At 62.4% G+C, this 56,085-nt stretch carries 56 protein-coding genes and 1 pseudogene (1 of these 57 only partly in view); 32 read left to right on the top strand and 25 right to left on the bottom strand.

Going from position 1 to position 56,085, the window contains the following annotated elements; genetic code table 11:
- Positions 1 to 1,109: the 3' end of a vitamin B12-dependent ribonucleotide reductase gene (locus tag JJ959_RS15165; RefSeq protein ID WP_292885176.1), read on the top strand. It extends 2,572 nt beyond the left edge of the window; 1,109 of the gene's 3,681 nt are visible here — the last part of the coding sequence; the start codon falls outside the window, past its left edge; the stop codon is at positions 1,107 to 1,109.
- Positions 1,110 to 1,195: 86 nt separating this feature from the next.
- On the opposite strand, the gene JJ959_RS15160 is transcribed toward JJ959_RS15165, so the two are convergent.
- Entirely contained in the window at positions 1,196 to 1,636 is a 441-nt protein-coding gene (locus JJ959_RS15160; protein WP_292885174.1) for a host attachment family protein, read from the bottom strand.
- Positions 1,637 to 1,917: 281 nt separating this feature from the next.
- On the opposite strand from JJ959_RS15160, the gene JJ959_RS15155 reads away from it, so the two are divergent.
- The 5 genes from JJ959_RS15155 to JJ959_RS15135 all read left to right on the top strand — a co-directional run bounded on the left by JJ959_RS15155 (position 1,918) and on the right by JJ959_RS15135 (position 7,300).
- Positions 1,918 to 3,609 (top strand): cache domain-containing protein, encoded by a 1,692-nt coding sequence (locus JJ959_RS15155; protein WP_292885172.1) that lies wholly within the window; start codon positions 1,918 to 1,920, stop codon positions 3,607 to 3,609.
- A gap of 264 nt (positions 3,610 to 3,873) precedes the next feature.
- Positions 3,874 to 4,578: a hypothetical protein gene (locus tag JJ959_RS15150; RefSeq protein WP_292885169.1), complete on the top strand. Its 705-nt coding sequence runs from the start codon at positions 3,874 to 3,876 to the stop codon at positions 4,576 to 4,578.
- Between the two features lie 681 nt (positions 4,579 to 5,259).
- Positions 5,260 to 5,727 (top strand): RidA family protein, encoded by a 468-nt coding sequence (locus JJ959_RS15145; RefSeq protein WP_292885167.1) that lies wholly within the window; start codon positions 5,260 to 5,262, stop codon positions 5,725 to 5,727.
- 75 nt (positions 5,728 to 5,802) lie between these two features.
- Complete coding sequence (locus JJ959_RS15140) at positions 5,803 to 6,975, top strand: GNAT family N-acetyltransferase (protein ID WP_292885164.1); 1,173 nt, start codon at positions 5,803 to 5,805, stop codon at positions 6,973 to 6,975.
- A gap of 136 nt (positions 6,976 to 7,111) precedes the next feature.
- On the top strand, positions 7,112 to 7,300 hold the full coding sequence (locus tag JJ959_RS15135; protein WP_292885161.1) for a hypothetical protein: 189 nt from the start codon (positions 7,112 to 7,114) through the stop codon (positions 7,298 to 7,300).
- Between the two features lie 84 nt (positions 7,301 to 7,384).
- Here the strand turns inward: JJ959_RS15135 and clpA are convergent, their stop codons facing one another.
- The 3 genes from clpA to JJ959_RS15120 all read right to left on the bottom strand — a co-directional run bounded on the left by clpA (position 7,385) and on the right by JJ959_RS15120 (position 10,838).
- Positions 7,385 to 9,703 carry an ATP-dependent Clp protease ATP-binding subunit ClpA gene (gene clpA / locus JJ959_RS15130; protein WP_292885158.1) on the bottom strand — a complete coding sequence of 773 codons (2,319 nt, stop codon included), beginning with the start codon at positions 9,701 to 9,703 and terminating at the stop codon, positions 7,385 to 7,387.
- 6 nt (positions 9,704 to 9,709) lie between these two features.
- Entirely contained in the window at positions 9,710 to 10,036 is a 327-nt protein-coding gene (gene clpS, locus JJ959_RS15125; RefSeq protein ID WP_193182732.1) for an ATP-dependent Clp protease adapter ClpS, read from the bottom strand.
- Between the two features lie 271 nt (positions 10,037 to 10,307).
- Entirely contained in the window at positions 10,308 to 10,838 is a 531-nt protein-coding gene (locus tag JJ959_RS15120; protein WP_292885153.1) for a phasin family protein, read from the bottom strand.
- 363 nt (positions 10,839 to 11,201) lie between these two features.
- Between JJ959_RS15120 and JJ959_RS15115 the strand changes: the two genes are divergently transcribed.
- On the top strand, positions 11,202 to 12,497 hold the full coding sequence (locus JJ959_RS15115; RefSeq protein WP_292885150.1) for a D-alanyl-D-alanine carboxypeptidase: 1,296 nt from the start codon (positions 11,202 to 11,204) through the stop codon (positions 12,495 to 12,497).
- A gap of 63 nt (positions 12,498 to 12,560) precedes the next feature.
- On the opposite strand, the gene pgmG is transcribed toward JJ959_RS15115, so the two are convergent.
- The 5 genes from pgmG to JJ959_RS15090 form a co-directional block, all read right to left on the bottom strand.
- Positions 12,561 to 13,943, bottom strand: a complete 1,383-nt coding sequence (gene pgmG / locus JJ959_RS15110; protein WP_292885147.1) for a phosphoglucomutase/phosphomannomutase PgmG — start codon at positions 13,941 to 13,943, stop codon at positions 12,561 to 12,563.
- Positions 13,940 to 15,268, bottom strand: a complete 1,329-nt coding sequence (locus JJ959_RS15105; protein WP_292885144.1) for a UDP-glucose/GDP-mannose dehydrogenase family protein — start codon at positions 15,266 to 15,268, stop codon at positions 13,940 to 13,942. The genes pgmG and JJ959_RS15105 overlap by 4 nt, the downstream gene beginning before the upstream one ends.
- Positions 15,269 to 15,283: 15 nt before the next feature.
- Complete coding sequence (gene galU / locus JJ959_RS15100) at positions 15,284 to 16,153, bottom strand: UTP--glucose-1-phosphate uridylyltransferase GalU (protein ID WP_292885142.1); 870 nt, start codon at positions 16,151 to 16,153, stop codon at positions 15,284 to 15,286.
- 105 nt (positions 16,154 to 16,258) lie between these two features.
- Positions 16,259 to 16,981: a hypothetical protein gene (locus tag JJ959_RS15095; protein ID WP_292885140.1), complete on the bottom strand. Its 723-nt coding sequence runs from the start codon at positions 16,979 to 16,981 to the stop codon at positions 16,259 to 16,261.
- Between the two features lie 13 nt (positions 16,982 to 16,994).
- Positions 16,995 to 17,735, bottom strand: coding sequence for a VWA domain-containing protein (locus tag JJ959_RS15090; RefSeq protein WP_292885138.1), 741 nt, complete (start codon positions 17,733 to 17,735; stop codon positions 16,995 to 16,997).
- Positions 17,736 to 17,850: 115 nt separating this feature from the next.
- Here JJ959_RS15090 and JJ959_RS15085 point away from each other — a divergent pair, with 115 nt between their 5' ends.
- Positions 17,851 to 18,336, top strand: coding sequence for a GNAT family N-acetyltransferase (locus JJ959_RS15085; RefSeq protein WP_292885135.1), 486 nt, complete (start codon positions 17,851 to 17,853; stop codon positions 18,334 to 18,336).
- Here JJ959_RS15085 and JJ959_RS15080 read toward each other — a convergent pair.
- A complete protein-coding gene (locus JJ959_RS15080; RefSeq protein WP_292885132.1) occupies positions 18,333 to 19,271 on the bottom strand; it encodes a division plane positioning ATPase MipZ in 939 nt (312 codons plus the stop codon). The genes JJ959_RS15085 and JJ959_RS15080 overlap by 4 nt on opposite strands.
- Positions 19,272 to 19,725: 454 nt before the next feature.
- Between JJ959_RS15080 and JJ959_RS15075 the strand changes: the two genes are divergently transcribed.
- Positions 19,726 to 19,932 (top strand): hypothetical protein, encoded by a 207-nt coding sequence (locus JJ959_RS15075; protein WP_292885129.1) that lies wholly within the window; start codon positions 19,726 to 19,728, stop codon positions 19,930 to 19,932.
- 68 nt (positions 19,933 to 20,000) lie between these two features.
- Here the strand turns inward: JJ959_RS15075 and JJ959_RS15070 are convergent, their stop codons facing one another.
- The 3 genes from JJ959_RS15070 to JJ959_RS15060 are packed head-to-tail and all read right to left on the bottom strand — an operon-like array spanning position 20,001 to position 24,395.
- Positions 20,001 to 21,218 carry a hypothetical protein gene (locus JJ959_RS15070; protein ID WP_292885126.1) on the bottom strand — a complete coding sequence of 406 codons (1,218 nt, stop codon included), beginning with the start codon at positions 21,216 to 21,218 and terminating at the stop codon, positions 20,001 to 20,003.
- Positions 21,215 to 22,027 (bottom strand): outer membrane lipoprotein-sorting protein, encoded by an 813-nt coding sequence (locus tag JJ959_RS15065; RefSeq protein WP_292885124.1) that lies wholly within the window; start codon positions 22,025 to 22,027, stop codon positions 21,215 to 21,217. Before JJ959_RS15065 ends, JJ959_RS15070 begins: the two co-directional genes overlap by 4 nt.
- A gap of 4 nt (positions 22,028 to 22,031) precedes the next feature.
- Complete coding sequence (locus tag JJ959_RS15060; protein ID WP_292885122.1) at positions 22,032 to 24,395, bottom strand: MMPL family transporter; 2,364 nt, start codon at positions 24,393 to 24,395, stop codon at positions 22,032 to 22,034.
- A gap of 155 nt (positions 24,396 to 24,550) precedes the next feature.
- On the opposite strand from JJ959_RS15060, the gene JJ959_RS15055 reads away from it, so the two are divergent.
- The gene (locus tag JJ959_RS15055; RefSeq protein WP_292885120.1) at positions 24,551 to 25,144 is read left to right on the top strand and encodes a TetR/AcrR family transcriptional regulator; all 594 of its coding nucleotides are present in this window, start codon (positions 24,551 to 24,553) and stop codon (positions 25,142 to 25,144) included.
- Between the two features lie 7 nt (positions 25,145 to 25,151).
- Here the strand turns inward: JJ959_RS15055 and JJ959_RS15050 are convergent, their stop codons facing one another.
- Positions 25,152 to 26,057, bottom strand: coding sequence for an allantoinase PuuE (locus tag JJ959_RS15050; protein ID WP_292885117.1), 906 nt, complete (start codon positions 26,055 to 26,057; stop codon positions 25,152 to 25,154).
- Between the two features lie 134 nt (positions 26,058 to 26,191).
- Here JJ959_RS15050 and JJ959_RS15045 point away from each other — a divergent pair, with 134 nt between their 5' ends.
- Positions 26,192 to 27,184, top strand: coding sequence for an NAD(P)-dependent oxidoreductase (locus JJ959_RS15045; RefSeq protein ID WP_292885115.1), 993 nt, complete (start codon positions 26,192 to 26,194; stop codon positions 27,182 to 27,184).
- 133 nt (positions 27,185 to 27,317) lie between these two features.
- On the opposite strand, the gene JJ959_RS15040 is transcribed toward JJ959_RS15045, so the two are convergent.
- Both JJ959_RS15040 and JJ959_RS15035 read right to left on the bottom strand, forming a co-directional pair.
- The gene (locus JJ959_RS15040) at positions 27,318 to 28,547 is read right to left on the bottom strand and encodes an aminotransferase class I/II-fold pyridoxal phosphate-dependent enzyme (RefSeq protein WP_292885112.1); all 1,230 of its coding nucleotides are present in this window, start codon (positions 28,545 to 28,547) and stop codon (positions 27,318 to 27,320) included.
- 76 nt (positions 28,548 to 28,623) lie between these two features.
- Positions 28,624 to 29,346 carry a transporter substrate-binding domain-containing protein gene (locus JJ959_RS15035; RefSeq protein ID WP_292885109.1) on the bottom strand — a complete coding sequence of 241 codons (723 nt, stop codon included), beginning with the start codon at positions 29,344 to 29,346 and terminating at the stop codon, positions 28,624 to 28,626.
- A gap of 269 nt (positions 29,347 to 29,615) precedes the next feature.
- On the opposite strand from JJ959_RS15035, the gene JJ959_RS15030 reads away from it, so the two are divergent.
- The 5 genes from JJ959_RS15030 to JJ959_RS15010 all read left to right on the top strand — a co-directional run bounded on the left by JJ959_RS15030 (position 29,616) and on the right by JJ959_RS15010 (position 33,809).
- A complete protein-coding gene (locus JJ959_RS15030) occupies positions 29,616 to 30,164 on the top strand; it encodes a hypothetical protein (RefSeq protein WP_292885107.1) in 549 nt (182 codons plus the stop codon).
- A 239-nt stretch (positions 30,165 to 30,403) separates the two neighbouring features.
- A complete protein-coding gene (locus tag JJ959_RS15025) occupies positions 30,404 to 30,610 on the top strand; it encodes a hypothetical protein (RefSeq protein ID WP_292885104.1) in 207 nt (68 codons plus the stop codon).
- A 76-nt stretch (positions 30,611 to 30,686) separates the two neighbouring features.
- On the top strand, positions 30,687 to 31,247 hold the full coding sequence (locus JJ959_RS15020; protein WP_292885101.1) for a cupredoxin family protein: 561 nt from the start codon (positions 30,687 to 30,689) through the stop codon (positions 31,245 to 31,247).
- A 33-nt stretch (positions 31,248 to 31,280) separates the two neighbouring features.
- Positions 31,281 to 33,104: a copper resistance system multicopper oxidase gene (locus JJ959_RS15015; protein WP_292885098.1), complete on the top strand. Its 1,824-nt coding sequence runs from the start codon at positions 31,281 to 31,283 to the stop codon at positions 33,102 to 33,104.
- A 3-nt stretch (positions 33,105 to 33,107) separates the two neighbouring features.
- A complete protein-coding gene (locus JJ959_RS15010) occupies positions 33,108 to 33,809 on the top strand; it encodes a copper resistance protein B (protein ID WP_292885096.1) in 702 nt (233 codons plus the stop codon).
- A gap of 27 nt (positions 33,810 to 33,836) precedes the next feature.
- Here the strand turns inward: JJ959_RS15010 and JJ959_RS15005 are convergent, their stop codons facing one another.
- Positions 33,837 to 34,358, bottom strand: coding sequence for a CIA30 family protein (locus JJ959_RS15005; RefSeq protein ID WP_292885094.1), 522 nt, complete (start codon positions 34,356 to 34,358; stop codon positions 33,837 to 33,839).
- A gap of 195 nt (positions 34,359 to 34,553) precedes the next feature.
- On the opposite strand from JJ959_RS15005, the gene JJ959_RS15000 reads away from it, so the two are divergent.
- Positions 34,554 to 35,474, top strand: a complete 921-nt coding sequence (locus tag JJ959_RS15000; RefSeq protein ID WP_292885091.1) for a dihydrodipicolinate synthase family protein — start codon at positions 34,554 to 34,556, stop codon at positions 35,472 to 35,474.
- 1 nt (position 35,475) lies between these two features.
- Entirely contained in the window at positions 35,476 to 36,270 is a 795-nt protein-coding gene (locus tag JJ959_RS14995; protein WP_292885088.1) for a glucose 1-dehydrogenase, read from the top strand.
- Positions 36,271 to 36,282: 12 nt separating this feature from the next.
- Here JJ959_RS14995 and JJ959_RS14990 read toward each other — a convergent pair whose 3' ends face one another.
- Complete coding sequence (locus JJ959_RS14990; RefSeq protein ID WP_292885085.1) at positions 36,283 to 37,527, bottom strand: MFS transporter; 1,245 nt, start codon at positions 37,525 to 37,527, stop codon at positions 36,283 to 36,285.
- 398 nt (positions 37,528 to 37,925) lie between these two features.
- Between JJ959_RS14990 and JJ959_RS14985 the strand changes: the two genes are divergently transcribed.
- Complete coding sequence (locus JJ959_RS14985) at positions 37,926 to 38,429, top strand: hypothetical protein (protein ID WP_292885082.1); 504 nt, start codon at positions 37,926 to 37,928, stop codon at positions 38,427 to 38,429.
- A gap of 266 nt (positions 38,430 to 38,695) precedes the next feature.
- Entirely contained in the window at positions 38,696 to 39,256 is a 561-nt protein-coding gene (locus JJ959_RS14980) for an ATP-binding protein (protein WP_292885079.1), read from the top strand.
- Here the strand turns inward: JJ959_RS14980 and JJ959_RS14975 are convergent.
- From JJ959_RS14975 to JJ959_RS14965, 3 genes are read right to left on the bottom strand one after another with little or no spacing between them, the layout of a single operon-like run.
- Complete coding sequence (locus tag JJ959_RS14975; protein ID WP_292885076.1) at positions 39,203 to 39,673, bottom strand: nucleoside 2-deoxyribosyltransferase; 471 nt, start codon at positions 39,671 to 39,673, stop codon at positions 39,203 to 39,205. The two genes, JJ959_RS14980 and JJ959_RS14975, sit on opposite strands and share 54 nt — an antisense overlap.
- A gap of 13 nt (positions 39,674 to 39,686) precedes the next feature.
- The gene (locus tag JJ959_RS14970) at positions 39,687 to 40,649 is read right to left on the bottom strand and encodes an ImmA/IrrE family metallo-endopeptidase (RefSeq protein WP_292885074.1); all 963 of its coding nucleotides are present in this window, start codon (positions 40,647 to 40,649) and stop codon (positions 39,687 to 39,689) included.
- Positions 40,642 to 41,937, bottom strand: coding sequence for a thymidylate synthase (locus JJ959_RS14965; RefSeq protein WP_292885071.1), 1,296 nt, complete (start codon positions 41,935 to 41,937; stop codon positions 40,642 to 40,644). Before JJ959_RS14965 ends, JJ959_RS14970 begins: the two co-directional genes overlap by 8 nt.
- Positions 41,938 to 42,135: 198 nt before the next feature.
- Between JJ959_RS14965 and uvrB the strand changes: the two genes are divergently transcribed.
- Entirely contained in the window at positions 42,136 to 44,316 is a 2,181-nt protein-coding gene (gene uvrB / locus JJ959_RS14960; RefSeq protein WP_292885068.1) for an excinuclease ABC subunit UvrB, read from the top strand.
- A gap of 239 nt (positions 44,317 to 44,555) precedes the next feature.
- Entirely contained in the window at positions 44,556 to 45,542 is a 987-nt protein-coding gene (locus JJ959_RS14955) for a calcium/sodium antiporter (protein ID WP_292885065.1), read from the top strand.
- A gap of 6 nt (positions 45,543 to 45,548) precedes the next feature.
- Here the strand turns inward: JJ959_RS14955 and JJ959_RS14950 are convergent, their stop codons facing one another.
- Entirely contained in the window at positions 45,549 to 45,911 is a 363-nt protein-coding gene (locus JJ959_RS14950) for a dihydroneopterin aldolase (RefSeq protein ID WP_193182799.1), read from the bottom strand.
- An 8-nt stretch (positions 45,912 to 45,919) separates the two neighbouring features.
- Positions 45,920 to 46,726, bottom strand: coding sequence for an SDR family oxidoreductase (locus tag JJ959_RS14945; RefSeq protein ID WP_292885062.1), 807 nt, complete (start codon positions 46,724 to 46,726; stop codon positions 45,920 to 45,922).
- 411 nt (positions 46,727 to 47,137) lie between these two features.
- Between JJ959_RS14945 and uvrC the strand changes: the two genes are divergently transcribed.
- From uvrC to JJ959_RS14895, 10 genes are all read left to right on the top strand, one after another.
- A complete protein-coding gene (gene uvrC / locus JJ959_RS14940) occupies positions 47,138 to 49,123 on the top strand; it encodes an excinuclease ABC subunit UvrC (RefSeq protein WP_292885060.1) in 1,986 nt (661 codons plus the stop codon).
- 75 nt (positions 49,124 to 49,198) lie between these two features.
- Positions 49,199 to 49,813 (top strand): CDP-diacylglycerol--glycerol-3-phosphate 3-phosphatidyltransferase, encoded by a 615-nt coding sequence (pgsA, locus tag JJ959_RS14935; RefSeq protein ID WP_292885058.1) that lies wholly within the window; start codon positions 49,199 to 49,201, stop codon positions 49,811 to 49,813.
- A gap of 38 nt (positions 49,814 to 49,851) precedes the next feature.
- Entirely contained in the window at positions 49,852 to 50,358 is a 507-nt protein-coding gene (mobB, locus tag JJ959_RS14930) for a molybdopterin-guanine dinucleotide biosynthesis protein B (protein ID WP_292885055.1), read from the top strand.
- A 3-nt stretch (positions 50,359 to 50,361) separates the two neighbouring features.
- Positions 50,362 to 51,633, top strand: coding sequence for a gephyrin-like molybdotransferase Glp (gene glp / locus JJ959_RS14925; protein WP_292885052.1), 1,272 nt, complete (start codon positions 50,362 to 50,364; stop codon positions 51,631 to 51,633).
- Positions 51,630 to 51,881, top strand: coding sequence for a molybdopterin converting factor subunit 1 (moaD, locus tag JJ959_RS14920; protein WP_292885049.1), 252 nt, complete (start codon positions 51,630 to 51,632; stop codon positions 51,879 to 51,881). The genes glp and moaD overlap by 4 nt, the downstream gene beginning before the upstream one ends.
- A gap of 4 nt (positions 51,882 to 51,885) precedes the next feature.
- Positions 51,886 to 52,332, top strand: coding sequence for a molybdenum cofactor biosynthesis protein MoaE (locus tag JJ959_RS14915; RefSeq protein WP_292885046.1), 447 nt, complete (start codon positions 51,886 to 51,888; stop codon positions 52,330 to 52,332).
- 315 nt (positions 52,333 to 52,647) lie between these two features.
- Positions 52,648 to 53,013, top strand: a complete 366-nt coding sequence (locus JJ959_RS14910) for a hypothetical protein (RefSeq protein ID WP_292885043.1) — start codon at positions 52,648 to 52,650, stop codon at positions 53,011 to 53,013.
- Between the two features lie 81 nt (positions 53,014 to 53,094).
- A complete protein-coding gene (locus JJ959_RS14905) occupies positions 53,095 to 53,451 on the top strand; it encodes a CidA/LrgA family protein (RefSeq protein ID WP_292885041.1) in 357 nt (118 codons plus the stop codon).
- Positions 53,451 to 54,170 (top strand): LrgB family protein, encoded by a 720-nt coding sequence (locus JJ959_RS14900; RefSeq protein ID WP_292885038.1) that lies wholly within the window; start codon positions 53,451 to 53,453, stop codon positions 54,168 to 54,170. Before JJ959_RS14905 ends, JJ959_RS14900 begins: the two co-directional genes overlap by 1 nt.
- 87 nt (positions 54,171 to 54,257) lie before the next feature.
- The gene (locus tag JJ959_RS14895) at positions 54,258 to 55,259 is read left to right on the top strand and encodes a DMT family transporter (protein WP_292885035.1); all 1,002 of its coding nucleotides are present in this window, start codon (positions 54,258 to 54,260) and stop codon (positions 55,257 to 55,259) included.
- Positions 55,260 to 55,265: 6 nt separating this feature from the next.
- On the opposite strand, the gene JJ959_RS14890 is transcribed toward JJ959_RS14895, so the two are convergent.
- Together JJ959_RS14890 and JJ959_RS14885 are read right to left on the bottom strand one after the other, a co-directional pair.
- Positions 55,266 to 55,862, bottom strand: coding sequence for a GNAT family N-acetyltransferase (locus tag JJ959_RS14890; RefSeq protein ID WP_292885032.1), 597 nt, complete (start codon positions 55,860 to 55,862; stop codon positions 55,266 to 55,268).
- A pseudogene (locus JJ959_RS14885) lies at positions 55,859 to 56,085 on the bottom strand (isopropylmalate/homocitrate/citramalate synthase); the annotation flags it as partial. The pseudogene JJ959_RS14885 and the gene JJ959_RS14890, both read right to left, overlap by 4 nt.

Here is a 56,085-nt window from a genome sequence, read left to right as displayed (position 1 = left end):
GCTTCCTCTCGACCGAGAGCCACATCCGGATGATGGCGGCCTCCCAGCCCTTCATCACCGGGGCGATCTCCAAGACCATCAACATGCCGAATTCGGCGACGGTCCAGGATTGCTCGGATGCCTATATCCTCTCCTGGAAGCTCGGCCTGAAAGCCAATGCGCTCTATCGCGACGGCTCGAAGCTGAGCCAGCCGCTCTCTTCCGCCCTGGTGGAGGACGAGGAGGAGGACGATCTCGAGGAACTCCTTGAGGCTCCCGCCGCCGTGAAGGCGCCGATCGTCGCGGAGCGGATCGTCGAACGGATCATCGAGCGTGCCGCCGAACGCCGCCGCCTGCCGCATCGCCGCAAGGGGTATACCCAGAAGGCCAATGTCGGCGGTCATAAGGTCTATCTCAGGACCGGCGAGTACGAGGAAGGCAAGCTCGGCGAGATCTTCATCGACATGCACAAGGAAGGCGCCGCCTTCCGCTCGCTGATGAACAATTTCGCCATCGCGGTGTCCATCGGCCTGCAGTACGGCGTGCCGCTGGAGGAATATGTCGACGCCTTCACCTTCACCCGCTTCGAGCCGCAGGGCATGGTCTCCGGCAACGACGCGATCAAGATGGCGACCTCGATCCTCGACTACATCTTCCGCGAGCTGGCGATCTCCTATCTCGACCGCCACGATCTCAGCCATGTCGAGACCGACGACCTGCTGCCCGACAGCATCGGCGACGGCGATGACGAGAACGCGGTGGACGCGGCCAAGGCTCAGCTGATGGAAAAGGTCGGCACGATCACCAGCCGCGGTTATGTCCGCAAGAACCTGGTGGTGCTTCAGGGCGGCCAGTCGCAGACCATCAAGGCGACCGGCACCGACAATGCCCAGCCGGTGATGGCGGCCACGGCGGCTCAGGCTGCAACCGTGACCACGACGATCGAGAAATCAGCCTCGGTCACCGTCTCCGAAACGGTCATGGATGCCGTCGACGAGAAGCTGAACCGGATCCGCGAGGCCCGCATCAAGGGCTACGAGGGCGAGAGCTGCGGCGAATGCGGCAACTTCACCTTGGTGCGCAACGGAACCTGCCTGAAATGCGATACCTGCGGCGGAACATCGGGCTGAGCGTATTCCGATACCCGGGGTCCCCTACCCCACAAAGAGGCGGCCGCGACCCTTTCGCGGCGGCCTCTTCGCTTTTCGGAAAGAGATCAGAGGCGGGAGAGCGCCTGCTCGATCTCGTTGACCGGCAAATGGGTCAGATCCTTGTCGAGTTCCTTGCGCAGTCTCGCTTTCACTGACTGGCTGTAATGCGGCCTCAGGTTTCCAAGCGTCCTCGGGTCCGCGATCACGACGAGATCCTCGAACTTCTTGCTAAGCGCCCAGTCATTGAGTTTCGCGGCAGTGGTTTCGGCGAAATGCTGCTTTTCGAGCACATGCCAGTTCGTGGCTTCCACTGCGCTCTTCTGGCCCGCCGAGGGATCGTTCAACCGCCCCGGACGGTCTGTGCCCTGCAGATGGTCTGCGGGATTGCTGGTGTGTTCGTTGCCGACCACGCGCAGATCGATCAGATCGGCGTCGCCGTGGTTCTCGTAGACGACGAAACGTTCGCCGTCGGCCACCAGAACCCATGCTTTATGCGCTACCTGCATTCGAAGTCCCCTTCCCTGTTTTGACGCCCGCCATGCTGGCGAAATGCGTTCTCCTGCGCCTTCTATGTGGTGTCGCCTGGAAGATCCAAGATAGGTCATCTCGCCGCAGACCGTCACTTGCCGTGAAATCCGGCCCACGAAATAACCATAGCAAAAATATATATTTCTTGCCGATTACTTGACCTTCAAAACACTGATCAAGACATCGGCCTGTTAGCCGATCCTTAACCGAATAACTGCATAATAAGGTTGATTACGTTCCTTTTTCCGGAGCTTTCCCGATGGGACTCGACCGCCTCTCCTTTGCGCAGAAGATCGGGATGATCATTCTGCTCGCAGCATTTGCCATGGCCCTTCAGATCGGCGTCACGCTCTGGATCAAGCGCGGCGACCTCTATGACGAGCGGTCCCGCGAGATCAAGTCGGTGATCGAAGTCGCCGTTTCCGAAGCCCTTGCGCTCGAAGCCCGCGCGGCGGCCGGAGAGATGACGCGGGAAGAAGCGCTCGCGCTGTGGGAGAAAAACGCGCTCGCTGTCCGCTTCCGCGAGGTCGAGTATCTCTTCGCCTACACCATGAAGGGCGTCAACGTGGTCCATGGCGCCAAACCCTCCCTCAAGGGAACCGACATGTTCGGCGTCAAGGATCCGAACGGCGTCAGAATCATCGCCGAGATGGTTTCCGTGCTGCAGAAGGAGCCAGGCGGCGGGCGCTTTGAATACCTGTGGCCGAAAGCAGGTTCCGACGTGCCTGAACCAAAGCTTGCCTATGTAGCGCTCATCGAGCCCTGGCAGATCTTCGTCGGGACCGGAATCTACATCGACGATATCGATGCAGCCTTGATGGACTATGCTCTGAAAGCGGGTGGACTGACCGCCGGCATCCTTGTCGTCATGATCCTCGTCGGACTTGCCATCTCCCGCGGCATCACGGGTCCGATGGAAGCGCTGCGCCGGACGATGTCCGAACTCGCGGCGAACAATATCGAGGTTAGCGTCCCCGGAATCGACCGCCGGGACGAAGTCGGCGCAATGGCAAAGGCGGTTCAGGTCTTCAAGGAGAATGCCGCACGCGTCGCCGCGCTTGAGGAGAGCCGCGCGAAGGATGCCGAGAAGGCCGATGCCGAACGCCGACGCCTGCTGCAGGAGATCGTCAAGGAACTCGAAAGCTCGATCGGCCGTGTGACCGGCGAGGTCCAGAACTCGGCGGAAGCCGCGCGTCGCTCTGTGGCCGACATGCAACAGACAGCAGCCGAAACCGCGGACAGTGCACGAGAAGCCGATAGCGCCGCGCAAAATGCGTCGCAAAGCCTGCAGAGCGTGGCCGCCGCAACGGAAGAACTGACCAACTCGATCGCGGAAATCGGCCGTCAGGCCGACCAGTCCGCCTCTATCTCGCGTTCAGCGGCGACCGAAGCCGAAGACGCCAATGCCAAGGTCATCAGCCTTCAGAGTTCGGCGGAACGCATCGGCGAGGTCGTCAATCTGATCAATGACATTGCCGAGCAGACCAACCTCCTCGCGCTCAACGCCACCATCGAGGCGGCACGGGCCGGGGAAGCGGGCAAGGGCTTTGCCGTCGTCGCCAGCGAGGTGAAATCGCTTGCGAACCAGACCGGCAGTGCGACCCAGGAAATCGCAGGGCAGATCTCCGCAATCCAGCAGGCGACCAAGGAAGCCGCCGAGGTGATCGGCAAGATCGTCGGCACCATCCAGAATATCGACGAGACCACATCGGCGATCGCTGCCGCGGTGGAAGAGCAGTCTTCCGCCACCCGCGAAATCTCCGGGAACGTGGAGCAGGTTTCCCACGCGACGGGAACCGTTACGTCAAATATCGGCCGGGTGAACATGGCGGGCGAGCGCTCGGACAAGGCCGCGCACGAACTCTCCGACGTGACCGACAAGCTGGGCAAGCAAATCGGCTCGCTCAAGGAGGAAGTCGACAAGTTCGTCCGCCGGCTCAGTAACGCCTGAACTTGAACGGAGCACCGGGCGGCGGAACGCGCGCCGTCCGGCATCCCGTCTTGCCTGTCCTGCCGCCGTCTCCTAAAACGCGAACAAGACGGAAATCTTGAGGCCCGCCTCCCCATGGCACCAGGCACGCTACTGCCCCTGCAACCGATCCCTCCGGATTCCCGACAGCGAGAGCTCGGTCGGGCGTTTCTCTGCGACCACGAAAAGCTCCATGGCTATTTCGGGCGGCTGCGGCGGGCCGTCGACGCGGAACTCGGGCCGGCGATGCCAGAATTCGCCGGCAAGCCTTATCCGCTCGGCCGCTGCCGAGAGATCAGGGACACCCTCTACGACAGGCTCGTTGCCGATCTGCACGCGCCGTCCTGCGAGACCAGTGCCGCCCTGCGTGCCTTCGTTCAGGCTGGCGGGATCGGCCGGAAGATCTGGGGCGTGCTCCGTGAAAGCTACTTCCAGAACGCGATGCAGTTCGGCCCCTGGTATGTCGACGTCTCGAACGACACGGTCAATCCGGACAAGCCGCAAATCGAGATTCTGCCAATCGAAGAGTCGGGCATGGTCGCGGTCGAGGATTTCTTTCATTTCGCACGGATTGCCCGCAGCTATTGGCAGTGCGAGGTCTATGCGAACAGTGTTGCCCCTGGTATCGCCGCGCTCTTTCCGATGATCTGCGTCAACAAGAGTGGAGCGTTCTGGCTTGCCGCCGGGTCCGATCAGATGATCGCGATGACCCGTTCCCGGAACTTCCGACCCGCGCTCGAGTTCGTCGAACGAACGCCCGAACCGCCGGAGCCGCTCGCCCACCAGATGAAGGCGCGCCTCGCCCGTTGCGCTCATGATATCTTGAGCGAGAAAGACGATCCTCGCGAGGCGATCAAGGCGAGAATCGCCGCCTCATCTTTCGAGGACGAGGCCTATTACAGGACGTGCGTCGACGCTTTTCAGGCGTTCCAGGAGCTTTCCGGCGCTTGAATTGCGGGCCAGAGCAAGCGACGGCCCTGACGGTTCCCGCTTCTCCGTCTGGCTTCAGGAAAAAGTCGAAATCCCGGCACAGGACACGGAGAAAAACAGCTTGATCCAGCCGTTTTTCAGGATTCCTTCTTGAGGCGAGACCGTGATCCGGTGGAGCAAAATCGACCATTCCGGCGGCCAAAACATGCCGATTTCTTGGCACCGACTTTAGCCCGACAGCACAGATGCTGTGGAACCTGAAGCCCGATTGAGACTTCGTAAATATCCGTTAACTATTTTATCTGTATTTCAAATACTCTGTGAAATTCACCGCAAAAATACTTATTGCGGTCTCACATACCCTGAACTACTATATATAGAGTTTCGGAACCAGAATTGCACGGTTCCACCCTAGTTAGCGGACCCGTAGGGGCAGAGCTTCAATCCTTCGGGTTCAGAGTTCCATCGTCCGCCAAACGATGGAAGACTGGGGGAGCGGTTCTCTCCCATCCCCGCTCCCCGATTACCCTGTGAAGCTCCTAAGGACGAAGCCTCTATCGTCCGATCCTGGGTGCGTCATTTACTGACGCACCCTTCTTTTTCGAAAACGTTAGCGACCTTCGGCGCGACTGTCTATGCTTCGCGCCGTTCCTCGCGGACCTTTTCTAACAGATCGTTCCAGAATTTTGAAGGAGTCACCTCATGGCCGGTTCTATCGACGCGCGCCTTTCCGAACTTGGCATCGAACTTCCCAATGCCGCCGCGCCCGCAGCCAACTACGTGCCATATGTGATTTCCGGCAAGACCCTCTATATCTCGGGCCAGGTGCCTTTCTGGAACGGTGAACTGAAGGGTGTCGGCAAGGTCGGAAAGGACATGACCGCCGAAGAAGCCCAGAAGATCGCACGGATCTGCGCCCTCAACATCATCGCCCAGGCGAAAGCGGCCTGCGGCGGCGATCTCGACAAGGTCGCCCGCGTGGTGAAAGTCGGCGGCTTCGTAAATGCGACAGACGACTTCACCCAGCACCCGATGGTGGTGAACGGCGCCTCCGATCTGATGGTCGAAGTGTTCGGCGACAAGGGCAAGCATGCCCGCTTCGCGGTCGGCGCCGGCTCCCTGCCGCTCGGTGTCGCCGTCGAGGTCGAGGCGGTGATCGAACTCGCCTGATCCGGCTCCATTTGCTTGACGGATCGCTGCGGCGCACAATCTTTCATGAGACACGCCGCATCGAGGTAATCCATCGTGCCCGACGGGGAAGACCGGACAGAAACACAGGCCGCCGTTTCCGTTCTGCGCTCGATCCACGAGATCGCGGCGGCGGACTGGGATGCCAGTGCCGGGCCCGAGAACCCGTTTCTCAGCCACGCCTTTCTCTCGGCGCTGGAGGACAGCGGCTCCGTCAAGGCGGAGACCGGCTGGCTGCCGCAGCACCTGGTCTATGCGGACGAAAGCGGACGGATCGCGGGCGTCGTCCCGCTCTATCTGAAAGGCCATTCCCAGGGCGAATACGTCTTCGACTGGGGCTGGGCCGATGCCTACGAGCGGGCGGGCGGCGAATATTATCCGAAATTGCTGTCAGCTGTTCCCTTCACACCAGTGACAGGCCCCCGGCTCCTCACGCATCCGGACACGGATGCAGAAGCCGTCAGGGACATTCTGATCGGCGGCCTGATAGAGATCACCCGGCGCTTCAACGTCTCCTCCCTGCATGTGAATTTTCTTCCCGAGTCCCAGTGGCAGGCGCTCGGCGAGGCCGGGTTCCTGCAGCGGGTCGGTCTGCAATATCACTGGCACAACGACGGCTACGCGACGTTCGAAGATTTTCTCGGCGCCTTGTCGTCGCGCAAGCGCAAGGCCATCCGCAAGGAACGCAAGGCGGCCGCGGAGGCCGGGCTGACGATCCGCCGGCTGACCGGCGGCATGATCGAGCCCCGGCACTGGGACGCGTTCTACCGGTTCTACATGGATACCAGCGACCGCAAATGGGGATCGGCCTATCTCACCCGTGACTTCTTCGATCTGCTGGGCGAGCGGCTTGCCGACCGCGTCCTGCTGGTGATCGCAGAGATGGGCGGCACCCCCGTCGCCGGCGCGCTCAACCTGATCGGCGATACCACGCTGTTCGGCCGCAACTGGGGCTGCATCGCCGACTTCAAGTTCCTGCATTTCGAGCTTTGCTATTATCAGGCGATCGATTTCGCCATCGAGCGGGGCCTCGAGTGGGTCGAGGCCGGGGCTCAGGGTCAGCACAAGATCCAGCGTGGCTACCTGCCCCGCTACACCTACAGCGCCCATCTGATCCCGTCGCAATCCTTCCGGGACGCGGTCGGAGATTTCCTGCGCCGCGAACGGATGCAGATGGAATACGAGAAGGACGCACTCGAAAAACAGTCACCCTTCCGTCACGAGACCTGAACGTGGCGCATGGCTGGTCTTCGGTATTTTTGCACCGCAACATCGTAAGATAGGCCAATATGAATTCTAGCAAACACGCAGACCGGCTGCCTTACGGCGCCGTCCGCGACATTCAAATTGATTAGGGAGTTAGACCATGGGCGACCGCTTCTGCATCACCCTTCTCGAGGCCGCTGAAATGAACGGCTTCACCAATTCGGAAATGCGCGTTCTCGTTGACCGTCACGCGAGCATCGCGGCCAATGTGAACGGTGCCTGGCGCATTGACCCGGACGCGCTGAAGTCGGTCCTCGGTGCTAACGACTCCTACCTGCAGGCTGCCTGAGCACCTCGGCGAGGAAACATCGATAAGAAAAAGGCCCGCGCAGTGCGCGGGCCTTTTCTTTTGCCTGAAATCCCCGGTCCGGGATCAGACCAGTTCCGGCTTTTTCTTCTCGCGCTTCGTAGAACCGCCACCGGAGCCCTTGTCGCTGTCCTCGTCCGGATAGGAGAAGACCAGCTTGTCTTCCTCCAGATCGACGCGGACAAGGCCCCCCTTGACCAGCTTCCCGAAGAGCAATTCCTCGGCCAGCGGTTTCTTCACGTGCTCCTGGATCACGCGGGCAAGCGGGCGGGCACCGTAGAGACGGTCGTAGCCCTTCTCGCCGAGCCAGGTGCGGGCGGCATCGCTGAGCTCGATGGTCACACCGCGGTCGGAGAGCTGCACCTCGAGCTGCATGATGAATTTCTCCACCACGCGGGAGATGATTTCCGGCGTCAGATTGCTGAACGGGATGATCGCATCCAGACGGTTGCGGAATTCCGGGGTGAACATCTTGTTGATCGCCTCGGTATCGTCGCCCTCGCGCTGGGTGCGCGCGAAGCCGATCGCTTCCTTGGCCAGATCCGACGCACCGGCATTGGTGGTCATGATCAGGATGACATTGCGGAAATCCACGGTCTTGCCGTTGTGATCCGTCAGCTTGCCATGATCCATCACCTGCAGCAGGACGTTGAAAAGGTCCGGATGGGCCTTCTCGATCTCGTCCAGCAGCAGCACGCAATGCGGATGCTGGTCGATCGCGTCGGTCAGTAGACCGCCCTGATCGAAGCCGACATAGCCCGGAGGCGCGCCGATCAGGCGGGAGACGCTGTGGCGCTCCATGTATTCCGACATGTCGAAACGGGTCAGCTCGATGCCGAGAGCGTTGGCGAGCTGACGCGCTACCTCGGTCTTGCCGACACCGGTCGGGCCGGAGAAAAGATAGTTGCCGATCGGTTTTTCCGGCTCGCGCAGCCCCGCACGGGACAGCTTGATCGCCGTCGCCAGCGACGCGATCGCGGTATCCTGCCCGAACACGACGGTCTTCAGATCCCGCTCCAGGTTCTTCAGCACCGTCTTGTCGTCGGTCGAGACGCTCTTCGGCGGGATGCGGGCGATCTTGGCGACGATCTCCTCGACTTCCTTGACGCCGATGGTCTTGCGCCGCTTCGACGGAGCAACGAGCATCTGCGCCGCGCCGACCTCGTCGATCACGTCGATCGCCTTGTCCGGAAGTTTCCGGTCGCCGATGTATTTTGCCGACAGTTCCACCGCCGTCTTAAGCGCATCGTTGGTGAAGCGCACCTTGTGGTGCTCCTCGTAATAGGGCTTCAGACCCTTGAGGATCTTGATGCTGTCCTCGATCGACGGTTCCTTCACGTCGATCTTCTGGAAGCGGCGCACCAGGGCCCGGTCCTTCTCGAAATGGGTCCGGAATTCCTTGTAGGTGGTCGAGCCGATGCAGCGCAGTGCGCCGGACTGCAAGGCCGGCTTCAGCAGGTTCGAGGCGTCCATCGCACCGCCCGAGGTAGCGCCCGCGCCGATCACGGTATGAATCTCGTCGATGAACAGCACCGCGTCCGGATTGCGTTCGAGCTCGTTGACGACGGCCTTCAGCCGCTCCTCGAAATCGCCGCGATAGCGAGTGCCGGCGAGCAGCGCGCCCATGTCGAGCGCGAAGATCTGCGCGTTCTCGAGAACCTCCGGCACGTTGCCGTCGACGATGCGGCGGGCCAAGCCCTCGGCGATCGCGGTCTTGCCGACGCCCGGGTCGCCCACGTAGAGCGGATTGTTCTTGGTCCGGCGGCAAAGGATCTGGATCGTGCGCTCGACCTCGAATTCGCGGCCGATCAGCGGATCGATCTTGCCCGCCATCGCCTTCTTGTTCAGATCCACGCAATAGGCGTCGAGCGCCTCGTTGCCGCTCTTGTTGACGGTTTCCTGTTTGGCTTCCTCTTCGGCGCCGTCGACCCGGCGGGTTTCCGACTGTCCGTGCACCTTGGCGATGCCATGGGAGATGTAGTTCACCGCATCGAAGCGGGACATCTCCTGCTCCTGCAGGAAATAGACGGCGTGGCTCTCGCGCTCGGAGAACAGCGCGACAAGGACGTTGGCGCCGGTCACTTCGGCGCGCCCGGAGGACTGGACATGGATGACGGCGCGCTGAACCACGCGCTGGAAGCCGGCGGTCGGCTTCGCTTCCTCTTCCTCGGTCCGGATCAGGTTCATCAGATCGTTGTCGATATAGCCGGCGAGATCGTTGCGCAGCCGCTCCACGTCGACATCACAGGCCCGCATCACCGCCACGGCGTCCTGATCGGACGTCAGCGCGAAGAGCAGATGCTCCAGCGTCGCATATTCGTGCTGGCGCTCGTTCGCGAGATCGAGGGCGCGGTGCAGGCTTTCTTCAAGATTTTTCGACAGCATGTCTGATCAAGCCTTTTCCAGAGTGCATTGCAACGGGTGCTGGTGCTGACGGGCGAAATCCATCACCTGCGTTACCTTCGTTTCGGCGACCTCGTAGGTATAGACGCCGCAGACCCCAACACCGCGCTGGTGGACATGCAGCATGATCGTCGTCGCCTCTTCCCTATTCTTCGAGAAGAATCTTTCCAGAACGTGAACGACAAACTCCATCGGCGTGTAATCGTCATTCAGCATGATGACCTTGTACATGGCCGGCTTCTTGGTTTTCGGCCGTGCCTTGACCACCACACCCGTATTCGTGCCGTCACCGTTTTTCTTGTCGTCGTCACTCATTCCCAGAACCATGAATGTTCCGCGCCTGACGGACAGGCGCTCGAATGCTGCACGAGCTAAATAGGTCTTTCGGGGCCTCGGAGAAGTCCGTGCAGCATCATACATGAGGCCATAGACACATGCAGGTAGGGTGACAGACATTTCGTGTCGAGCACAAGATCTTGCAAGGCCTAATCGGCGGCGGAACCACATTCGTTCCGGTATGCAAAAACGCGAAGAGCCCGGCCGAAACGGCCGGGCTCTCGCATTCGGAACCGATTGAGGCTGCCGGTCAGGCGGCGATCGGCTTGGTCAGCTTCTCGAAGGTGCCGGTCAGGCTGTCCTGGATCGGCTTCATCGCTTCGTTCGCCGTCTTGACGGACAGCTCGGAGATCTTGGTGAGCTCCTCGAGCGTCTTGTCATAGCTCTTCTTGGTCACGTCGTTCTGCAGTTCCAGCAGGTCGCTGACGGTCTTGCAGGACATCGCGGACTTGCTGATCTCGACGGAGGTCTCGACGCTTTCCTGACCGAAGGCATAGAGTTCCTTGCCGATGGTCTCGAAGCCCTTGGACCAGACATTCATCGCCGTGACATAGGCGTCGTAGTTCGCCTTGCCGAGCGTGGCATACTCGTCATAGCCGCCATAGAGGGCCTTCTGGGCCTTCTCGGCGTTTTCCTTCATCAGAACAACCGCCTGGTCGTAGCCCTTCTGCGCGACTTCCTGGGTCGCCTTCAGAGCGGCTTCGACGGTTTCCTTGCCGGCCGCGACCGATTCTTCAATCTTGTCGGCGGCACCGGCGGAGGTGGTTTTCTTCGCAACCATGTTCACTCTCCTTGCAATTTGTTGGCTCTCGTTCGGGCCGGCTCTTCTCGGGGGACCGTCCCTGGGGGGTCGCAGGCATGTCACCTGGACACGCAAATCTCTTGATCCTGTCCGCGCTCTCATGCTGCACTGCAACACGCCTCTAAAATATGGATCGGCGCCCTAAGATCAAGAGATTTTTTTGTGCAGTGCACAATTTTCTCTGACCGCCTCTAAAAAGTCTTTCAATCCAACGAATTCGCCAGCAAGAATAGTTTATTACGATCTCGGTATTCGCCCTGATCGGGAGCGCGGGTTTAATTCTAATTCAATTACTTATGGACAACAGCTAAGCCCTTACATAAGATTCTGGCGATTTTGTGTATGGCTAACGGCACCGTCATCGGACGGCGCAAGGGCTCTGGGGGAGATATGGCGCGAAGCGTGACAGCACGGGTCTGGAGAGCCGTTTGCGTCGTCGCTTTCGGTCTGGCGATCTGGCTTTCCGCCAGCGCGGCCGAGGCGCGCTACGCCTCTTTCGTGATGGATGCCGACACGCTGGACGTGCTCTATGCGAAGAACGCTGACACGCGGAACTATCCGGCCTCGCTCACCAAGATCATGACCCTGTACATGCTGTTCGACGCGCTCGACCGGGGCAAAGTCACGCTGAAGACCCGGATGAAGGTCTCCAAGCGGGCCGCCGGACAGCCGCAGACGAATATCGATCTGCGCGAAGGCCAGACCCTTTCTGTCGAGGACGCGATCCTGGCTCTCGTTACCCGCTCCGCCAACGACGCCGCGACCGTGGTCGCCGAGCATCTGGCGAAGAGCGAGGTCCACTTTGCCATCGCGATGACCGAGAAAGCGCGGAACATCGGGATGACGCATACGACTTTCCGCAACGCCTCGGGCCTTCCCAATCGGCGGCAGAAAAGCACCGCGCGCGACATGGCCAAGCTCGGCCTGCGCATCCAGCGCGACTTCCCGCAATACTACCACTATTTCAAGACCGAGAAATTCACCTACAAAGGTCGGACCTACAAGAACCACAACAACCTGCTCGGGCGCTATTCCGGCACCGACGGGATCAAGACCGGCTACACCCGGGCCTCGGGCTTCAATCTCGTCACCTCCGTGCACAGCAACGGCCACCACATCATCGCCGTCGTGTTCGGCGGGCGGACCGCGAAATCGCGCGACAAGCACATGGTCTCGCTGCTGAACCGCGGCTTCAAGAAAGCGATCCAGATCGCCCGCAACCGGGTGCCGGCGCCGATCCCGGTCGCGCGGCCGATACCGAGCAGCGACGCTCCCGCGACAGTACAACTCGCCGCCGCCCAATCCGCCGTCTCCGACGACGCGCTGCAAGGATCCGGCAGCGAGGATCTCTCGGACCGCGACTGGGGCATCCAGGTCGGCGCCTATTCGAGCCGCGCGCCGGCCGAACAGATGATCCGCACCGCGCGCACCCATCTGAAAAAGGTCGTGGCGGACTCCAAGGACTCCGTTGAGCAGATCACCCGCGACCACGGCACCGTCTTCCGGTCCCGGATCTTCGGCTTCACTGAGGCCGACGCCCGCAATGCCTGCGCCATGCTGGTCCGCAAGCACGTCCCTTGCGTGCCGGTTCCGGGCGAGACCGGCGAAGAAGTCGCCACCATGCCGACCGGCGGGTAAGAGCGACAAAAAACGCCGCCCGGGAAAACGGGCGGCGCTGAAAATGTTCACTTAGAAATCCAATCAGATATCCGGCGGCGTCTCACCAACCGCTATCAGAGCGTCGCGGAGTTGCGCCTTCAGCCGCTCCAGGCCCTCTTTCGTCTGGGACTCACAGCGGGCGACCAGCACGTCCTGGGTGTTGGAGGCGCGCAGCAGCCACCAGCCGTCCGGCGTATTGACCCGGACGCCGTCGGCGTCGGAGACCTCGATGCCGGACTGTCCCGAAAGCCAGTCTTTCACTTCCCGGACGACATCGAACTTGCGGGTGTCGTCGCACTGGAAGCGCATTTCCGGCGTGTTGATCACCTGCGGCAGGGCATCCCGGATCTCCGAGAGGCTCTCCGTCCGGTGACTCAGCCCCTCGACCAGACGGATCGCGGCGTAGAGCGCGTCGTCGAAGCCGTAATAGCGGTCCTTGAAGAAGATGTGCCCGCTCATCTCGCCGGCCAGCGGCGCGCCGGTCTCGGCCATCTTGGTCTTGATCAGGGAATGTCCGGTGCGCCACATCAGCGGCTTGCCACCGAACTCCGCGACCTTGTCGAACAACACCTGGCTCGCCTTCACGTCGGCGATGATCGTTGCGCCCGGATTTTCCTTCAGCACGTCCTCGGCCAGCACGGTCAGAAGCTGATCGCCCCAGAGCACCCGGCCCTTGTCGTCGATCACGCCGATCCGGTCGCCGTCGCCGTCGAAGGCGATGCCGAGATCCGCGTCGCGCGCGGCGACCTCGGCGACAAGATCCTCGAGGTTCTCGGGAACGGTCGGATCCGGATGATGGTTCGGGAAGGTTCCGTCGACTTCCGGGAACAGCACCTTGTGGTTCGAGGGCAACCGCATGCAGACCTGGTTGACCGACGGGCCTGCGGCACCGTTGCCGCAATCCCAGACGATGCGGAGCTGACGCCCCATCTTCACGTCGCGCAGCAGGCGGTCGACATAGCTGTCGAGGATATCGACCTCCTCGGACGATCCCGCACCGTTCTCGTAATCGCCCGCCGCCGCGATCCGGCCAAGATCCTGAATGTCGGCACCAAAGAACGGCCCCGTGCCCAGCATCATCTTGAAGCCGTTGTAGTTCGGCGGATTGTGCGAGCCGGTGATCATGATCCCGCCATCGGTCTCTAGCGCGTAGACCGAGTAATAGAGCATCGGGGTCGCGCATCCGCCGAGGCGGAAGACGTGCAGGCCGCAGGCCATCAGGCCCTCGACCACCGCCGCTTCCATCTCCGGCGAGCTCAGACGGCCATCGCGGCCGACGGAGACTTTCGTCCCGCCGTTGCGGACCACGCGGGTGCCGAAGGCGCGGCCGAGCGCGTGGGCATCGGCGGCGCTCAGGGTCTCGCCGATCACGCCGCGGACGTCGTACTCACGCAGGATGGTCGGCGGGAACTGATGCGCGCTCATTTCGGGGCCCCGGCTTCGGTGGTGCCGCGCCCGACGCAGACATAGTCGAAGCCGGCCTTCCGCATGTCATCCGGATTGTAGACGTTGCGGAGATCGACCATCAGCGGCTGTTTCAGAAGTTTCTTCACCCGCTCGATGTCGAGCGCGCGGAACTCGTTCCACTCGGTAACGATCGAGACCGCATCCGCGCCTTCCATCGTCGCGTAAGCGTTATCGCACATCTCGACGCCGGGCAGCATTTCACGCGCTTCCTTCATGCCTTCCGGATCGTAGGCCTTGACCTTCGCGCCCGCCGCCTGCAGCGCCGGAACGATATCGAGGCTCGGGCTGTCGCGCATGTCGTCTGTGTTCGGCTTGAAGGTCAGGCCGAGCACGGCGATGGTCTTGCCGGAGACGGATCCTCCGCAGGCGGCGATGATCTTCTCCGCCATCTGCTTCTTGCGCTTGTCGTTGATGTCGACGACCGTCTCGACGATACGCAGTGGCGCGTCGTAATCCTGCGCCGTCTTGACCAAAGCCAGGGTATCCTTCGGGAAGCACGACCCGCCGTAGCCCGGTCCCGGATGCAGGAACTTCCGCCCGATGCGGCCGTCGAGGCCGATCCCGCGGGCGACGTCATGCACGTCCGCGCCGACCTTCTCGCAGAGATCCGCGACCTCGTTGATGAAGGTGATCTTGGTCGCAAGGAAGGTGTTCGCGGCGTACTTGATCAGCTCGCTGGTCTGCAGCGTGGTGAAGACGATCGGCGTCTCGATCAGGTAGAGCGGCCGGTAGATCGCGCGCATCACTTCCTGGGCGCGCTCGCTTTCCGTTCCGATCACCACGCGATCGGGCCGCATGAAATCGCTGATCGCAGCGCCCTCGCGCAGGAACTCCGGATTGGAGCAGACATCGAAATCGGCGTCCGGCCGGGTCTCCCGGATGATCCGCGCGACCTCGCGTCCGGTGCCGACGGGGACCGTCGATTTGGTGACGACGACGGTATAACCGTCCATCGCCTCGGCGATTTCCTTGGCCGCGCCATAGACGTAGGAGAGATCGGCGTGGCCATCGCCCCGGCGGGTCGGGGTACCGACGGCGATGAAGACCGCATCCGCCTCCCTGACCGCCGATTTAAGGTCGGTCGTGAAGGTCAGCCGTCCGGCCCGCACATTGTTCGCGACCAGATCGTCGAGCCCCGGCTCGAAGATCGGGATCTCGCCCCGGTCGAGCCGGGAGATCTTCACCTCGTCCTTGTCGACGCAGACGACGTCGACCCCGAACTCAGAGAAGCAGGCTCCGGACACCAGGCCGACATAGCCGGTACCGATCATGGCAATACGCATGAATTCGCTCCGTTATCAGGCGTAATTCTTCAGGAAGGCCCGGACGGCGTCGGCCATGTCCGGACGGTCGAGAGCATAGGCGATGTTGGCCTCGAGGAAGCCGACCTTGTTGCCGCAGTCGAAGCGGGTGCCGTCGAACAGGTAGCCATTGAAGGGCTGCAGGCCGAGCTGGCGCGCCATGGCGTCGGTCAACTGGATTTCCCCGCCCGCGCCTTTCTCGAAGCGTGCGAGGTCCTCGAAGACCTTGGGCTGCAGGATGTAGCGCCCGATGATCGCGTAATTGGACGGCGCGTCTTCCGGCTTCGGCTTCTCGACGAGACCGCGGACCTCGATCAGGCGGCCGTTGACCTCGCCCGGCGTGATCACGCCGTAGGACTGGGTCTCCTCACGGGTGACCTCCATCGCCGCAACCATGTTGCCGCCGACCTTGTTGTAGGCGTCGACCATCTGCTTCAGACACCCTGCAGCGCTGAGGATCAGGTCGTCCGCGAGAAGCACCGCGACGGGCTCCATGCCGACGAAGTTCCGCGCGCACCAGACGGCGTGACCGAGACCGAGCGGCTCTTGCTGGCGCGTATAGGAGAACTGCCCCGGCTCCGGAATGGTCGCCTCGACGACCTTCAGCGCATCCTTCTTCGAACGGTCCCTGAGCATGGACTGCAGCTCGAACGCGTGATCGAAATGATCCTCTATCGCGGACTTTCCCCGGCCGGTGACGAAGATGAACTCCTCGATCCCCGCGGCGCGGGCCTCCTCGACGGCATACTGGATCAGCGGCTTGTCGACGACCGGTAGCATTTCCTTCGGCATCGACTTCGTCGCCGGAAGAAATCGCGTGCCAAGCCCCCCAACCGGAAAGATTGCCTTCCGAACTGGCACTGGCATATCTGAACCTCGATTCGTTATCTGGATACGCCGCCCGACCGTGGCTTCCGGTAGAGCGCACCGTTATTGGCACATAACCGGAGAAAACCGCAAGGATCGCTTGGCTCAGGAGCCGAGCAGCACGTCTTTCGCTTCGTTGATCTGGGCCGCGAGGTAATCGGAGCCGCCGCGGTCCGGGTGATTGACCATCATCAGCCGCCGATGCGCGTCGCGAATCGCCGCCTCGTCCGCCCCCTCCTCAAGCCCGAGAATTTCAAGGGCCCGCGCGCGCGTCATAGCGCCGGAAGAGTCACGGTGAGCACCACGGGAGCCTGTCGCGGACGCGGCGGCCTCACGCCAGTCCGGTCCGTGAGCGGCATCGAGATAACTTTCCAGAACAGCCACCGATTGGGGATCGTTCCGGCTGCAATCCTCCAGCAGTTCGAGCAGCTCTGAAAGCGATAGCTCCGACAGCGGGGCACCGGAAAACCGCCCGCGCAAGACCTCGCCATCGATCCCGCCGCTGTCATGATCGAGCGTCATCGCCAGCGTCGCGGTCCGCACCGAGCTGCTTTGTCCCGACGAAGGCCCCCGGGCCGTCTTTACTGCGTTGCGGAAGCGCCGGAACAGCGCGCCGGCCCTGAGCAGGAACGGCAGCACCACCACACCGGCATACATCAGCCAGTCGAACCGCCGGAAGAAGATCAGCGCGACCACGGCAAGACCGAGGAGAATAAGACCGACCCACTTTGCGGTCTGGCGGATCTTCGCCGGATCGGCATTCATGAACCAGTAGCCGATCAGTCCGAACCCGACGAGAAGGCTCGCGCCCAGTATCAGAAACTGCACCTGCGCACTCCTCCTAGCGGCCGAGACGATGCGTCAGCTGCAATGCGGCGCCGCCCCGTCTTTCGGAAAAGTTCTGCAAGGCCCTTCTGCCCCCGGCCGCATAGACCGCGACGGCGCCGAGCAGGTCGCGGAGCTGCTGCGCGCTGCTGGCGTCGAACGGGCAGCACGCCCCCTTGGTCAGGCGGGCGATCTGCTCGAACGCGCGCCGTGCCAGCGGGTCTCCCCCCTCATGAAAGATGAATACCGGCACCCCGAGCACACCGAGTTCGCCCGCCTGGTGGCAGACAACGTCGATATCCTCCTCGAAGGCGTCGCCGACGAAGACCACGGCCTGCACCCGCTCCTGTTTCGTCTCGGCAATGACATGCTTCAGCAGGCGCCCGATCTGGGTCTGGCCGCCAAGGCAGAAGACCCCGGTCATCTCACGCAGCAACTTGCCGGTTTCGGTGAGCCACGGGCTGGCCTTGAATTCCCCGAAGCCGCGGTAGTAAGCGAGCTGCACCGACAGCCCGCCGAGCGCGGCGGTCTCCGAGAACATCTCGCCCTGAAGCTGACAGGCGCGGTCCCAGCTCGGCTCGCGACTGGCCGTCGCATCCATCGCGAAGACCAGCCTGCCGGGACGTTCGGAGGGTGCGGCGGCCGGACGGGCCCGGACCTGGCGCAGAAAGGCGTCGATGTCGGACTGGCTCGAGACCGGCCCTCCGGCGGTTTGCCGGGTCTCTACAGCTCCTGCGCCTTTTTTCCGCGTGTTCATGTTCGCTGCTTCACTTTCCACAATGCTTTAGCATTATGTTGCATCGCGGCCGCCGGTTTCCAGCCCGGCGCCCCCTGATTTGCCACCGGCAATCGCCTTTCCGGAGGAGACCGACATGGAGTTCGACATCAGGGCGCTCCAGCAAGAGGATGCCGAACGGGTCGCCGAAATGGCGGCGAAACTGTCCGACCATGAAGGTATGCCGCCACCGCCTTTCGGCCCGGACGACGTGATCAAGTACGGTTTCGGGCCGGCAAAGCGTTTCGACGGCCTGGTTGCCGACAACGGCAAGGACCTGCTCGGCTACACGCTGTTCATTGACAGTTTCAATATCGGCCTCGGGACCCCGGGCATCCACATGCTGGATCTCTATGTCGAGGACTGGGCCCGCGGCAGCGGCGCGGGGCGCGCATTGATCGGAGCTGTCGCCGCCGAAACCCTGGCCCGCGAGGGGGCCTGGATGGTCTGGCAGTGCCTGCCGACGAACAGGACCGCGATCGACTTCTATCACCATATCGGCAGCCGGCAGTACCAGGCCGCCGATTTCGAGCTCAGCAACGAGCGCCTGACCGGGCTGGCGGCACAATCGACCTGGCGCTAGCTATCCTCGCCTTCCCCCATCAAAGACGGCGTTTCGATCGCCTCGTAATCGGACGTCCGGTCATGCGGCGTCGGTGTGCGGTTCGGAAGCTGCAGCGCGTTGAGCAGACCGCGCACTTCCTGACGGGCGGCGACATGGGAGAGCTGCGGCTTGCCGCTGTCGCCGATTTCGAACACGTCGAGCATGGTAAGGCCGCGCAGGAAGAGTTCGCGGAAGATCACGCGCTCGCTGAAGCCCGGCGCGACACGGAACCCGACCCGCTTGGCGAGCGAGGCGACGACGCGCTCCATCTCTTGCTTGTTACGCGCGGCGAGGCTCGAGAGCCGATTGCGCATGACGATCCAGTCGAGCGGCGCACCGCCCCTTACGGCACGTTGCTTGCGCGCCTCCCAGACCATCTCGGCATAGACGCTCGGCTTGATGATCTCGCCAGTCTTGCCGTCCACGTTGGCGAGCATATCGAGATCGATGAAACTGTCGTTGATCGGCGTCACCAGCTTGTCGGCATAGCCATGCGCGAGACGGCCGACATAGGTGTCGGTCCCCGGGCAGTCGACAACGACGAAATCGCATTCCGAGCGGAGCTTAGTAAGGACCGCTTCGAAGCGCTTGCGATCCTCGGCTTCCGCCTCCGCGCGGTTCGGCTTGTCACTTCGCGAGAGAAAGACGTGAATCGGCATCGGCAGTTCTATGCCGTCATTGCGCATCGAGGCCGCGCGATTGGAAAGATACCGCGTCAGCGTCCATTGCCGCATGTCGAGGTCAAGCGACCCGACCTTGAAACCGAGCCGGAGCAGAGCCACGATCACATGCATGGAGCCGGTCGACTTGCCGGATCCGCCTTTCTCGTTGCCGAAGACGATGACAGTCGCCGGATCGGCCTTGCCGAGGGGCGATTGCGCTTCGGGCTTTGTCCCTTGGGACTGGTCGCTCACTTCTACACCTCGCGAATGGACCTCACCGGTTCATATCTCCGGTACCCTAGCGCGTAAAGAGCGAAGCCGCACCGCTGCATGCGCCAGCGCCGGGCGGCCTTTTCCCCGGCCCGGCGAATGCTGGGGCTTGCCGGCGACGACCGTCGGGCGGGCATGCGCTCCCGAACGGACTTACTCTGACCGGTTCATGAACCGGCATTTCGCACCGCCGCACGACACGTCGCCAAAAAATATGCAGATCGCCAGTTTTCCGACTTTCAGGCCCAAATCAGCAAAAAAATTGGGGTAAACGCTGGAAAAATCGCAAAATCGACCATTTCCCTCGCCAGAAGCGGCACTCAACAAAATCCAGACCGATTTTTTTTGAATTTTCGAACATTTTATTGGGAGGCGGCCTTCACCTCCGTCACGGATTTTCGTCAACTGGTGTCGCCATTAGGTGTGGGAGGTGGTGATGAATCCTGGAACGGACAGCCGGGCGGCACGGTATACCGGCGACATTCATGCATTGCTCTACAATCGGGTCGGCAAGATCGCGAAAGCTCAGGGACACGACGATCCGTCTTCTCCGGAGGTCGGGCTTTGGGTCTTCCTGCCCTCGGAACAGGATCTGGATCCCGTTCTGGTCAGGCGGCGCGACTGGGAAGAGGCACTGCACTAGATCTCGGTAGCCAGACAGGCACTCCGGTCCGTTCTGCGCTTTCCCGCAGACGACGGACCGGAGAGCGTTCAGAAGTAGCGGATCAGCGTCAGGCTGAAAAAGTCATCCCGCTCATAGCCAACGAGCGGGTTGCGGCGATCCGCATTCACGAAGAAACGGGCCACCGCCTCGACCTTCCAGCTGTCGCCGATCCGGCGCTCCGCTTCGAGCGATAGCAGGGTCGAGCCGTCCTCGTTATCGACGACCGCGCCAGCCAGAAGCGAGCTGTCGTCGACATCGTTCAGCGTCAGCCGCGTACCGAAAAACGTGTCATTGTTGCCGAGCACGCCGGGCGCGTCGCCGTTCTCGGTACGGCCGTCATATTGGTATTCCGCCAGCAGGCCGAGATCCATGTCCGTTCCGGCAATCCCGAAGAGGGTGTATTCGAAGCCAGCGACTGCGGCCCCGAAATAGTCGCCGTGCCCGCCGCGCCCGATCGCCTCCAGCTTCCAGAGCCAGGCATCGGTCGTGTACTGCAGGTCGAGCCCGGTCTGGTCGATCAGGTCGTAATGCGGCGTGAGATTGGTCGGATCGCCTGCATCCAGCTTAAGCAGCCTCGGCTCGCGGCTGGTGCCGTGGAAATGCGACAAGCCGACATCGAAATCGCCAATCACATGGGACCAGCGTACGGCGAGGTCCGGATGGAATTCCTCTGCAGATGAGTCGTAGCTCGCATTGCTGTCCACCCGGGCGCCGCCGCTGAGCCGGGCCTTACGGTCGGGGAACGTCCGTTCACGGAAATACGGCATGACGAAGAAACTCGCCGTTCCCCAGTCGCTCGGCACGGCAAGCTGCACCATCGGCTGGCCGAGCTTGTCCTCGAGATCGACATCCTCGACGGCGTCGCTCTGGTTGATGATATCGACCAGGTGACGGGATTCCGTTACCCCCCAGAAGACCTTGTCGGCGCCGACGACGAGATCGTAGCCGTCGCCGATATGCAGCCAGTTCGCCTCCCGGATATCGGCATGGGTGCGCCGGTCGTCGTCGCGGTCGAAGCGGGCATAGGGCACCAGCGTGAGACGGTCGTCGCCGCCGTTCCAGTCCGCGGTGAATTCCGGCTCGAGATAGAGCGACGGGCCCAGGGTCCGGTCGCGCTGGGCAGCGTAGGCCGGAGCGTTCGGAAAGACACGGAGTTCGGTTCCGAGCTCCAGGGTGGCGTCGAACCGGGGCTCTTCGGCGCCGGCCGGCAAAGAAAGAGCGGCGAGGCAGAGCCCCGCCGCCAGGTGAGCGGACCCGGATCTCATTGCACGCGCTTTAGCCGGTTCTTGTCGAAATCGTCTTCGGAAAGGCCGACCTTGAAGCTGTAATCCTCGAAGGTCAGCGTCGTGGACTTGCCGGTCTGGTGATTGACCATGTCCATCCGGTGCGTGCGCCAGTACTGACCCTGATACTGCCGATAATCGAGCATCAGCAGGGTCTTCAGCAACGCGTCCTTGCGGTCGTAGAACTCGACCTTACGCGGCTGGTAGTCCCGCTTGTCCACCCAGCTGACCAGCTTGGTGTAACCGGAATGCTCGTAGAGCGGCGTCCGCTCGACGACGAAGCATTCCCGATCCGGCGCCGCCTCGCCGCAGGCCTCGTCTCTCAGCCATTTGTAGGCGTAGCGGTCGACCTCCTGGCTGACCAGATCCTCATAGGCGAACTCGGAACCGACGAACGGGCCGGACTTGTTCTTCGAGGAAATCCGCTTCACCCGCTTCAGGGCCGGCAGATAGAGCCACTGGTCGTCCGGGTCGAGGATCCTGGTATGGGAGAGGAAGGCCGTGCCCTCGATATCCCGGGGTTTGTGGAAGACGGTGATGCTCTTGTCCCCGAGCTTGCGCTCCGGCACCTCAAGGGAGCGCAGGCGCAGGTCGCGCACGCTGCTCTCCCCCTCGGCATTGCGCAGGATCATCTGCATCACGACGTCGCTGTCGCCCCAGCCGAGATCCCGGCGGTCGGTCTCCTCGGCGATCGCCAGCCCCTTGTCTTCTGGACTCTCCGCATAGGCGGATTGCAGCACCGGACTGACGGCGAGCACCGCCAGGGCGAGAAGTCTTTGCAGTTTTCCCATTTTCCTACTCCGCAGCTTGAGCGAGGGGAGCCTTCCCGGCTTCCCGGTCGTTGCGCCGGCCGTCCAGCAGGAGCAGCAGGGCCGGCAAAAGGAGGAAGTCGATGACGATGGCCATGACCAGCGTGACCGCCGTGAGCAGCCCCATCGACCCGTTGATCTTGAAGGTGGAGAGCGCGAGCACCGCGAAGCCGGCGACCAGAATGGCGGTCGTGACCCAAAGGGCGGTGCCCACTGTCGAGAAAGCGTAGCGCACCGCGTCCTCGGCATCGGCGCCCTTCTCGACCCGGGCGCGCCGGTATTTCGAGAGGAAGTGGACCGTCGCATCGACGATGATCCCGAGACTGGTCGCGGTGACCACCGAGGAGGCCATGCCGACCTCGCCGACGGTGAGACCCCAGAAACCGAAAGCCATGGCCGCCGGCATCAGGTTCGGTGCGAGCGAGATAGCGCCGAGTTTCAGGCTCCGAAGCGCGATGGTGAGCGTGACGGAGATCAGCACGAAGGCGAGGAAGGTGCCGGTCAGCATGCCCTCGATATTGCGCTCGGAAATATAGGCGAACATGACGAACGGCCCCGACGCCCGGGTTTCCGCCGCGCTCGGGAAGTTCTCAGAGAGCCAGGCCGACGATTCCCGGTCGAGCGCCCGCAGATCGTTGGTGCTGATATTCTCCAGCGTCGCGATCACCCGGACCGCCGACTTGTCGACATTGACCTGATTGTTCAGGTCGAGCCCGAACGGCAGCGACATTTCGAAAAGCAGCAGGTATTGCGCGGCAAGGTCACGCGCGTCCGGCAGGCGGTACATCGCCGGATCGTCGCCATGCATGTTCCGGTTCAGCCGCTTGAAGATGTCCGTCAGCGTCATGACGTGGACGACCTCGCCGCGCGCCCTGAGGAATTCGGTGAAGCCTTCCAGACGCTTCAGGTAATCCGGATCGGAAACACCGCCGCTGCCCGCAGCCGGGACGGACCACTGGGCCTGATAGATCCCGGAGAGGTGCTCCATCGCCCAGTCCGTATCGTTGCGGAACGGGATGCTCTCGTCGAAATACTTCACGAACTGATCGTTCAGCTCGATCCGCGGAATGAACACGGCGAAGGATGCGACCAGCGCGAGCGTGCCGAACATGACCTGGCTGCGCCGGGCGATGACGAACTCCGCGAGCCGCTCCATCGCCGCCGACTGCTCCTCCTCCCGGACCTTCACCCGGACCGGCAGCACCGCCATCATCGCGGGCAGGAAACCGACGGAGAAGAACCAGGCCGCGACCACACCCATGGCCGTGATGTTGCCGAGATCGCGGAACGGCGGGGCGTCGGAGAAGTTCAGGCTTGCGAAACCGATGACCGTGGTCAGGCTGGTCAGGAAGACCGGCTGGAAATTGATCCGGAGACTCTCGACCAGCGCCTCGCGCTTGCCGAGACCGCGCCGCATGCCGTGAAACAGGCTGATCAGGATATGGACAGAGTCCGCGATCGCCAGCGTCAGGATGATCGTCGGTGCCGTAACCGAGGGCGGTGTCAGCTGGATGCCGACCCAGCCCGCAAGGCCCATCGCCGTCAGCGCGGAAAAGGCGATGACCAGCAGGGTCGCGAATGTTCCTGAGACGGACCGGAGCAGCACGGCCATCACCAGCAGGAGCACGCCGTACATCAGCGGGACGAGCGTCTGCATGTCGTTCTGGGCCGAGACCGAGAAGGAATTGTTGAGAGCGACGGAGCCGGTCACCGCCAGGGTGATGTCCGGATGCGCCGCCTTGAACTCCCCAACCAGACCATCCACATAGGCCATCGCCTCAGGCGTCTCGGTCAGTTTCTCCTGCGGCAGCGTGAGCGTGATGTTGACCATCGTCGTCCGGGCATCGGGCGCGATGATGCGGTCGGTCAGCAACGGCTCCGCCAGGGCGGCGGTCCGGATACGAGAAAGATCCTCCGCGTCGAGCGGACTGTTCCCCGGAACGAGATCGTCGACCACGAGATCGTCCCCGTCGGCCGTGCTGTTCTGGAAGTTGGTCAGGCTGTCGACCCGGGTCGCGTAAGGTGTCTTCCACGCCTTCTCGGTCAGGTCCCGGATCGCGGCGAGCACGGCGGGCTGGAAGACCTCGCCTTCGTCGGGCTGCAGAACAAGGGAGACGTTGTCTTCTTTCAGATAGATCCGCTGCAGGGACTCGAAAGCCTGAAGCTGCGGGTTCTCCTTACTGAAGAAGACCCGGTAGTCGGTCGAAAAAGTCAGAAACTGGCCGCCGGCAGCGGCGGCAAAGGCGACAAGTATCGAGGCGGCAATCACCGCCCAGCGCCAGCGGATCACCCAGTGAGCATAGTCCGTCACCCAACTGGACTTTCGCACTGTGGAACGTTCGTCCGACATCGGCCCCTCCTGCGGTCACGAGAACGTGCTATTGTTTTTGAAAGCGTAACAATGCAACTACACTGAACGGTGTAGTTTCCGTAAACTAGTCAGTGTACTGGATCACTTCAAGGCCCATGGCGCACGTTGAACAGATTTTTCCTGAGCGCGGACCGTTGACCGAAAAGGAACGGCAGATCGTCGAGGCGGCCTGCAAACTGTTCACGGAACAGGGTTACGAAGTCACGTCGATGGACAAGGTCGCAGCCGAGGCCAACGTCTCGAAGCGCACCGTCTACAGTTACTTCGAAAGCAAGGAGCATCTGTTCTGCACTGTCATGGGCGGGATGTGCGCCGGTTTCGGCGAGCCCTCGCCGAACGACATCGATTTTTCCGGCGACCTCCGGTCGGTGCTGATCGAGAGCGCGAGGCTGGTCGTCGGCAAGGTGACCGATCCCGACAAGCAGCGCCTGATGCGGACGGTTATCGGCGAGGTCGAGCAGTTCCCGCTGATCGGGCAGACCTTCTGGAACGAAGGCCCGGGAAAGATGCGCAACGAACTCGCCGACTATTTCCGGCAGATGCAGGTACAGGGCCTGATGAAAAAATCGGACCCGGTTCTCTCAGCGGCCCAGTTCCAGGGACTGGTGGCCGGACCGTTCATGATCCAGACCATGTTCTCGGGCAGCTGCGACTGGTCGCAGGAACAGGCACTCGCGACCATAGAGGCCGCGGTCGACGATTTCCTGAAGGCCCACGCGCCGGACTGACGGACTGCTACCTGTAGGGATGCGTCTCGCGCCAGTGCCGCGCGATATCCAGCCGTCCCGTCACCCAGACATCCTCGAAGCCTTTGATGTAATCGAGCAGCCGCGCGAGGCCCGCGGCCCGAGCCGGATGCCCGATCAGGCGCGTGTGCAGGCCGATCGACATCATTTTCGGCTGCGTTGCCCCTTCAGCATAGAGCATGTCGAACCCGTCGCGGATGAACTCGAAGAACTGCTGGCCGGTATTGAGCCAGCCGCGGGAGAATTTCGAGTCGTTATGGACCAGCGAATAGGGCACCACGAGATGCGGCGTGCCTTTCACCTCGGTCCAGTAGGGAAGTTCGTCGTTATAGGCGTCGCTGTCGTAGAGAAAGCCGCCCTCCTCGACCAGCAACTCCCGGGTCGCCTCACCCGGACCGTGGCGGCAATACCAGCCGAGCGGCCGGTGGCCGAGGGTCTTCTTGAGGGAAGCAACCGCCTTGCGGATTTGCTCGCGCTCCTCATCGTGGGAGAGCTTGAAATGCTCGATCCAGCGCCAGCCGTGGCAGCAAATGTCGTTCCCGCTCTCCCTCATTGCCGCCGCCATCTCGGGATTACGTTCGACGGCAAGAGCGCAGGCGAAGAAAGTGACCGGCATCTCCCGTTCCTCGAAGAGCCGGAGCAGGCGCCAGAAACCGACACGGCTGCCGTACTCGAACATCGATTCCGCGGCGAGATCACGGCTCCCCGGATCGTTCGGCGAGCCCGGCGATTCCGTCAGCCCCGTCTCCGAGAACCCGTCACCGTCGGGGATCGAATATTCCGAGCCCTCCTCGATATTCATGACGAAATTGACCGCTAGCCGCGCGCCGCCCGGCCAGTGCGGATCCGGCGGGTTGGCTCCGTAACCGACGAGATCTCGCGGATAATCGCTCATATGTCTGGCTCCCCTTTGTCTCCGGATCAGATTAGCGCGTGTGCGCGAGCGCGGCGATGCCCCGGATGACACTTGGCAATTTCCGGCGACGCACTAGGCTCTGGGGACGACCAATTCAGATACGGGAGAGAAGAATGGCGGTCCTGATCCTCGGCGGCGCCGGTTTCGTCGGCCTCAATATCGCGGAGACGCTGCTGAAGACCGGGGAGACCGCCGTGGTCTTCGACCGGCGCCCGATCCCGGCCGCCGCGAAACGCGCCTTCGCGACGCATCCGGGCGAATGCGTTGAGGTCGTCGGCGATGCCCTGGCGGACGGCGTGCTGCTCGCGGCCCTGAAAGAGCACAATGTCGACCGCATGTTCTGCGCCGCGGCCGTCACAGCCGGCCCTGAACGGGACGCCAATGCGCCGCGCTCCATCCTCGAGGTCAACCTGATGGCCTTCACCGCCGCACTCGAGGCCGCACGCGATGCCGGCCTCGCGCGCGTGATCAATGTCGGCTCCACCGCCGCCTACGGCTCAACCGCCTTCGGCGACAAGCCGCTCTCCGAGGACCTGCCCGCCTGGCCGCACAATCTCTACTCCACCACCAAGTTCGCCTCGGAATGCATCACCCGGCGGCTGGCGGAACTCTGGGAGATGGACCTTTTCAGCGTCCGTCTGTCCGGCGTGTTCGGACCGTGGGAGGTCGACAGCGGGTTGCGCGACACGCTCAGCCCGCAGATGCAGGCCTCGCTGATCGCACTGAAGGGCGGCGAGGCGACGCTGCGCTACCGCGACATGCGCGACTGGACCTACAGCCGCGACATTGCCGATGCCCTGGTCCGCCTGATCAACACCACGGAGCGGCCCTACGACGTCTTCAACATCAGCTGCTCGACACCCTGGAGCACGGCCGACTGGTGCGAGATGCTGGCCGGCGCCTATCCGGATTTCTCCTGGCGGCTTGCGGAAGAGGACGAGAAGCCGACGGTGAACCTGCACGGCGACACTGACCGCCAGCTCCTGGTCAGCGACCGGCTGAAGGAGGCGCTGCGCTGGTCACCCGAGCTGAAGCCGGAGCGGAATTTCCGGGATTTCAAGGAATGGGCGGACGGTTACTCGGATTACTGGCTGGGGAACAGCTAGGGCTCCCGCATTCAAACAAAAAACGTCATTCCGGCGCAGGCCGGAACCCAGGGATCCAGGTCTCCGCTCTATGCTCTCTGGGTCCCGGCCTGCGCCGGGATGGCGACAATTAGAGGGCGCTGAGAACTCCCTCTCACCCTCTCTTCTTCAGGCACACCATCTTCGCCGTCGTGCAGAACACTTCCATCGCCCGCTCCAGCTCGTCGGGGGTCGGCATGGTCGGGGCGAGGCGGATGTTGCGATCGCGCGGGTCCTTGCCATAGGGGAAGCAGGCACCCGAGGCGGTCAGCTTCACTCCGGCCTCGGCGCAGAGCCTGACGGTCTCGGCGGCGCAGCCGTCCGAGAGGTCGACGCTGACGAAATAGCCGCCCTCGGGCTTCGTCCAGCTGGCGAGGTCCGTGCCTGCGAAAGCTTCCGACAGCGCCTTCTCCACCACGGCGAATTTCGGTGCGATGATCTCGGCATGCTTCTTCATGTGCGCTTCGATCCCGGCCTGATCCTTGAAGAAACGGACGTGACGCAGCTGGTTGATCTTGTCCGGGCCGATGGTTGCGAAGAACATGCGTTCCAGTGCGTCCTTCACGTTGGCCTCGGAGGCCGACATCGCAGCAACCCCGGCTCCGGCGAGGCTGATCTTGGAGGTCGAAACAAAGGTCAGGATCCGGTCCGGGTTGCCCGCCGCCTCGGCCGCTTTCTGGATGTTCTTCACCCGGGCGATCTCGCCCGTCAGGTGATGCACCACATAGGCATTGTCCCAGATGATGCGGAAGTCGGGCGCGGCGCATTTCATCGCCGCCAGCCGGTCCACCGTGAGATCCGAATAGACCGCACCTGTCGGGTTGGAATATTTCGGCACGCACCAGATGCCCTTGATCGAGGCATCCTCGGCGACCATCGTCTCGACGGCGTCCATGTCCGGCCCATCGTCCAGCATCTCGACCGGCAGCATCTCGATGCCGAGCCGCTCACAGATCGCGAAATGCCGGTCGTAGCCTGGCACCGGGCAGAGGAACTTCGCCCCTTTCCAGGGGCCCTCGCCTCCCGGAACGCCGAAAGTGACGGCGCCGGCCAACGCGTCATACATCATCGCGAGACTGCCATTGCCGCCGACGATCACCCTGTCCGGCGTCGTTTCCATCAGGTCGGCGAAGAGCTTCCGCGCCTCCGGAATGCCCGCAAGGATGCCGTAGTTGCGGTAGTCGGTCCCGTCCTCGCCACGGCAATCGTCGCTATGGACGAGATCGAACATGCCCGCCGCGAGATCGAGCTGGGCGGCCGAGGGCTTGCCCCGGGTCATGTCGATATTCTGGTTGCGTGACTTCAGGTTACGGTAGGCAGCCGTGAGGGTTTCGAGCTCGGACATGGGTCCCGATCCGTTGCAGGGAATGATGCGGTGCGGCGAAACCTAACAAAGCCCGGCGCGGCTGGCCAGAGCAGCTTCAGGAGGCGACGGACAATCTTCCGCGCTGCCCGAACTCGTTGATCAGCCCGGCGACGAGACCGTTCGACTTCGCATCCGAGACGAAGCGCTTTACCGCCTTTGCGAAGGCAGGATTACCCGGCTTCACGCCGACCGCCTGACGGACGGCCGTATAGGCACCGTCGAGGACCCGCGAGCCAGGCAGGCTCTCGGCATTCTCCAGCAGCGCCGGACGCAGCCCCGCGAGCACGTCGAGCTTCTGGCTCTGGAACAGCTCGAAGGCTGCGGCAAGACCCGGCGCGCGCTTCAGTTCCGCATGCTTGAGCGCGCGGGACAGGTAGAGGTCGTAGGCGGACCGCTCGGAGACCGCGATCCGGATACCGGGCTGGTCCACCTCTTCGATGCTCTGGATCTTCGAGCCGGCCGGGACGAGATAGGTCGCCTCGATCTCGGCATAGGCGCCGCAGAACTCTATGGTCTCGGCTCTCTTCGGGTCTTCGGCGATGAGGCAAATGTCCCATTCGTCCCGGTCAACCGCGTCCGCCGCGGCGCCGGGAGACGGATAGGTGTTGTAGACGACCGAGAACCCGAGATGCCGCGCGATCGCAGCGGCCATGGAGGGCGAAACCCCGGTCGGATTGCCGGTCTCGTTCTTTCCCGTCACCAGCAGGATATTGCCGAGATTGATCGCCGCCCTCAGCTTTCCAGGTTCCGACAGTCCGAAATCCTCGATCTCGATCATCCCGGTTTTTCTCCCTCACACCTGACGCGCCGAAGGCTCTTACGGACCGCCTCCGCTACTATCGAAGGTCACACTATAGTGCTCATCAGATTCCGGGGGAAGTCTTTGTAGAATCTCATAAATTTCGGACGAAAAGATAAAATTAGAGCTAACTGGCGGCTGTTCGCATGCGGTGCCCGGCACGGGAAGGAAACAGAACGATTTCCGTTCACAAATCCGGTCCGAAATCGGTCTTCGGAGATATCTCGACCATTTTTCCGGAGACTCCAATGGCACCCAAAACCCGCCCCACCGCCATCCGCAGAGCCGTACTGGCGACGACGATCTGCGCTCTCGCCGCTGTTCCGTTCCCGGCATTGGCTGTCACCAATTGCGAGGGACTGACCCTTTATGGAAACGCGAAGAACGAAGGGCTTTGCCGGACCCTGAGCCCGACAACGCAGAATCTCTGGGTTTGCGGTCTGACCGACGGCGCGACCGACGTGCATGTCACGTTCAACCGCGGGACCCCGATGCACCTCACGGTACGGATCAATCCCGGGAACCCGACCTGCGAGGGGAATACCCCGATCGGCGGTGCTTTTCCCGGGGCCCTGACCATGCCCGGAGCACCGGCAAATATCTGCGGCGTCGATCCCCTGAACTGGCTCACCCGGTTGAATGCCGTCGCGCAGATGGCGGCGGGCGGGAGCACGCTCTGCGAGGAACCGTTCAGGACCATGATCGGAAACGGCAGAATGACGCCGGCCGACGCGCAAACCTACATCAATCAGTGCCGCAACGGCGAGGCTCCTCCTCCGCCTCCCGCCTGCCCCTGAGCCTGTCCGGAGACGCGGCACCGCCGCGTCTCCTCCTCTTTCCGGTGCCTTGGCTTCGCTTTCCTCCTTTACCTCTTGACCTTCCAGTTGGTGGAAACTCCGCATAAGGCGTCATGTGGCGCTCGGCATTACTCGCATTCGCGATCCTTCTGATCACCGCGGCACCGTCGTTCGGGCATGTAATGCCCGGAAGCGGGAGCGGCCCGGCGATGCATTCTGCCGTTTCAGGAGACTCGGCCGTGGCATTTGGGGATGCTGACCCGTCCGACTGCTTGCCGGCGGCCTGCCCCCACATGATCACGCCCCACTGTCTCGGCGCCATCGATCTGGCGGATTACCAGCCCTATCTTCCGGCGGACTATGCCGGCCGCTGGCGGTTCCATATCCAGGACCTCCAGCTCCAGGGCAACCCGCCCGCCGCCGACACGCCGCCTCCACGAGGCTGACGCGACTTCATTCGTTTTCCGAAGCCCACCTACGGGCTTCATCCAGAAGTTTCGTCAAATCGTGAAGGAAAGACTCATGTCCCGTTCCAAAGCACTGAGCGCCGTCTTCGGCGCCACCCTCTCCGTTGCCATTATCTCCTCCGGCGCAGCCCTCGCAGCCGGCTCGCATTCCGGCGGGCACGGAATGATGCACGATATGAAGATCGGTCAGCCGGGCGACCCCGCGAAGGTGTCCCGCACCATCGAGATCACCATGTACGACAATTATTACGAGCCCGAATCCCTCGACATCAAGGAAGGCGAGACGATCCGTTTCGTGGTCAAGAATGCCGGCGAGTTCGTGCACGAGTTCAATATCGCAACCGCCGCGATGCACGAGGCGCACCGTCCTGAGATGATGATGATGGTCGAGCACGGGGTCCTGGAGCCGGACCGCATCAATCATGAAGCGGCGAAGGCAATGCAGGCCTCCATGGGCCACGGCATGCACGACGAGCCGAACAGCGTCCTGCTCGAGCCCGGCAAGACCGGCGAGATCATCTGGACCTTTCCGAAACATGCCGATCTCGAGTTCGCCTGCAACGTGCCCGGCCACTACGAGACCGGCATGCACGGCACGGTCAAGCTGAGCCACTGATCCCCGGTACCGTATTTCTCAAGGAGTACAGCAATGTCCTTTGGACTGTTGCGCCGGGCGTCCCTGCTCGGTGCCGGTCTGGCGGCCGCGCTTTCCGGCGCCGCCATGGCCGGCGAATATAATCTCACCGTCGACCGGGTCACCGTCGATACCGGAAGCTTCACGCGCTCCGGGATCGGGTATAACGGCACCTCGCCCGGACCGGTCCTGCGCTTCAAGGAAGGCGAGGACGTCACCATCAATGTGACGAACAACCTCTCCGAGCCGACCTCGATCCACTGGCATGGCCTGATCCTGCCCTACCAGCAGGACGGGGTTCCGGGGATCAGCTATGACGGGATCGCGCCTGGTGAGACCTTCACCTACCGCTTCCCGATCGTGCAGAGCGGCACCTACTGGTTCCACAGCCATACCGGCTTCCAGGAACCGGACGGGGCCTACGGCGCTATCATCATCGAGCCCGAGAAGCGGGAACCGTTCCGCTACGACCGCGAATACGTGATCCAGCTGACCGATGCGCATCCGCATTCCGGCAATCGGATCCTGCGCAATCTCAAGATGATGCCGGACTATTACAACCGGCAGCAGCGCACCCTGTTCGACTTCCTGAAGGACAGCCGCGAGCAGGGCTTCGACGCCGCACTTGCGGACCGGGCGGACTGGGGCGATATGCGGATGATGCCGACCGATATCGAGGATCTGCAGGGCTTCACCCCGCTGATCAACGGCAAGAGCACGGCGCAGAACTGGACCGGGCTGTTCACGCCGGGCGAACGCATCCGGCTCCGCTTCATCAATTCCTCAGCAATGACCTATTTCGACATCCGCATCCCGGGCCTGAAGATGACGGTCGTGCAGGCGGACGGGAACAATGTCCTGCCGGTTCCGGTCGACGAGTTCCGCATCGCCGTTGCCGAGACCTACGACGTCATCGTGCAGCCGAAGGAGGACCAAGCCTACGCGATCTTCGCCGAGTCGATGGCCCGCACCGCCTCCGTCCGCGGCACGCTGGCGACCGCAGAAGGCATGGCGGCGGAGGTTCCCGAGCTGCGCCAGCCGCCGCGCCTCACCATGGCCGACATGGGCATGGCGCACGAAGGCATGGATCACGGCAGCATGGGGCATGGCGGCATGAGCCACACCATGCCCGACGGCAGCACCATGTCCGGCATGAGCCACACGATGCCCGACGGCACGGTGATGCAGGGCATGAACCATGGCGGCGGCCAGATGTCCGGATCGCACACGATGCCCGACGGCACCGTGATGCAGGGAATGAACCACGGCAGCGCGGGCCAGGGGCAGATGGATCACAGCGCGCACGGGATGATGGCCGGCGGCGACCCTTTCTATGCCCCGGGCAGCGGCCTGACGCCGACGGCCGCAAACGGCGGCAAATTCCTCTCCTACAACGACCTCCGCGCCCAGAGACCGCTCTATGAGCACCGCGAGGCCACGCGCGAGATCGAACTGCGTCTGACCGGCAACATGGAGCGCTATATCTGGTCTATCAACGGCATCAAATACGCCGATGCAGAGCCGATCCGGCTGACCTACGGCGAACGGGTGCGCTTCAAGTTCGTCAACGAGACGATGATGACCCACCCGATGCACCTGCATGGCATGTGGTCGATCCTCGATACCGGCAAGGGCAAGTGGAACCCGGTCAAGCACGTGGTCAGCGTGGCGCCGGGCACCACCGTCTACATGGAGACGGAAGTCGACGCACCGGGTGAATGGGCCTTCCACTGCCACCTCTCCTACCACGCGGACAGCGGCATGTTCCGCAAGGTCATTGTCGAGGGCGGTCCGAAAGGCAAGGCCGCGGCGCTCCCGTCGAAGAAGACGGAGGGCTGAGGGATGCGGAAGTCATTCGCACTACTTTCCGCCCTTTCGGCAGCGCTTTTCGCTGCTCCCGCTTCGGCTGAGCAGTGGCTCTGGGGGATCCAGGCCGAACAACTGGAATGGCGCAGCGGGGAAGGCTCGGAAGCCTATGCCTGGGACGCCGACGCCTTCGTCGGCAGGGACGAGTTCAAATTCGTCCTGCGCAGCGAGGCGGAATACGCCGCCTCGCCCGACAAGTTCGAGACGCTGGAGAACCAGCTGCGCCTGCAGGTTCCGGTCTCCGACTTCTTCGATGCCGTTGCCGGCGTGCGCTACGACAGTCCGGACGAAGGACCGCGCCGGACCTATGGCGTGCTCGGCCTGCACGGTCTGGCCAAGCAGTGGTTCGAGGTGGATGCCGACCTCTATCTCTCGGAGTACCCGGCGGCCCGCTTCGAGGTCGAATATGAGGGGCTGATCACCAACCGGATCATCTTCACACCCAGCATCGAACTCGACATCCCGCTTGCCGACGACGAGGCGACGGGGCGGGCCGCCTTCGGGCCGAAGCTCGAGCTCGGCGGACGCCTGAGCTACGACCTGCTCGACCGGGCGGTGGCGCCCTATATCGGCGTGCACTGGGAACGGACCCTCGGAGAGAGCGGCCGGCTGGTCCGGTCCGAGGGCGAAGATGACGACGTCGTTTCCTTCGTCGTCGGCATGAGGCTGATGTTCTAACGCTGCGGCCGGGAGACGGCGACATGCTCAGGCATAGAACCGGACCCCGGCCACGGCCAGATCCGCCGTGAAGGCCCGGCCAATCGCGACGAGGCCGATGCGCCGCAATTTCTTCAGGTTGAGGGGCGCCTCCAGCCTGTGCGGGGTGAAATCCGCAAAATCCAGACGCACGCTCTTCCAGACCGGGTCGGCGACGAAGCTTTGCCTGTAGGATTGCCAGGGGCGCGCGACGTCGTCGGTCCGAAGGTGCAGGTTGTATTCCTCGCCGTTGCCGAGGACCTCGAGCTCGATCCCGCGCCAGCCGCGCGCGTCAATGCTCTCGCCGCCCGGCGCGAGGTCGAGTGCGATCTGCAGAAACCCGCCATTGTTCTCAAGACTGACCTCGCCGCGCATCCGGAGCGCCTTGCGTCCCCCGACTTCCGCGCGGGCCATGGTTCCGCCGGAGACCCCCCCCATCACCCGGTCCGAAACCAGTTCCCATGCGGCCCCGGTCGCGGCTTCGGGATGGGGACGGGAGAGATCGTCGATCACGGGAAAGGTCGCGGCCATGGCGGGTCTCCGGGCAGTCAGGGGAAACAGGGCCGCAGCGGTCAGAAGTCCGAGGGCTGTACGGCGGGACGGCACAGGGCGGCTCCGGGTTTCCGTGGAACGGAAAGGAGAGACTAAGGCAGCGCAATGCCGTTTCAAGCGCCCTCGGATCGGCTATCGTGGCCGCAACGAATAACCGGGGAGCAAACGCAGATCATGACCACGAAACCCTATTCCGGCATCTGGCCGGTCGCGCCGACGCCGTTCACCGATGACGGTTCCGTCGATTTCGAGAGCATGAAGCGGGTGATCGACTGCATGGTCGACCAGGGCGTGGACGGGATCTGCATCCTCGCCAACTTCTCCGAGCAGTTCCTGCTGAGCGACGCCGAACGCGCGGAGCTGACGAAACTCTGCCTCGAGCACACGGCGGGACGCGTGCCGGTGATCGTGACGATTTCCCATTTCTCCACCGGCATCGTCGAGGCGCGGGCGCGCGAGGCGGCGGCGATGGGCGCGGCCATGGTGATGATGATGCCGCCCTATCACGGCGCCGCGCTGAAGGCCGACGAGGAAGCGATGTTCGAGCATTTCGCGCGCGCGGGCAAAGCCGGCGGAATCCCGATCATGGTGCAGGACGCCCCGCTCTCCGGCGTCGCCCTTTCCGTGCCGTTCCTGGTCCGGATGGCGCGCGAGATCGAACAGGTGAAACTGTTCAAGATCGAGGTGCCGCAGGCGGCGGCCAAGCTGCGCGCGCTGCTGGAAGCGGGCGGCGACGCCATCGAGGGGCCGTTCGACGGCGAGGAGGCGATCACCCTGCTCGCCGACCTCGATGCCGGCGCCACCGGCTCGATGACCTCGGCGATGATCCCGGACCTGATCCGTCCTGCCATCGCGGCGCATCTCGCGGGCGACCGGGCCGAGGCGAAGCGGGTCTATGAGCGCCTGCTGCCGCTGATCAATTTCGAGAACCGGCAATGCGGCTGGCGCTCCAGCAAGGCGGTCATGAAGGAAGGCGGCGTGATCGCCTCCGAGCATGTCCGACACCCGATCCGACCGCTGCATCCGGAGACGCGGGCGCAATTGCTCGAACTTGCGCGCGAAGCGGATCCGCTGGCGCTGCGCTGGGGGAAATGACATGCGTTTGAAGGACAAGGTCGCGATCATCGTCGGCGCCGGGCAGCAGCCGGGCGAGACCACCGGGAACGGGCGCGCGGTGGCGCTCCGCTTCGCCGAGGAGGGCGCCAAGCTCCTGCTTGTCGACGCCAACGAGGAGTGGGCGCGGGAGACCGAGTCGCTCTGCCGCGAGTCGGGCGCCGAGACCGAGGTGCTGAAAGCCGACATCACAAGCGAGGAGGAGTGCCGCCGCATCGCGGAGACCTGCAAGGCCCGTTTCGGACGGATCGACATCCTGCACAACAATGTCGGCCGCTCGCGCGGCGACCGGCCGACGCCGGAGATGGATGCCGGCATGTGGGACGAACTGATGGCGATGAACCTGAAGGGCATGTTCCTGACCGCCAAGCACGTGCTCCCGGTGATGCGGGAACAGCAGTCGGGCGTGATCCTCAACATCTCCTCCACCTCCTCCCTCGCCGCCCGCGGTACCGTCGCCTACAAGACCTCCAAGGGCGCGGTGAACACGCTGACGCATCATCTGGCGATGGAGAACGCCCCATATGGCATTCGCGCCAACGCGATCCTGCCGGGCCTTGTCGACACGCCGATGGCGATCGAACGGCGGGCGCAGGAGACCGGCAAAAGCCGCGAGGTGATCCGCGCCGAACGCAAGGCCGACGTGCCGCTCGCAGGGCGCACGGGAACCGCGTGGGATGTCGCCAACGCGGCGCTTTTCCTCGCCTCCGACGAGGCGGGTTACATCACCGGAATCTGTCTGCCGGTGGACGGAGGTCTGACGGCGAATATCGGCTAGGCGTGCCGGCCCCTACTCCGCCGCGGCGCCCTCCGCCCTCCGCCGCTCGGCCGCCACTGCCATGCGCCAGCCGAGGCGCGGGTTGAGCCGGCCCGCGAGCGCCCAGGAGGCAAGCAGGCCGAGCCCGGTCGCAGCGAAGATGCCGGAGACCGGCGCCACCAGCAGGACCAGCCAGGCCACGCCCGGCGAGAGGATGCCGGAGACGTCGCGGAAGCTGGAATAGACCGCCGCCATGTCGGTGCGCTCGGACGGTTTCACCGCCATCAGGAAGGGCAGCCCGCCGCAGATGTCGAGCAGCACCAGGAAGGCCGAGCCCGCCATGAGCAGCAGCACGGTCGCCCAGGGCAGCGCGCCCATTGCACCGGCGGCGACGAAGGCGATGCCGGCTGAGAGGAAGCCGGTGCGGACGCCGAAACGCACGCTCCGGCGCTCGACCCAGCGCAGCATCAGCGGCGAGGCGAACAGCATGGCGTTGCTGAGCGAGAGCGCGATCCCTCCGACCTGCTCGCCGAGCCCGTTCTCGATCGCATAGACCGGGAGATAGACCACATAGGTCCACCAGCCGGCGGAGCGGAACACGGCGAAAAGCCAGCCCGCGACCAGCCGCGGCTGGGCGAAGAACCGGCCGAGATAGGCGAGCGGGTTCGGCGTCGGCGCGCGCGCCCTTGTGATCAGCTTGCCGTTGCCGAGCCGCATCCACCAGAACACCGCGAGCAGCGCCAGCGCCGCCGATCCCGCGACGAGGAAGGGCGCCGGCTCCCAGAAATGCAGCAGCCAGACCCCGCCCGCCGGACCGAGGGTCCATGAGGCGGCGCTGTAGAACAGGCGCAGGGTCTCGCAGCGCCCGAGATCGGCGCTCGCGACGTAGTCCAGCACATAGGCGTTGAAGCAGACGAAGACGGTGACCGTCGCCGCCATGTTGAAGCACAGCGCGGCGGCCACCAGCTCGCCCTCGCCGAAGATCACCAGCGCGGCGCCGACGACATAGGAGAGCGCGCCGCCGGTATAGAGCCAGCGCCGGGGGATCCAGCGCACCAGCCAGGGCACCAGCAGCCCCCAGCACATGGAGAAGAGGCCGACCACGAAATAGATCCCGGAGACGAGGCTCGAATCCTGGTAGGCCCGGTACATCACGATCGGGAAGACCGAGATCAGCATGCCGCGGGTGATCGCCTCGGTGCCCGCAAGCACGGCGAAGCCGCGTGCGCCCGGCCGGGGCGTGTGGCGGAGAAGCTCGGGGATGTATCTCTGGAACATGGGATATCAACGCTGGTGATATCCCGAGGCAATCAGGGATCGGCCGCCGTTGCTTCCCCGGATGCGACTCTTCGGCGGGTTTTTCCGGGGCGGGTGACGGGTTCTGGATAGTTGCGCCGGATCGAGTGCCCGGCCGCGCGACCTCCTTTCCCCTCCGTCGTCATCCCGGCCGCAGAGCCGGGACCTTGTCGAACATCGGGCCCAAAATGCCGGAAGGTCCCGGATCGGGGTCCGGGATGACGGTTCTCACGGGTGATGGATGGCGCCCCTGCCCCCGTCACGCGCGGTCACGAGTGCTTGACGGAGAGCGGCGACCGATTGCGCGCCCTGCGCGAACAGCCTAGCTGTCAGAAAAGACCGGCGCACAGTAACGCGCCGCCGCCGAAGGAGACGCCCCCATGGCCCAGACAGACGACATGACCGCCCCCCGCGCCGTCCCGCCGCTAAACGCCGCCACGCTCGGCCTGATGTTCGTCGCCGGCGCCGTCGCGACGACGGCCTTCGATCTCTGGGGCCAGTTGATCAGCCCCGCGCTCGGCTGGGCCAACCTCTCGCCGCACGGCCTCGCGCGCAGCCTGCTCGGCGCCTTCGGCCTGCCGCACAACGATTTCGCCGGCTATTTCGTGCATTTCTACCTGGTCGGGCTGATCGGCTATCCGGTCGGCTGGCTCTACATCTTCCGGCCGGCCTGGGAACGGGTGACCGGCGGCCCCGGCGGCTGGTTCCTGCCCTCCGCGCTCTACGGCTTCGGGCTCTGGGTCTTCGCCATCGGCGGCATCACCTGGATCGCGGGGCTGCCGTTCTTCCTGAACTTCACCGGAATTACCTGGGTCGCGCTCGTCGGGCATGTGCTCTACGGGATCGCGATGGTGGCGGTGATGGAGAGGATCGGGCGGAGGTGAGCGGGGATCGGGTGGGTTTGAGGGAGCCGCCACTCTGCCCTGTCTGCGTCATACTGACGAGAGTCTGGATCCACTGGTCCCGAATGAGCGCGGGATTAGAGCCAAGGTTTCGGAGCAAAACCCAGGATGACGTGTTGGTTGGACAATTGAGACGTGCGTACCCTTATTTCCAAACCCTTTATACCTCTCCACGCATCAATTAATCAAATTATAGACAACCTAAGCCAGCAATTATACCATCAAGTAAACCAAAGGATGGAAGCGATATGAAAATTGGATTAACAGGAGCTCACGGTACCGGGAAAACGTCGCTAGCTAAGAACTTGCAAAGCAATTTAATAAAGATAAATATTACCAAAATTTGCAATGAAACCCCACGCATAATAATTGATTTAGTAGACGACAGTACATTTTTCCAAAGAGGAAAAAATACGACCTTAAGACAATTATTGATATTTCTTTTTCAGGCAACGGAAGACTATTTCCAAGAAAAAGAAGCAGATATATTGATCGCAGACCGAACTATGATCGATCATCTCGCATATACGTTAGACTTATTTCCAGAGTTCGAAAACAGCGCAGAGTGCAACGCTCTCATATTTTCAATTAAAAAATGGATGCAGACCTACGACCATATTTTCAAAATTCCAATTGAGTTTCCTCTAGAAAATGATGGAGTACGTGAAGAAGATATAAATTTTCAAGCACGTATTGATCAGAAAATCGACGCACTATATGATAAATTTAACATTCAACCAATTCCTGTTTCAGGATCAACCCAAGATCGCGCCGATTTTATTTTGAAGAAAATATTTTCTGTTGATTGACGACGAAAATTTTCGAATTTCGGACTCCATATGTCTATGATCTTCGTATGTAATAACAAAGAAGTTGTGCGAGCGAAGCAAGCCATCTAAGAAACGCGAGCATTTTCCACCATTCTCAATAAGCGGCAATATCGGCTTCCCCCAAGCAAGTGCCATGGCAATTTCTGCGCCTACGCCGTGCGATGGTTCGTTCAAAAAAGCGATAACACCGTCCGCGTCCTCTAGAGCACGAACATCACGGCTAAACACATCATCACTAGGGATAAACTTGGCTCGTTCTGGGTCGGTCTGCAAATGCGGAAGGAAGCAAAAATCTCCAGATGAGTCGAGAATTCTCGCGGCCTCCTCGTATAAGTCTCTAGCAATTTGCAGGTTGGTAGACGCCTGCAAAGCTCCTGAAATATAAATTTTAGACATTTAGTAAACAGTCCTACTGAAATAGCGTGGCATCAAGTTTTCCCGCTTCAGAACAAAACAGTACATAACCCACCTCATCATCAAGAACGTCTAATGACCGATTTTTCACAAATATATCTTTCTGCTCTTGGCCAAAGACCCACGGAACAACTAACCCATGAAGCTTCCATACTTTTTTATTAATAGAAATTATAATATCCTCAATTTTTCTGCCTCCCTCTGAAGCGCCCTCAAATGTCCCTGACGATAGGTTAATATGTCTCATTGTACAGCCTAACGGAAGCCAAGGCCTAATTTGACGTTCACGATATGGTGTTGAACAAAAAGAAATACGTAGTTCCCGTTTTTCTGAATTTTTTCTTTTGTATTTCTTTACACCGAAGACGCCGCCGCAAGGCAGGAAATCGTTTATCGATCGAAATATCACCGCTTCAGAAACATTATATTTATGCGAAATAATAGAAATAGTTTTGCTCGATATTTTACTTTTTCTCAATTCCTGAAGCAATTTTGGTCGCGGAAGAAGGATATGAGAGGCCGCGTAATCACATAAATCTTCTATAAAACTATAAGTCTCTTCATCCCTGAATGTTAGCTCAATCAGAGACGCCCCAAGTGCACGCAACAAAATTATATGAACAAACTCATGAGCAATTGAAAATCTCCACCTTTTTGAACGCCCACTACCGCCTTTGAAATGTGCTTTCGGAACCTCAAGGAACAGAGATCCGTCCTTGATACTAACAGATGCTTCAGCTTGGCCAGTATTTACATCACTATACTTAAACTCAACTCCAATCACGTCCAATAGCGGTTTAATATGAAAAGGTGGGACTTCTTGATTGGAAGCCCTGACAACACTAGTGCACAAGCGGCGGATCGCTGAATAGGCATTGGAAGCACCGGTCAGTTTCACCAACCGCTGCTCAATTTCCGCACGCCCATAACCGTGTGCAGTTGCTGCAATACTATTCATGCTGCCGCCTGACATCAGCTAGGTGCATGTCAAAATCAGCTTGACTTAACTCAGCGTTCAATCCGCGAGCAGCCAATCTCGATACCACTCTTTCTTGCACTTCCAGAAGCTCCGCGGCTGACAGACGCTCACCCGTTTTCGCCTCGTGGCTCATCGCACGCTGCTTGAAAGAAGTGCCGGCTAACGTATTGTGAAACATCACGATATTGTCAGAACGCTGCAATACGTCCAAAAGCGGGAGGTCAGAAGATACGTCTTGCGCGTTCTTATCCGTAGCATCAGACCACCTCATGAGCTTCGCGAACCGAGGGTCAAGGGCAGAGGATAGCAATTCAACGCCGTAGCGGCTACAGTTTCGATTTACAACTGTCGCGAGCAACAAAAAGGCAAACTGCTGCCAATAGGGTGAAAACATTTCCTGAATTTGATCAATTTCATCCTGCAAGGCACTATCGTCAATCGCCTCTGATCGATGGCGCATGCTGGCCTCATACTGAACCAGTCGGAGAACCTCATCCAACGGCTTCGGATTGTTCGGCATGGGAATCATCGGGTCTGATCGTGTCGCCCCCCCCTCGACCACAATCCTATTAGTAAACTCTTCGGCATTCTCGTAAATGTGCATCGAGGCGGCATAGTGACTTAAAGGAGCCATTGCGACACCGCACTCAGCTGCAACTACTTCTGCAAGCATTGAAAATTCGAAAATGTTAAATGGAAGCAGAACAGCTGCGTTGTTCGACCTCATTATTATCTGAGTATGCAGTTTTTCTTCGCGAATATGGAAAAACAGACCAAAAGCGCACGGAATATCTGACGATTCACGTGTCGTGTCAGTTGGCTGATAAATTGAAATTGCGGCTCTTCTTGAATTCGGATCAGCCTTAAGGCGGTCGATCACCCCTTTTAACTGGTCAATTCCTGGATGAGCCTGCCGAATTCTCGCGCCATATGACGACCCAGGCACAATTACGCCATCATCTGTGAAAGAGGCAACTCGAGGCTCATAGAATGCAATATCTGCTAACCTATTGTTTCCAGATATCATCCAAACGAACCTGGCGACAGCGACCGGCAAACTCAGAGTAAAAACATTATTTGCGACAATTCTGTGCAGTGGATTTTCAATCCTAAACTGAAAAGCCAACTTCTCAAAAGTTTTATATCTTACCTTATCAGCTCCTGTACTGACAGCATTTACCGAAGGCGCAGAAAGAATATTCTTCAATACTGAGCGGAATCCGCTGTCTGCAGAATTTTCCGCGAATCCATTATCTGCGTAGCTCACTATTTTTCTCCATCAGCATCAAACAAAAGTAATTTTCTGGTAGTTTTAACGATAGGACAGAAACGCAATACGTGCAGGGTATTTTTTGGTGCATTATGAAAATTCGGTATTGAAGCCAAAACACGAAATTGGTGTCCGGTTGGCGGAACTCCAATTAGCCCCCTTCCCTCCCTAATTCCACCCCCCTACATTCCCCTCATGAGCACCCAACTCGAAGACGCCCCCGCCCTTGTCGGCGCACTGAAGCCCGATCTGAAGTCCGGCGCCGCGCCGCAGGATCGCGGGCGGCCGTTCGAGATCGTCTCGGAGTACAAGCCGGCGGGCGACCAGCCGGCGGCGATCCGGGATCTCGTCGCGGGGATCCGGCAGGGAGAGATGGACCAGGTGCTGCTCGGGGTCACGGGCTCGGGCAAGACCTTCACCATGGCGCATGTGATCCAGGAGGTCCGGCGCCCCGCCCTCGTGCTGGCGCCGAACAAGACGCTGGCCGCCCAGCTCTACGGCGAGATGAAGAGCTTTTTCCCGAACAACGCGGTCGAGTATTTCGTTTCCTATTACGACTATTACCAGCCGGAGGCCTACGTCCCGCGCACCGACACCTATGTCGAGAAGGAAGCCTCGATCAACGAGCAGATCGACCGGATGCGGCATTCGGCGACGCGCGCGCTGCTGGAGCGGGACGACGTCATCATCGTCGCCTCGGTCTCCTGCATCTACGGTATCGGCGCGGTCGAGACCTACGGCAAGATGACGGTCAACGTGAAGGCCGGGTCGACCATCGACCAGACGAAGCTGATGCGCCAGCTGGTCGAGCTGCAGTACCGCCGCAACGACGCCAGCTTCCACCGCGGCACCTTCCGGGTGCGCGGGGATTCGATCGAGATCTTCCCGGCCCACCTCGAGGACCGCGCCTGGCGGCTCTCGCTGTTCGGCGACGAGGTCGACCAGATCCACGAGTTCGACCCGCTGACCGGGCAGAAAACGGCTGAGCTCGAGCAGATCCGCGTCTTCGCCAACAGCCACTACGTCACGCCGAAGCCGACGCTGCACCAGGCGGTGAAGGCGATCAAGCAGGAGCTGAAGCTCCGGCTGGACGAGATGAACAAGGCGGGCAAGCTGCTGGAGGCACAGCGCCTCGAGCAGCGCACCGTGCTCGACATGGAGATGATGGAGGCGACCGGCTCCTGCGCCGGGATCGAGAACTATTCGCGCTATCTCTCCGGGCGCAATCCGGGCGAGCCGCCGCCGACCCTCTTCGAGTACCTGCCGGAGAACGCGCTGCTGATCGTCGACGAGAGCCATGTCACGGTGCCGCAGATCGGCGCCATGTACAAAGGCGACTTCGCGCGGAAATCGACGCTTTCGGAATTCGGCTTCCGGCTGCCCTCCTGCATGGACAACCGACCGCTCAAGTTCGAGGAATGGGAGGACATGCGCCCGCAGACGGTCTTCGTCTCGGCGACGCCCGGCCCGTGGGAGCTCGACCGCACCGGCGGCGTCTTCATCGAGCAGCTGGTGCGCCCGACCGGCCTGATCGACCCGGTCTGCATCGTCCGCCCGACCGAGACCCAGGTCGACGACGTGATCGCCGAGTGCAAGGACTGCGCGGCGCTCGGCCAGCGGGTGCTGATCACCACGCTGACCAAGAAGATGGCCGAGGCGCTGACCGAATACATGCACGAGGCCGGCATCAAGGTGCGCTACATCCACAGCGACGTGGAGACGCTGGAGCGGATCGAGATCATCCGCGATCTCCGGCTCGGCGTGTTCGACGTGCTGATCGGCATCAACCTCTTGCGCGAAGGGCTCGACATCCCGGAATGCGCGCTGGTCGCGATCCTCGACGCCGACAAGGAGGGCTATCTCCGCTCCAAGACCTCTCTCGTGCAGACCATCGGCCGGGCGGCGCGCAACGTCGAGGGCCGGGTGCTGCTCTATGCCGACCGGATGACCGACAGCCTGCAATACGCCATCGACGAGACCAACCGGCGCCGGGCGCGGCAGGAGGAATACAACGCCGAACACGGCATCACCCCGGAGAGCGTGAAGAAGTCGATCGGCGACATTCTCGAAAGCGTCTACGAGCGCGGCGACCATGTGACGGTCGAGACCGGCTCCGACGAGGGCGAGCTGGTCGGCAAGGACATCAAGCAGGTCATTTCCGAGCTCGAGGCCGCGATGCGGACCGCCGCCGCCGATCTCGAATTCGAGGAGGCGGCGCGGCTGCGCGACGAGATCAAGCGGCTGGAGGCGGCCGATCTCGGCATGACGCTGGAAGGCAAGCCGCTGCCGAAGGGCGCGGTCGTCCGCATCAAGGGCCCCGTTCAGCCGCCGAAAGGCAAACCGCCGAAACGGACCTCGGGAAAGCGCCGGAAATAAGGCAGTGGCGGCAAGCCTGTCGCCGCCGGGTGCGCAGGGAATGCCGATTCCCCGATCAATGCCATTGAAAGCAGGGGCATAGCTCTAATATCAAGGGGCAGTCATTCAGGCCCGCCGATCTGCTCCCGAGGGACAGGGGCGTCCGGGCCGGCCCCGAACCGAAGCGCTGGAAGGCATACCTCCGTGACCGCTGAAGCTTGTCATCTCTCCCGATATTGGTTGCAAGCGGGAGCCCCTGCGTGATCCTTCCCCTCGCCCTTGCCATCGGCGGCCTCGTCGTCCTTTTGGTCGCCGCCGAGATCATGATCCGGGGCGCCGTCGGCGGCGCCCGCATCCTGAAGATCTCGCCGCATGTCATCGGCCTCACCGTCATCGCCTTCGGCACCTCGGCGCCAGAGCTCTTCGTCAGCCTGAAGGCGGCGCTGCACGGCCATGACGGCATCGCGATCGGCAACGTGGTCGGCAGCAACATCGCCAACATCCTGCTGATGATCGGCACCGTCGGGGTGATCTACCCCTTCGCCTGCGGCGACCCGGCACTGCGCCGCGACGGCATCATGCTGCTGCTCTCGACCGTGGTCTTCGTCATTCTATGCCACGCGGGCATGATCGAGCGCTGGCACGGCTGGGTGATGCTGACCGTCCTCGCCGGCTATCTCTTCTACTGCTACCGCGAGGATCGCAAGACGAGCCTCGCCGGCGACGAGAGCGTCCATGCGAAGGAAGTGGACGAGTTCGACAACCTGCCCAGCTCCATGCCGAAGGCGGCGCTCTACACGATCCTCGGCCTCGCCGGGGTGATTTTCGGCGCCCGGATGCTGGTCGACGGCGCGGTCGACGTCGCCCGCCTGCTCGGCGTCTCGGAGACGGTGATCGGCATCACAATGGTCGCGCTCGGCACCTCGATGCCGGAGCTCGCCACCACCATCGTCGCCGCGGTGCGCCGGCACAACGACGTTGCGCTCGGCAACATCATCGGCAGCAACATCTTCAACACGCTGGGCATTCTCGGCGCCGTCGCGGTCGTGAAGCCGATCAGCATCCCGCAGGAAATCATGGACAGCGACCTCTGGGTCATGGTCGGCGTGACCGTGATCTTCGTCGCCGCCGCGCTCAGCCTCAGGAGCCTCGGCCGGCCGATCGCGATCGCGTTCTTCCTCGCCTACGGCCTTTTCGTCATCGGCCAGTTCACGACGTTTCCCGTGACAGCCCTGGCAGGCGGCTGACCCGCCTTAGCGCTCGTACAACAGGCTGAAGCCGACCGCCTCGCAATCCTCGTAGACGTCGGGCTTGCGCGTCGTCGCGCGGACCCAGCGCACCGCCGAGCGTTCGGCGATGATCTGGATGATCGCGTGGCAGAAGGTCTCCTGCAGATTGAAGCGCCGGGTCTTGACCAGTTCGAGGATCTCGGTGCGGACGAAATCGTAATCCAGCACCCGCTCGATATCGTCGCCGGCGCCGGTCGGATCGACATCGACCTCCATCTCGACGCTGACCAGCACGCGCTGCGGCTGACCGCGCTCGAAATCGTGGATGCCGATATCGACATTGACGGCGAAATTCTCCAGCAGGATCCGGGCACTGGTGATCGGCATTTCTGTCGCTAGTCCTTCCCGTCCATGAAGGCGATGTCGCGCGGCAGCGCCTGCAAGACCTGGCCGCCGTCGATGGTGATGGTCTGCCCGGTAAAGGCCGGCGCCGCAAGGATGAAACGGAGCGCAGCCAGGATCTGCTCCGGCGAGCAGCCGCGCCCGAGCATCAGCGCCTTCTGGGATTGCACAAACTCCTCCTCGGTCTGCGGCCCGCTCGGCAGGGTGACGCCCGGCGCGATGCCCGCGACCCGGATCTCCGGCGCCAGCTCCATCGCCAGCATCCTTGTGAAGCCTTCCAGGCCGAATTTGGTCAGCGAATAGGAGAGATAGTCCGGATTGGGCGCGAAGACCTTGTTGTCCAGCAGATTGACGATGCAGCAATCGGGTGCGGGCGCTTTGCCCCCGGCCGCCTGTGCGCGGATCCGGCGGGCGAAGGCCTGGGAGAGCAGCACCGGCGCCCGCAGGTTCACCGCGTGGTGGCGGTCCATTGCCTCGGCAGTGAGACTGTCCAGGCGGTCGCCTTCGAACAGCGAGGCATTGTTCACCAGCAGACCGAAGGGCGGGACGCTGTCCGCGAGCGCCGGGATCAGCGTGCTCACGGCCGCCGCGTCGGCGAGATCGCATTGCACCGTCGAGGCCGCCCCGCCCGAGGCGCGAATCTCCGCCTGCAGTTCTTCTGCAGCTTCGGCCGAGCCGTTGAAGTGAATCACGACATGCCAGCCGTCCGCGGCGAGACCTCGTGAAAGGGCCGCCCCGACACGGCGCGCACCACCTGTCACGAGTGCTGTCCGCAGGTCTCCGTCAGAACTGGAAATCATCTGGGAATCAACTTCACATGGAGCTGGTTATTTACCGCGGCGAGCCTAACCCCGTATGGCAGCAACGAAAAGCGATAGCATAAATTTCCCTGCATTTTTTACACATTCGCCGTTAATCATGAACTAAGTCATGGAAGGGTCACCTTCCCGTCACAAATTGTGATATGAATCAGCACCTTAGAATATTTATTGTTTGTTTTCATAGACTTATCGGTCATGCTCAATTTTTGGGCAAAGCGTGCGGAATGAGGGAAAGTGGGCCCTCGAACACGCCGCTCAAGAGTTATACACAGGCTTTTCCACACGGAACGGGGATAGAGTCGGAGAGAGATTGCCCGCCTCGTTCGACGTTCCAGAAACGTTCTGCGTGAAGCCGTTTCCGTAACCCTGCCGATCCGCTAGAAAGACAGAATGTCGACAGCCAAGCCAGCCTCCTCCGACGCCGCGGACGCGAAACCGGACCAAGCGCAGAAGGTCCGGTCGCCGAAGCCGGACATCGAGCGCGGCGTAAAGGTCATCCAGGCGCAGGTGAAGCTGCTTCCGAACGCGCCCGGCGTCTATCGCATGCTCGATCATGCGGACGAGGTGCTCTATGTCGGCAAGGCGCGGAACCTCAAGAAGCGGGTCTCGAACTACACCTTCCCGGCCAAGCTGCCGCACCGCATCTTCCGCATGGTCAGCGAGACCCAGCGCATGGAGTTCGTGCGCACCCATACCGAGGTCGAGGCGCTGCTGCTCGAGAGCAATCTCATCAAGAAGCTGCGCCCGCGCTTCAATGTGCTGCTGCGCGACGACAAGTCCTTCCCCTACATCCTGCTGACCGGCGACCACGACTGGCCGCAGCTGGTGAAGCATCGCGGCGCGCGCAGCCGCAAGGGCGACTATTTCGGACCCTTCGCCTCGGCCGGCGCGGTGAACCGGACGATCACCGCCCTGCAGCGCGCCTTCCTGATCCGCAACTGCTCCGACGCGATCTTCGCCAGCCGCACGCGTCCCTGCCTGCAATACCAGATCAAGCGCTGCGCCGCGCCCTGCGTCGGTTATGTCAGCGAGGCCGAATACGGCGAGCTGATCGCCCAGGCGAAGGACTTCCTCACCGGCTCCAGCCGCAAGGTCTCGCAGCAGCTCGCCGAGCGGATGCAGGAAGCGAGCGACGCGCTCGATTTCGAGAGCGCCGCGCGCTACCGCGACCGGATCCGCGCGCTCGCCCATATCCAGTCGCACCAGGACATCAATGTCGAGGGCGTCGAGGACGCGGACGTGCTGGCGCTGCATGGCGAGGGCGGCACCGCCTGCATCCAGGTATTCTTCTTCCGCGGCGGCAGCAACTACGGCAACCGGGCCTATTTCCCGAGCCACGACAAAAGCCTCGAGGCGGGCGAGATCCTCGCCGCCTTCGTCGGCCAGTTCTACGACAACAAGCCGCCGCCAAAGCTGGTACTTGTCAGCCACGACATGCCGGAACAGGAGCTGATCGCCGAAGCGCTCAGCACCCGAGCCGACCGAAAGGTGGAGGTGCTGCGCCCGCAGCGCGGCTCCAAGCGCAAGCTGATGGAGCACGCGATCGCCAACGCGCGCGAAGCGCACGGCCGCCGGCTGGCGGAAAGCTCCTCCCAGCGCCGGCTGCTCGAAGGCCTCGCGGAGGCGCTCGATCTCGAACAGCCGCCGGAGCGGATCGAGGTCTACGACAACAGCCACATCCAGGGCACGAACGCGACCGGCGCGATGATCGTCGCCGGTCCCGACGGGCTGATGAAGAACGCCTACCGCAAGTTCAACATCCGCAATGTCGTGCCCGCGGATGCGCCGATGCCCGCAGCTGAAGATCTGGAGGAGGGTGCCGACGCGCCGGTCCAGGCGGGAGACGACTACGCGATGATGCGTCAGGTTCTGACCCGCCGCTTCAGCCGCGCCCTGAAGGAGGACCCGGACAGGACCTCCGGCAACTGGCCGGATCTCGTCCTGATCGATGGCGGCCAGGGCCAGGACAGCGTCGCGCGCGAGGTCTTCAGCGAGCTCGGGATCGAGGATGTGGCGATCGTCTCCATCGCCAAGGGACCGGACCGCGATGCCGGCCGGGAGCGCTTCTTCACCGGCAAGCGCCCGCCCTTCTCGCTGCCGATCAACGATCCGGTGCTCTATTTCCTGCAACGTCTCCGGGACGAGGCGCACCGCTTCGCCATCGAGACGCACCGGGCGAAGCGCGCCAAGGCCATCGGGCAGTCCAAGGTGGACGAAATTCCGGGCATCGGCGCCAAGCGCAAGAAGGCGCTGCTGCACCATTTCGGCTCCGCCCGCGAGGTTTCCCGCGCGGGCCTGCAGGACCTTGAAGCCGTGGACGGAATCAGCAGAACCGTCGCGAAACGGATATATGATTTCTTCCACGAAGAGGGCTGATTGGTGTAGCTTCGGCCCTCAAGAAGAGAGCGGCCGCAGCGTCGCCGAAGCCAATCTTCAGACCGAAGCAGAGATATGACCGGCCTCCCAAATCTGCTGACCCTTTCGCGTATCCTGGTGATCCCGTTCATCGTGGCGCTCATCTGGATCAACGAGCCGACCTACCGCTGGATCGCCCTGGCGCTCTATGCCTTTGCCGGGATCACGGACTATCTCGACGGCTATCTCGCGCGCTCGATGAACCAGCAGTCCGATTTCGGCCGGCTGCTCGACCCGATCGCGGACAAGCTTCTGGTGGGCGCCTGCCTGCTGATCCTGAGCGCACTCGACCATATTTCCGGCTACAGCCTGCTGCCGGCCCTGATCATCCTGCTGCGCGAAATCCTGGTCTCCGGCCTGCGCGAATTCCTGGCCGAGATCCAGGTGCGGATGCCCGTCAGCCGTCTCGCGAAATGGAAGACCGCCTTCCAGATCGGCTCGCTCGGCTTCCTGATCGTCGGCGAGGCAGGCCCCGCCTGGCTGCCGACCGTGCTGATCGGCGAAGGGCTGCTCTGGGCGGCCGCGATCCTGACGCTCGTCACCGGATACGACTATCTGCGCTCCGGCCTGCTGCACGTCACCCCGGAAGCCGCCGCCGAACGCGCCCGACGCAAATCCGCGAAGGGCAAGGGCGCCGCGGCAGACGCGTGACTTGAGTCCGGTACCTCCTGACCTCTAGACTTCGCGCCATGAAAATCTTCGGTCTCGTCGGATGGAGCGGCAGCGGGAAAACCACCCTGCTGGTCAAATTGCTCCCTGAGCTCGTCGCCCGCGGCATCCGGGTGTCGACCATGAAGCACGCCCACCACACATTCGATGTCGACAAGCCGGGCAAGGATTCCTACGAGCATCGCGAGGCCGGCGCGACGGAAGTGCTGATCACATCCGCAAACCGCTGGGCACTGATGCACGAGAACCGTGACGCGCCGGAGCCAACGATCGAGGACCTCCTGCCGCATATGAGCCCGGTGGACCTGCTCATCATCGAGGGCTTCAAGGAACATGCACACGAGAAGCTGGAGATCTTCCGGCGCGAGACGGGAAAATCCCTGCTGCAGCCGAACGATCCGATGATCCGGGCTGTGGCGTCGGACGGGCCGGTCGAGGAGGCGACCGTTCCCGTGCTCGATTTGAACGATGTTCCGGCGCTGGCGGACTATATTCTCGACATTACTGGTCTTTCGAAAGCCGCGTGAGCCATGTCGCAACTGACCGATGACTGCTTCGCCTTCGGCGGAAAGCTGATTCCCGTCGCCGACGCGCTCGCCCGCTTTCGCGAGGTCCTCACCCCCGTCGTCGATCCGGAACATGTCCCGCTGAGCGCCGCGCTCGGCCGCATCCTGGCGGAAGACATCGTCGCAAGCCGGTCTGTGCCGCCGCACGACAATTCCGCCGTCGACGGCTATTCGGTCTATTTCGACGATCTCTCGCCGGACGCCGAGACGGTTCTGCCTGTGACCGCCACAGTCGCGGCCGGTCATCCGATGGACGGGCCACAGGTGCGCGGCACCGCGATCCGCATCTATACCGGCGCCCCGATGCCTGCCGGAGAAAATGGTGCCGGGCCGGATACGGTGCTGATGCAGGAGGACTGCCGGAGCGACGGCGAGCGGGTGGTCATTCCGCCCGGGATCAAACGCGGCGCCAACCGGCGCTTTGCGGGCGAGGATATCGCCGAGGGCAACCGCATCCTCGAGACCGGGATCCGGCTCCGGCCGCAGGATATCGGGCTGGCCGCGGCGACCGGACTGACCAACCTGCCTGTCTACAAGGCGCTGCGCGTCGCGATCTTTTCGACCGGCGACGAGATCCGCGAGCCCGGAACCGAAGCGCCCTCGGGCACGGTGTACGATTCGAACCGCCATACATTGGCCGCCCTGCTGCGCGGGGTCGGAGCCGAAGTGGTCGATATGGGGATCCTTCCCGACCGTCTGAACGAGATCCGGGACGGACTCACCGCGGCCGCCGGGAACGCCGACATGATTCTCACCTCCGGCGGAGTCTCGAGCGGCGGCGAGGACCATGTGAAAGCCGCCGTCGAAGCCCTTGGCTCACTGCATTTCTGGCGGCTCGCGATCAAGCCGGGCCGTCCCGTCGCGCTGGGCCAGATCGGGCGCACGCCTTTTGTCGGCCTGCCCGGCAATCCGGTCGCCGTGATGGTCACCTTCCTGCGCGTCGCCCGCCCGCTGATCGAGCTCCTGTCCGGCGCCCGGCCGAAGGCGCCGGACCTCTTCCCGGTTCGCGCCGCCTTCGACTACAAGAAGAAGCTCGACCGGCGGGAATACGTCCGGGTCACACTGCGCCGGAACGGTGACGGCATACTGGAAGCGGAAAAGTTCGAGCGCGACGGCGCCGGAGTGCTTAGCTCTATGGTGGCAGCCGACGGTCTGGTGGAGCTGCCGGAAAGCTGCACCCGGATCAAATCCGGCGATATTGTCGATTACCTGCCCTTCAGCGAGGTTGGCCTGTGAAGATTCTCTATTTCGCCTGGATGCGCGGCAAAACCGGTATCGGAGAGGAAGACGTCACCCCGCCGGCCGAGGTGACGGATGTCGCCGGGCTCGTCAGATGGCTGAAGACGCGCGGCCCGGGTTTCGAGGATGCCTTCCAGAATATGGAGGTCGTCCGCGCCGCCGTGAATCAGGAGTTTGTCGAACTCGACGCGCCGGTGAAAGCTGGCGATGAGGTCGCGTTCTTCCCGCCGGTGACAGGGGGCTGAGGCGATGATCCGGGTCCAGAAGGAAGATTTCGATCTGGGCGAGGAGCTTCGCGCGCTCGGCGCCGGGAACCACAATATCGGCGGTATCACCAGTTTCGTCGGGCTCGTCCGCGACATGGCGGGCGGCGAACATGTCGGCGCGATGACGCTCGAGCATTATCCCGGCATGACCGAGAAGATGCTGGAGAAGATCGAGGCCGAGGCGAACGAACGCTGGCCGCTCGAGGCCAGCCTGATCATCCACCGCTACGGACGCATGGAGCCGGGAGAACAGATCGTGCTCGTCGCCTGCGCCTCCCCGCACCGCGAGGCCGCCTTCGAGGCCTGCCATTTCCTGATCGACTGGCTGAAGACGAAAGCTCCGTTCTGGAAGCTCGAGGAGAAAGACAGCGGCGCGTCCTGGGTCGAAGCCAGGGAGAGTGACGACACCGCTGCGGCCAAGTGGGATTGAAGGTCCGAACGCGCCGCACTTCAGACGAAGGGTGTCGTTTTCGGAGCAATTTTCACCGCCGCCGAACAAGGCCGTGCGTTGCACGCTACGCGCATGAAATAGCAAGTTAAATTTCGATTTTTCCTATGCCCTGAATGCATGCGGCCTATGCAAAAAACGCAATTGCTGCAGTGCGCCCGCTCGTCGATACGGGACGCGGCAATTGAACGGGCCGTCGGGCCGCCTGCGTCACCCCGCAGACGGCCTTTGCTCTACCCGGAGCAGCTCACGCCCGTCGCCGGATGAGAACCGACGATGTGGCAGGGAGACCGGGCGATGGGCATTCGCTTGGAAGAGCGCGATTTGCTTGACGTGGCCGTGGAACACGGCCTCGAAGACTATCCGTTCTGGGCCGGCGCCGAACGCCGTATCACCGATGCTGATATCGACCGCGCGCTCGCCGAAGGGCGCTTCATTGCCCCCGACGACAATCGCGACCCGAACACGCCGATGAGCGCCGAAGACCATGCCGCCCGCGTCGCCTGGCTGGTCCGGCATGGCGATTTCCGCCGGATGAGTCTGGTGTTCCGCAACGGCCGGCTCTGCGACGGCAATCACCGTTTCGCCGCCTGTCTCTATGCCGGGATCGAGCGTATCCGCTGCGTCTTCATGGAAAGCGACGCGCTCGCCGCCGCCGCCTGATCCGTCACCGCGACACTCCGAGTTGTGAGCGTTGCAAGGACGGCGCTAGACTCCGTCCAGTTCCAGTCGACGGAGTTCCCCATGATCGGCGCCATTACCCTGCTGCTCGGATGCCAGCTTCTAGGTGAGCTGTTCATCGCCGCTACCGGTCTCCCCCTGCCAGGTCCGGTGGTCGGGATGGTGATCCTCTTCACCGGTCTGCTGATCCGTGGCGGCATCCCGGAAACCGTGGCGAAGGTCTCCGACACCCTGCTCCGAAATCTGTCGCTGCTCTTCATTCCCGCCGGCGTCGGGGTCATGCTTCACCTCTCCCTGATCGAGCGCGAATGGGTCGGCGTGACGGTGGCGCTGATCGGCAGCAGCGCGATCACCGTCGCCCTGACCGCCCTCGTCATGGTCGGCCTGAAAAAGCTCTCACGGGCCGGGGGAGAGGAGTAATGGACGGCAATTTCACCGATATCTGGGTCTATCTCTCGGCAAGTCCGCTGCTGCACCTGTTCCTGACACTGCTCGCCTATCTCGGCGGGCAGAAACTCTATGAACGGCTCGGCATGCACCCTCTGGTCAATCCGGTGCTTCTCGCGGTGATCGTGCTCGTCGGCATCCTCACCGTCACCCGCACGCCCTACCTCGTCTATTTCGAGGGCGCGCAGTTCGTCCATTTCCTGCTCGGACCGGCGACGGTTGCCCTCGCGCTGCCGCTCTACCGGCAGGTGGCGCGGGTCCGCAAATCTCTGGTGTCGATCCTGTTCAGCGTGATCTTCGGATCCGTGCTCGCGACAGGAAGCGCCCTCGCCATCGCCTGGGCCTTCGACGTTTCCGAGGCGACGCTGATATCCATCGCACCGAAATCTGTCACCACGCCGGTCGCCATGGGCATCAGCGAGAAGCTCGGCGGCCTGCCGTCGCTGACCGCCGTCTTCGTCATTCTGACCGGCATCATCGGCGCGATGATCGGCCCGCTCGTCCTCAATATCCTGCGCATCAAGGACTGGTCGGCCCGCGGCTTCGCCATCGGCGTCGCGGCGCACGGGATCGGTACCGCGCGGGCGATGCAGGTGAGTGAAGTAGCGGGCGCCTTTTCCGGCCTCGCAATGGGACTCAATGCCCTGGCGACCGCAATCCTGCTGCCGCTGCTCTGGCAGTTTTTCTTCTAGACTGTTCCCCATGCGCCGTCCGTCCCGCGACGCGGCGGCGCATGGGGACAAGACAATGGCGGATCAAAGGCATAGTCTCCGTCCGCCATGACCGATACCACCGCCTCCCCGATCGACCGCCCGAGCCTCGGCATCGCCCTCATCCTGATCGGCATGCTGGCCATCTCGATCAACGACATGCTGATCAAGCAGCTCTCAGGCGGTTACCCCTTGCACCAGATGGTCTTCACACGCTCGGCCATAGGGATCGCCTTCAGCCTGGTGATCGTCCAGTTCGAAGGCGGCTGGCAGATCCTGAAAACCAACAGGCCGGGCCTCCACGCGCTGCGCGGACTGCTGGTCGTGATCGCCAACATGTCCTATTTCGCCGCGCTTGCCGTCCTGCCGCTCGCGGACGCGACCGCCCTCTTCTTCGCCGCGCCGCTCTTCATCACCCTGTTGTCCATACCGGTGCTCAGGGAAAAGGTCGGGCCGTTCCGTCTCGGCGCCGTGCTCGTCGGTTTCATCGGCGTGGTGATCATGCAGCGCCCCTGGGCGAGCCCTGAGGATCTCGGCGTCAGCCGTCTGGTTCTTGTGCTTCCTGTGATTTCGGCAATCACCTATGCGGGCATGCAGATCATGACCCGCAAGCTCGGGATGAGCAGCAAGCCGTCGGCGCTGGCCGTCTATATCCAGACCATGTTTCTCCTGGTCGCGGGTCTCTTCTGGATCTTCGCCGGGGACGGGCGCTTTTCGGAGGGAACCGACAACGAGAGCCTGATCTTCCTGCTCCGTGCATGGGTCTGGCCAGAGGGCGTGGATTTCTGGCTTTTCGTCGGCCTCGGATTCAATTCGGCCGCCGTCGCCTATTGCCTCTCGGCCGCCTACCGCGCGGCGGATGCCGCGATCATCGCCCCGTTCGAATATACCGGCCTGCTGCTCGCGGTCTTCTGGGGCTGGGCGATCTGGGGCGAGATCCCCGGCCTCGAGGTCAAGACCGGCATCGTGCTGATCATGGGCGCGGGCCTCTTCGTGTTCCTGCGCGAACGTCAGCGCAACCGCCCGCTCGCAAGCGATCCGCCGCGCGGCACCGGCGCGACGCGGCGCTAGCCGGCCTCAGAGATCGCGGACCCAGAACTGCATCGGTTTCGCGGTTTCTTCCGTCTGGTCGATATCCCGCCAGGAAAAGTCGGTGATCAGCCCTTCGACCTTGCGGTAGCCGAGATGCGTCCAGACCGGATCGAGTGGCGGGATCGCCGGATCGCGGAGCGGGTGATCAGCCGGACGGATGACGCCGCAGAAAGTCTCCCAACGGAAGCCGCCGAGATCGATCGCGTGCTGCCGGCGGCGCTCGAGGAAGCTGCGGTAGAGGCCCTGCCCCCGGTAGTCGGGCAGCATCACCGTCTCCGCGCCGTAGAACACCTGCTCCGGTGGGAAGTCCGAGCCGCGGAAGGGTGCGATCAGTTCGTCATGCTCGGACAGCAGTGGCATGCCGGTCGAGACTCCAACGATCTTTTCTCCGTCGCGGGCGGCGATGACCACAGCCCCTTCGGCCGCTGCCAGCTTGGAGATGTAGCGGCGCTCCCAGCTCTCCGTTCCGTCATAGAGATAGGGCCATTCGCGGAACACCCTGATCCGCAGCGCCGCAACCTGCTCGACGGCACCCTCGAACTCGGCGGAACCCGGCGTCAGTGTGAGGAAATCGATGCTCATGCGCCCTCGCCCGTGACCTGTTCGATCCAGTCCTGCAGATTGTAATAGGTCGTCACACGGGAAATCAGGCCACCGGATAGCTCGAAGAAAGTCCCTGCCGGAAGACAATAGGTCTGGCCGCTCGCAGCCGGCAGGCCTTCGTCGTCCGCGAGATAGGTGCCGTTGACGGTGAACTCGGCGGCAACCCGGCTGCCGTCCGCCGACGGCATGACGACGATATCGG

The organism is Nisaea sp. (genome assembly GCF_017640745.1).
In the GTDB taxonomy this organism is placed as follows: domain Bacteria; phylum Pseudomonadota; class Alphaproteobacteria; order Thalassobaculales; family Thalassobaculaceae; genus Nisaea.
The sequence above is the reverse complement of the archived record's forward strand: the minus strand, read 5'-3'. Positions and strand labels throughout refer to the sequence as shown.

Bases quoted from the DNA above. Each gene is read 5' to 3' on its own strand.
- JJ959_RS15160 (WP_292885174.1), bottom strand. From the start codon at position 1,636: ATGCAGGTAGCGCATAAAGCATGGGTTCTGGTGGCCGACGGCGAACGT.
- JJ959_RS15155 (WP_292885172.1), top strand. From the start codon at position 1,918: ATGGGACTCGACCGCCTCTCCTTTGCGCAGAAGATCGGGATGATCATT.
- JJ959_RS15150 (WP_292885169.1), top strand. From the start codon at position 3,874: ATGCCAGAATTCGCCGGCAAGCCTTATCCGCTCGGCCGCTGCCGAGAG.
- JJ959_RS15145 (WP_292885167.1), top strand. From the start codon at position 5,260: ATGGCCGGTTCTATCGACGCGCGCCTTTCCGAACTTGGCATCGAACTT.
- JJ959_RS15135 (WP_292885161.1), top strand. From the start codon at position 7,112: ATGGGCGACCGCTTCTGCATCACCCTTCTCGAGGCCGCTGAAATGAAC.
- clpA (WP_292885158.1), bottom strand. From the start codon at position 9,703: ATGCTGTCGAAAAATCTTGAAGAAAGCCTGCACCGCGCCCTCGATCTC.
- clpS (WP_193182732.1), bottom strand. From the start codon at position 10,036: ATGAGTGACGACGACAAGAAAAACGGTGACGGCACGAATACGGGTGTG.
- JJ959_RS15120 (WP_292885153.1), bottom strand. From the start codon at position 10,838: ATGGTTGCGAAGAAAACCACCTCCGCCGGTGCCGCCGACAAGATTGAA.
- JJ959_RS15115 (WP_292885150.1), top strand. From the start codon at position 11,202: ATGGCTAACGGCACCGTCATCGGACGGCGCAAGGGCTCTGGGGGAGAT.
- pgmG (WP_292885147.1), bottom strand. From the start codon at position 13,943: ATGAGCGCGCATCAGTTCCCGCCGACCATCCTGCGTGAGTACGACGTC.
- JJ959_RS15105 (WP_292885144.1), bottom strand. From the start codon at position 15,268: ATGCGTATTGCCATGATCGGTACCGGCTATGTCGGCCTGGTGTCCGGA.
- galU (WP_292885142.1), bottom strand. From the start codon at position 16,153: ATGCCAGTGCCAGTTCGGAAGGCAATCTTTCCGGTTGGGGGGCTTGGC.
- JJ959_RS15090 (WP_292885138.1), bottom strand. From the start codon at position 17,735: ATGAACACGCGGAAAAAAGGCGCAGGAGCTGTAGAGACCCGGCAAACC.
- JJ959_RS15085 (WP_292885135.1), top strand. From the start codon at position 17,851: ATGGAGTTCGACATCAGGGCGCTCCAGCAAGAGGATGCCGAACGGGTC.
- JJ959_RS15075 (WP_292885129.1), top strand. From the start codon at position 19,726: ATGAATCCTGGAACGGACAGCCGGGCGGCACGGTATACCGGCGACATT.
- JJ959_RS15070 (WP_292885126.1), bottom strand. From the start codon at position 21,218: ATGAGATCCGGGTCCGCTCACCTGGCGGCGGGGCTCTGCCTCGCCGCT.
- JJ959_RS15065 (WP_292885124.1), bottom strand. From the start codon at position 22,027: ATGGGAAAACTGCAAAGACTTCTCGCCCTGGCGGTGCTCGCCGTCAGT.
- JJ959_RS15060 (WP_292885122.1), bottom strand. From the start codon at position 24,395: ATGTCGGACGAACGTTCCACAGTGCGAAAGTCCAGTTGGGTGACGGAC.
- JJ959_RS15050 (WP_292885117.1), bottom strand. From the start codon at position 26,057: ATGAGCGATTATCCGCGAGATCTCGTCGGTTACGGAGCCAACCCGCCG.
- JJ959_RS15045 (WP_292885115.1), top strand. From the start codon at position 26,192: ATGGCGGTCCTGATCCTCGGCGGCGCCGGTTTCGTCGGCCTCAATATC.
- JJ959_RS15040 (WP_292885112.1), bottom strand. From the start codon at position 28,547: ATGTCCGAGCTCGAAACCCTCACGGCTGCCTACCGTAACCTGAAGTCA.
- JJ959_RS15035 (WP_292885109.1), bottom strand. From the start codon at position 29,346: ATGATCGAGATCGAGGATTTCGGACTGTCGGAACCTGGAAAGCTGAGG.
- JJ959_RS15030 (WP_292885107.1), top strand. From the start codon at position 29,616: ATGGCACCCAAAACCCGCCCCACCGCCATCCGCAGAGCCGTACTGGCG.
- JJ959_RS15020 (WP_292885101.1), top strand. From the start codon at position 30,687: ATGTCCCGTTCCAAAGCACTGAGCGCCGTCTTCGGCGCCACCCTCTCC.
- JJ959_RS15015 (WP_292885098.1), top strand. From the start codon at position 31,281: ATGTCCTTTGGACTGTTGCGCCGGGCGTCCCTGCTCGGTGCCGGTCTG.
- JJ959_RS15010 (WP_292885096.1), top strand. From the start codon at position 33,108: ATGCGGAAGTCATTCGCACTACTTTCCGCCCTTTCGGCAGCGCTTTTC.
- JJ959_RS15005 (WP_292885094.1), bottom strand. From the start codon at position 34,358: ATGGCCGCGACCTTTCCCGTGATCGACGATCTCTCCCGTCCCCATCCC.
- JJ959_RS15000 (WP_292885091.1), top strand. From the start codon at position 34,554: ATGACCACGAAACCCTATTCCGGCATCTGGCCGGTCGCGCCGACGCCG.
- JJ959_RS14995 (WP_292885088.1), top strand. From the start codon at position 35,476: ATGCGTTTGAAGGACAAGGTCGCGATCATCGTCGGCGCCGGGCAGCAG.
- JJ959_RS14990 (WP_292885085.1), bottom strand. From the start codon at position 37,527: ATGTTCCAGAGATACATCCCCGAGCTTCTCCGCCACACGCCCCGGCCG.
- JJ959_RS14985 (WP_292885082.1), top strand. From the start codon at position 37,926: ATGGCCCAGACAGACGACATGACCGCCCCCCGCGCCGTCCCGCCGCTA.
- JJ959_RS14980 (WP_292885079.1), top strand. From the start codon at position 38,696: ATGAAAATTGGATTAACAGGAGCTCACGGTACCGGGAAAACGTCGCTA.
- JJ959_RS14975 (WP_292885076.1), bottom strand. From the start codon at position 39,673: ATGTCTAAAATTTATATTTCAGGAGCTTTGCAGGCGTCTACCAACCTG.
- JJ959_RS14970 (WP_292885074.1), bottom strand. From the start codon at position 40,649: ATGAATAGTATTGCAGCAACTGCACACGGTTATGGGCGTGCGGAAATT.
- uvrB (WP_292885068.1), top strand. From the start codon at position 42,136: ATGAGCACCCAACTCGAAGACGCCCCCGCCCTTGTCGGCGCACTGAAG.
- JJ959_RS14950 (WP_193182799.1), bottom strand. From the start codon at position 45,911: ATGCCGATCACCAGTGCCCGGATCCTGCTGGAGAATTTCGCCGTCAAT.
- JJ959_RS14945 (WP_292885062.1), bottom strand. From the start codon at position 46,726: ATGATTTCCAGTTCTGACGGAGACCTGCGGACAGCACTCGTGACAGGT.
- uvrC (WP_292885060.1), top strand. From the start codon at position 47,138: ATGTCGACAGCCAAGCCAGCCTCCTCCGACGCCGCGGACGCGAAACCG.
- pgsA (WP_292885058.1), top strand. From the start codon at position 49,199: ATGACCGGCCTCCCAAATCTGCTGACCCTTTCGCGTATCCTGGTGATC.
- mobB (WP_292885055.1), top strand. From the start codon at position 49,852: ATGAAAATCTTCGGTCTCGTCGGATGGAGCGGCAGCGGGAAAACCACC.
- glp (WP_292885052.1), top strand. From the start codon at position 50,362: ATGTCGCAACTGACCGATGACTGCTTCGCCTTCGGCGGAAAGCTGATT.
- JJ959_RS14915 (WP_292885046.1), top strand. From the start codon at position 51,886: ATGATCCGGGTCCAGAAGGAAGATTTCGATCTGGGCGAGGAGCTTCGC.
- JJ959_RS14910 (WP_292885043.1), top strand. From the start codon at position 52,648: ATGGGCATTCGCTTGGAAGAGCGCGATTTGCTTGACGTGGCCGTGGAA.
- JJ959_RS14905 (WP_292885041.1), top strand. From the start codon at position 53,095: ATGATCGGCGCCATTACCCTGCTGCTCGGATGCCAGCTTCTAGGTGAG.
- JJ959_RS14900 (WP_292885038.1), top strand. From the start codon at position 53,451: ATGGACGGCAATTTCACCGATATCTGGGTCTATCTCTCGGCAAGTCCG.
- JJ959_RS14895 (WP_292885035.1), top strand. From the start codon at position 54,258: ATGACCGATACCACCGCCTCCCCGATCGACCGCCCGAGCCTCGGCATC.
- JJ959_RS14890 (WP_292885032.1), bottom strand. From the start codon at position 55,862: ATGAGCATCGATTTCCTCACACTGACGCCGGGTTCCGCCGAGTTCGAG.